The organism is Nitratireductor sp. WH36-1 (genome assembly GCF_058725515.1).
Genome location: NZ_CM178970.1, coordinates 3,400,359 through 3,454,301 on the forward strand (window position 1 = coordinate 3,400,359; position 53,943 = coordinate 3,454,301).

The following is a 53,943-nucleotide window of genomic DNA, read 5'->3' on the forward strand; positions in this document are numbered from 1 at the left end:
GAGCAACGGCGCGCCATCTTCGGTCACCGTCGGGCGGCGGCCAAAACTCGCCACGCCATTGTGCAGGCTGCCATCGGCGCGGCGAAACCGCACCGCATAGATGCCGTGGCGCAGCTCCGCATCCGGCGCGAGCGCCATATTGGCGGTGGGAAAGCCCAGCGTGCGGCCAAGCTTCTGCCCGCCGGTCACCTCTGCCTCCACCGTAAAGCGATAGCCCAGAAGCCCGGCAGCCTCCGCCACCTCGCCCCCGGCCAGAAGGCCACGGATGCGGCTTGATGAAATGACCGCCCCGCCCTCGTCGGAATAGGCGTCGACTACCGTGACGCCAAAACCATTGTCCCGTCCGGCCCCGGCCAGCACCGCCGGCGTGCCGCTGCGGTTCTTGCCAAAATGGAAATCGAAGCCCGTCACCACATGCGAGATGCCGAGCCCGTCGACCAGAACCGTTTTCACGAAATCCTGCGGCGACAGGCCGGAGAAGGCACGGTCGAACGCCTGCTCGACCACGGCGTCAAAGCCCAGCGCGCCCAGAAGCCGCGCCTTCATCGGCGCGGGCGTGAGCCGAAAGAGCGGAACGTCCGGTCGAAACACCTGGCGCGGATGCGGCTCGAAAGTGAGCACCAGCGCCGGCACGTTTTCACGCGCGGCGATTTCCAGCGCAGGCTCAAGCACCGACTGGTGCCCGCGATGCACGCCATCGAAATTGCCGATGGCCACCACCCCGCCGCGCAGCGCGGCAGGCAGGCCTTTCACATCGGCAATGCGTTCGATCAGACCGGCCACGCGCAAACCCTGCTATTTGAGCCGTGGAATGGCCGCGACGGGATTGTGGCCATGGGTTTCCAGGAACGCGGCGAGGCGCTCGGCCTCCGGTCCCTGGCCATTGCCATATTCGCGCGCATGAATGCCGTCGGTGACGAACAGCACGTCGATGCCATACTGATCCGCGCCCTTCACGTCTGTCAGCACGCCATCGCCGATGGCCAGCGCCTTGTCGCGTTCAAGCTCACGTCCCATGATCTCGCCCGCCGCCTTGAACGCAGCCTCGTAGATCGGGCGATGCGGTTTGCCCGCAATCAGCGTGCGCCCGCCAAGAAGACCGTAATCGCGCGCCAGCGCGCCGGCGCACCAGATGAGCCGGTCGCCACGCTCGACAATGATGTCGGGATTGGCGCAGATGAAAGGCAGATCGCGCATCCGAAGGCGCTCGAGCATCTGCGCATAATCTTCAGGCGTCTCGTTCTCGTCGTCGAACAGGCCCGTGCAAACGACGCCGGACGCCTCGAAATCCTCGACCAGCTCCACGTCGATCCCGTCGAAAATCGCATGATCGCGGTCAGGCCCGATGTAAAAAAGCCGGCGCGGGGCGCTACGGATCAGATCGCGCGTCACATCGCCGGACGTCACCACCCGGTCCCACGCGTCATCGGGAACGCCGAGCACGCCAAGCTGCTCTTCGACGCCCTGATGCGGCCGCGGCGAATTGGTGATCAGCACCACCGCCTTGCCGGCGGCCCGCGCCCGCGATAACGCGGCGCACGCTTCGGGAAAAATGGAAACGCCGTTGTGGATCACGCCCCAGACGTCGCAGAGAACGGCATCGTAAGAGCCGGTAAGGCGGTCGAGCGTGTCGATAATCTGAGGTGCTTGCGGCATGGGGGAAATATTCGTCTCAAGCATTGGGAGGTCCGGTGAGAAAAGCGCAGGCCCGGAATTATCGGATGCGGGCTTCACTGTCACCCGGTTTTATCACCGCACCCCGGAACTGTCACACATTCGAACAGTGCGGTTAACCTGCCGGGAACCACAAAAACCGACGCGATCGCACCGGTTACGACCGGTTAAGCACTCTACGTGGATGTTTAGCCAGCACTGTAACTTGGGGTGGCACAAATGCTCAGGAATTTCGTGCATGACCGTCGCGGCAATTTCGCCATGATGACGGCGCTGATGATGGCGCCGATCATGGGTGTGACCGCGCTCGCAATCGACTACAGCCAGGTTTCCCGCCAGCGACAGATGACGCTCAACGCGCTCGACGCTGCGGGCATCGCCACGGCCCGATATCTGACGCAGGGCGCGACCGACGCCGAGGCCGAGGCCTATGCGAAAGACTTCTTCAGGGCCAATCTCGGCGGCGTGAAACCCGAAAACGCGACACTCCTGATCACCCTGCCGAACCAGAACACTGGCGGCGGCACGCTGAAGCTGGAAGCGCAGCTCAAATATGCACCGATCTTTTTTCCGGTGTTTCAGAAGCTGCGCGGAGAAAACCCGGGCGGCGACACGACGATCGACTTCAAGGCCCAGAGCGAGGTTCGGCTGAAGAACACGCTGGAAGTCGCACTCGTGCTCGATAACTCCGGCTCCATGGGCTACACCGGCACCGGCTCCTCCGAAAAACGCCTCGCCATCCTGAAAAGCGCCGCCAAGGAACTGGTCAAGACCATCGCAAAGGAAGGCGCGCAGATGAAGCAGGTGCAAAAGCCGGTTCAGTTCGGCGTCGTGCCCTTCGCCGCTTCGGTCAATGTCGGCCCGGACAACGCAACCGCCACATGGATGGACACCGACGGTCGCTCGCCGATCCATCACGAAAATTTCGACTGGTCGACCATGGCTGCGTTCGATGCGGAAAAGCGCGTCGAACAGAGCAACGGTATTTATTACAAGCGCGGCGAAAACTGGGGCGCTGAAGCCGGCCAGAAGGTCACCCGTTTCACGCTTTACGACGACATCAAGCGCGTTTCCAGCGAGACGACAGAGCGTTCCTATGAATGCGTCGAGTACCGCAGAAACGGCTCGTGCAGGCGATACGGCACAGTCTACAAGACGGTCCGTACTCATGACTCCTTCGCCAGCTGGGGCGGATGCGTGGAGATGCGGCCCTATCCCCTCAACATCAACGATGCTCCTGCCGATCGCACCAGGCCCGAAACGCTCTTCGTGCCCATGTTCGCACCGGACGAAACAGACAAGACCGACGGCAACCGCCGCCCGGCCAACAACAACTGGTGGGAGGACTTCACCAGCAATTACACCAGCGCGTCCTACGATCAGGCCTATATGCCGAAATACTTCAGCGAAGAATACAAAACCCGCGCCATGGGCATGGACGAAGGGCCGAATGCAAGTTGCAGCACCAAGCCCATCACGGCGCTGACCGATGTGGGCTCGACCACGGGGCTCAACACGATCTACACCGCCATCGACGCGATGGAAGCCAATGGCGCGACCAATGTGACCGAGGGGCTGGCATGGGGCTGGCGGGTCGTTTCGGGACGCGCGCCCTTTTCCGAAGGGCGCCCCGACAACGAGACGGGCAATGACAAGGTGGTCATCGTGCTGACCGATGGCGCAAACACCTATTACACGCCCGGCAGCATCAGAGCACAGGATTATTCCGGCCCCTATGCCAGCCGGGGCGGCAATGATCTGGCCGGTTCCAGATCGATCTATTCGAACTATGGCTATGTGCGAAACCGCGCCGGCGACAGCCGCCTCTTCGATGGAGCAACCGGTGCAAGCAGCTATGACTATTCCAACGGCAACTACTCCAAAGCCATGACCTCCCATATGAGTGCGATCTGCGAGAATGCGAAGTCGGACAAGATCATGGTCATGACCGTCGCACTGGACCTTGATGCGACCGACGCCAATGAGAAAAAGCAGATCGACGCACTCAAAACCTGCTCCTCCGAGTCGCGCACCCGCAAGGACGGCAATGGCAAGCCGGTTAAGCTTTTCTGGAACGCCACCAGCGGCGATCTGGACGACGCCTTCAAGGCCATTGGCGACGAACTCTCCAACCTGCGCATTGTCGGCTGACGCCGCCCTTGCCGCTTTGGCCATGATCGGTTAGGACAGCCGCGCCCCCTTCCGGGCGCGGTTTTCTTCATTTTACGGACGGATTTCGACATGGCTAAAAAGGCTGACAAGACCCGGGCGAGGCTCCCACGCGGCTTTGTCGACCGCCATGCGAGCGACATTCGCGCCGTCGAAGAGATGAACGCGCGGATCCGCGAGGTCTATGAGCGTTACGGTTTCGACCCGATCGAGACCCCGATCTTCGAATACACCGATGCGCTGGGCAAGTTCCTGCCTGATCAGGACCGGCCCAATGAAGGCGTGTTCTCGCTGCAGGACGACGACGAGCAGTGGCTTTCGCTGCGCTACGATCTGACCGCCCCGCTGGCGCGTCACGTGGCCGAGAATTTCAACGACATCCAGCTTCCCTACCGCACCTACCGGGCGGGTTATGTGTTCCGCAACGAGAAGCCGGGACCGGGCCGTTTCCGCCAGTTCATGCAGTTCGACGCCGACACGGTGGGCGCGCCGGGCGTGGCCGCCGATGCCGAGATGTGCATGATGATGGCCGATGTGATGGAAGCGCTGGGCATTGCGCGCGGCGACTATGTGATCCGCGTCAACAACCGCAAGGTTCTCGACGGCGTGATGGAAGCCATTGGCGTTTCCGAAGACGGCCAGAAGCTGACCGTGCTGCGCGCCATCGACAAGCTGGACAAGTTCGGACCGGAAGGCGTGAAACTGCTTCTCGGCCCCGGTCGCTGGGACGGCGGCAAGGAAGGCGAAGGCGACTTCACGAAGGGCGCCGGGCTGGATGATGCAAACGCACAGATCGTTCTCGACTACATCGACGGCAAGGCCGGTGGTCTCGAGAACCCGACCTTCCAGTCGGGCGCTTCCGAACTGGCGCAGATCGAAAGCCTGTGCCGCGCAGCCGGCTACGATGAGAGCCGCATCAGCATCGACCCCTCCGTCGTGCGCGGCCTCGAATATTACACCGGTCCCGTTTTCGAGGCCGAGCTGACCGCCGAAATCCCCAATGAGAAGGGCGATATCGTGCGCTTCGGCTCCGTTGGCGGCGGCGGGCGTTATGACGGGCTCGTGTCGCGCTTCCGTGGCCAGCCGGTTCCGGCAACGGGTTTCTCCATCGGCGTATCGCGCCTGATGACGGCGCTGAAGAACCTCGGCAAGCTCGGTCAGGACCCCGTACTGCCGCCCGTGCTCGTCACCGTCATGGACGGCGACACCGAAGCCATGGCGAAATACCAGCAGTTCACGCAGAAACTGCGCGCTGCCGGCATTCGCGCCGAGATGTATCAGGGCAACTGGAAGAAATTCGGCAACCAGCTGAAATATGCCGACCGGCGCGGCAGCCCGGTCGCCATCATTCAGGGGGCGGACGAGCGCGCCAATGGCGAGATCCAGATCAAGGACCTGCTTGAGGGCAAGCGGCTCTCCGCCGAGATCGAAAGCAATGAAGAATGGCGCGAGGCGCGCGTGGCGCAGCTGACCGTCAGCGAAGACGAGCTGGTGGATGCGGTGCGCAAGATGCTCGCCGCACAGGCCGGCGAGGCGGCGTGATGACAGCCGCCATCGCAAGTTTCAGCAGCGCAGCGCTCGCCCCTCACCCTTACCCTCTCCCCGCCAGCGGGGAGAGGGAGACATCAACCTTGCGGCCATCTTCCTTCTCCCCGCAGGCGGGGAGAAGGTGCCGGCAGGCGGATGAGGGGCAGCGCCGACGCCAGATATCGTGCGAAAACCTTGCCCGCAGCGTGAGGCGGGAGATCGCCCGATGACCTTGCGTGCACCCGACTTCGCCGACGAGATCGTCACGATCTTCGAAGAACGCGATGCGGCGCTGACCGACATCGCCATCATCCAGCCGGCCGATCCGTTTCTGGACATGGCCGGCGAGGATCTGCGCCGCCGCATCTTCCTGACGGAGAGCGAGACCGGAGCCAATCTTTGCCTCAGGCCGGAATTCACCATTCCCGTCTGCCGCGACCACATCGACAAGCGCGCCGCCACGCCGCAGCGCTATGCCTATCTGGGCGAGGTGTTCCGCCAGCAGCGCGAAGGCGGTGCGGAATTCCTTCAGGCAGGCATTGAGGATCTGGGCACAAGCGACCGGGCGGGAGCCGATGCGCGTTCGCTGGCCGATGCGCATGCGCTTCTGACACGCGTTCTGCCGGGCGAGACACTGTCCGTGACGCTTGGCGATCAGGCGGTGTTTGAAGCGGTGCTGGCGGCCCTTGGCCTGCCGCGCGGCTGGCAGATGCGCCTCACCCGCGCCTTCGGCTCGCAGACGCTTTTACAGGCGGCGCTCGACGACCTCGCCAATCCGCAGGGCACGGCCAATCTGCCGCGCGCGATTGCCGGTCTGGTGGCGCGGGGCGATGAGGCAGCCCTTGCCGAACATGTCGGCACGGTCATGGAAGAGACCGGCCTTTCGCCATCCGCCGGGCGCACGCCCGAAGAGATCGCCCGCCGCCTGATCGAAAAGGCCGAGCTGCGCAGCGTTCGGCTGACGGACGAGGCGATGAGCGCGCTCAAGGCGTTCGTCTCCCTGCGCGTGCCCTTTGCCGAGGCCGGCGAACGGCTTTCGGCCTTCGCCGCCGACAACGGGCTGATCCTCGACGACGCGCTCGAAACCTTTGCAGCGCGTGCCGAACGCATCGAGGCCGAGGGCCTGCCGCTCGACGCACTGACCTATGACGCCGGCTTTGGCCGTCCGCTCGATTACTACACCGGTTTCGTGTTCGAGATCGCCGCTTCGGATGCAGTGCAGCCGCTGGCTGGCGGCGGGCGCTATGACCGGCTCCTGACGCTTCTGGGCGCAGAGACGCCCATTCCCGGCGTCGGCTTTTCCATCTGGCTCGATCGCGTTGCAGCACTCAGGGAGACGGCGGCATGAGCATCACCATCGCCCTGCCCTCCAAGGGCCGCCTCAAGGAAAACGCGCTGGCCCAGCTCGAAAAGGCCGGCCTGACCGTTCACCTGCCGGAAAACGACCGCAGCTACCGCGCGACGCTGGAAGGCGTCGACGGGGTGGAGATCGCGTTCCTATCCGCATCCGAAATCGCCCGTGAGCTGGAGCGCGGCACGGTCGACCTCGGCGTGACCGGCGAAGATCTTGTGCGCGAAACCATTCCCGACTGGGAACGCAAGGTGGAGATCGCCGCGCGGCTGGGCTTTGGCCGGGCAGACGTGGTGGTTGCGGTGCCGGAAGTCTGGTTCGACGTGGCCACCATGGCCGATCTGGACGATGTGGCCGCCGATTTCCGCCACCGTCACGGACGCCGCCTGCGGATTGCCACGAAATACTGGCGGCTGACGCAGCAGTTCTTCTCGCAGAAGCACGGCATTCAGGTCTACCGCATCGTGGAGAGCCTCGGCGCGACCGAAGGTGCGCCGGCAGCCGGTTCCGCCGACATCATCGTCGACATCACCTCGACCGGCTCGACGCTCGACGCCAATCACCTGAAGGTGCTCGACGATGGCGTGATCCTGCGTTCCGAAGCCTGCCTCGTGGCAGCGCTGCGCGAGCGTCCGGCAGCCGACGCCGCGGCGCTGGAAGCGCTGACGGCCCGCTTCTCGGTCTAGAGTTCTTGCGCAATTCCGGACGGAAAACCGGTTCCCGTTTTTCCTGGAATTGCTCTGGACATTTCACAGCCAGCGATTTTTCCCGTTTTCGCGAGAATTCGGGAAAAATCGCGGGAATTCGCTCGTTTTAATGCGTTTTCGGAAATTTTGGGCGGGCCATGAAAGAGGCCGTCCAGAACGCCCCCACCATCACCAGCGTGGCTGCGAAGGCGAGCATCAGATAGAGATCATAGCCGCCGCTTGCCGCCCACAGCGCGGCGACGCCCAGCGGGGCCAGCGCCTCGATCGTGCGTGACGGCGTGATGAGCGCGCCGTTGATCGCGCCATAGGCCTCGCGGCTCAGCATTTCGGGAACGGCAAGGCCGCGCACAATGGTCATCATGCCATTGGCTGCGCCGTAAACGGCTGCAATCGCCGCGATCAGAAGCACGTGCGGCGGCGCGAAGGCATAGCCCAGAAGCACCAGCGGAAACACCGCGACCATGGCAGCGCCGATGAGGCGTACGGGCGCATTGGGCGCAAACGTCCAGATCACGATGCGGCCAGCCACCTGCGCCGGGCCGATGACCGCGACGATGCTCACCACTTCGGCGGCACTCAGCCCCCGCTCCAGAAGCAGCGGATAGATGTGGAAGCTCAGGCTGGAGAACACCCCGGCGTAAAGCACCAGGAACAGCGCCAGCGCCCAGAACACCGGCTGACGAAACGCCCAGAACACCGCTTCGCGCCCGTTCATGACCGGCCGCGCGCCTTCGGCTGCCGGCTCCTTCGGCCTGTCGCGGGCAGGATCGATCACCGCAAAATAGAGGCTCGCGCACACAAAGGCGTTGATCGCGCCCAGCACCATCAGCGCACCGCGCCAGCCAAGCGTCGCGATGAGCCATTGCACCAGCGGCACGAAGACCGTGCTGGCAAAACCGCCCCACAGGGTGAGCGCAGTGATGGCGCGCCGCGCCTCAAGCGCACCGACGCGGCGGGCCAGCACCGCAAAGGCCGGCTCGTAAAGCGTTGCCGCCTGAAGCCCGCCGAGCAGCGGCACAACCACATAGAAGAAGGCGATGCTGTCGACCTGCGACCACAGGAGATAGAGGAGCCCCGCCGTCAGCGATGCGCCGCTCATGACCCAGCGCCCATAGCCCCGGTCGATGGCCGCGCCAACCGGAAAGGCGGCGAAGGCTGCCAGAAGAAGCCCCGCCGTCGCACCGCCGTAAAGAAGCGGCTTCGACCAGCCGAGTTCGACGCGCATGGCTTCGGCAATGAGCGGGAAACTGTAGAAGATCGAGCCCCAGGAACAGATCTGCGCGATGCCGAGCGCCGTAATCATGCGCCTGTATCCAGGCTCAGCGGTCCGGGCGCGCGCCATCGTCAGTTTTCCCCGGAGCTCTGGGGCTGGCAGCTTTCGACACAGCATTCGTCCACGAGATAACCGATCAGTGCATGCATGGCCGGGTAATGCGCCCGGCAGATAAGCGTGGTGCCCTGCCGCTCGCGCGTGATGAGGCCGGTTTCCAGAAGCTTCTTGCAATGATGCGAAAGGGTGGAGGCGGGCATGGAGAGCCGCTCCTGCAACCCGCCGACGGGCATGCCCTCGCCACCCGCACGCACAAGCATGCGGTAGATGCGCAACCGCACCGGATTGCCGAGCGCTTCAAGCTGGGAGGATGCGGTTTCAAGTTCCATGGTACGGACGCCTAAATCCCAGCGCCCGCACTGTCAATCTTATTTCGAAAATATTCGAACTATTCATCCACGACGCGCAGGCGTAGCTGGCCGGAGCCGTGACCGCCCTCGCCGGTCGGCGGTTTTGGCGCAAGGCGATTGTCGTCCTTTGCCGGTTTCTCCGCCTCGCCCGCGCCCAGTTCCAGCGCCTCGATCTTCTCGCCGCGCCTGGTGACCTTTTCGGTCGAGGTCAGGATCTGATCGATGTCGCGGTTGGCCTGCATGAAATGGGTTTGCAGCTTGCGCACCCTTTCATCAAGCCGGCCCACATCCTGCATCAGCCGCACCACCTCGGCCTGAATCAGATGCGCCTGCTCACGCATGCGCGCATCCTTGAGCACTGCCTGAATCACCTGGATCGACAGCATGAGCAGCGACGGAGAAACGATCACCACGCGGGCGCGGTGGGCGCGCTGAACGAGGTTTTCGAAGTTCTCGTGGATCTCGGCGAAGATCGATTCCGAGGGCACGAACATGAACGCCGTGTCCTGCGTCTCTCCGGTGAGGAGGTATTTTTCCGAAATCGCCCTGATATGCACATCGATATCGCGCCGGAACGCCGCCTCCGCCCCCTTGCGCGCTTCGGGACTGCCGCCCTCGCCTTCCGAGGCGGCGCGAATGGCGTTCCACGCCTCAAGCGGAAACTTGGCGTCGATCACCAGCGACGGCGCGTCATTGGGCATCTTCACCACGCAGTCGGGCCGGCTGCCATTGGAGAGCGTGGCCTGAAACTCATAGGCCCCATGCGGAAGACCATCGGCAATGATCGCCTCCATGCGAGACTGGCCGAACGCCCCGCGCGTCTGCTTGTTGGAGAGGATCTGCTGGAGCTGCACCACCTGGCCGGCAAGCGACTGGATGTTGTTCTGTGCGGTATCAATGACCGCCAGCCGCTCCTGCAGCTTCGCCAGGTTCTCATGCGTCGACTTGGTCTGCTGATGGATCGACTGGCCAAGGCGCGTGCTCATGCCATCAAGCCGCTCCGACAGGGCGCGGGTGAGTTCGGCCTGCCGGTTGCCGAACACTTCGGCAATCGACCCCATGCGCCCCTGCAACTCGGCCTGCGCCCGTGTGAGCTCGACCATGCGCGCCTCGGCCTCGCGGGCATGTTGCGCCGCTTCCGCGGCTGCGACCGCGCGCGCCCGTGCAGCGCGCCAGAGCCCGGCGATCAGCAGGACCATGAGACCAAAGAGCAGAGCGCCGCCAGCCAGCAACAGCTGCCCCAGCGTGAAGGTGCTCGCGCCGAGCTGCGCCACCGGTGCTGCGAAAATGTCGGACATCTGCTTTATCCCGCCATGTTGGAAGCATGGGGCCGAAAGGTGAAAACCGGGTTCGGCTATTCCGATGCTCGCTCAATAATTTGGATCATCCTTTGCGCGTCCGAACGGGACACAGGGCGATCTGGTGGATTCGGGATAGCACTATAAGATCAAAACGTGAACAGCCATTGTGTATTGACGTTCCGCCGGTCAGGGCTTACCTGACAGCCATGACCATCAAACCGCTTGTTCTTCTTCCGGACCCGATCCTGCGCGAAACCTCCAAATCGGTGGAGCGCTTTGACGATCAGTTGCGCACATTTGCCGACGACATGCTGGCGACCATGTATGACGCGCCGGGCATCGGCCTTGCCGCCATTCAGGTTGGCGAGCCGCTTCGCATGCTGGTGATCGACGTTGCCGAGAAGGACGAAGAGCCGGCTCCGCTCGTGGTCATCAACCCCGAGATCGTGGCCAGCACCGATGCGCGCAACGTGCATGAGGAAGGCTGCCTTTCCATCCCCGATTACTATGCCGAGGTGGAACGCCCGGCCGGCGTGACGGTGAACTACTTCGATGTCGACGGCAAAGAGCAGACGGTGGAAGCCGACGGCCTGCTCGCCACCTGCCTGCAGCACGAGATCGACCATCTGAACGGCGTTCTGTTCATCGACTATCTGTCGAAGCTGAAGCGCGACATGGTGGTGCGCAAGTTCAGGAAACTCGCCAAGGACCGCCCGCCCGCGCGCATGGTCGGCTGACGCCGCCCCTCTGCTGCCGCGACCGATACGGGCATTTCCGCCTGCGGGGCTTGACCTTCAACCGGTAAATCCGCTTCAAGCACCCGCATGGGCGCTGATGCGCTCATTTCGTTTACTGGACGCATCGGACACGCGGCATGGCACTTCGTCTCATCTTCATGGGCACACCGGATTTCTCGGTCGCCACCCTTCAGGCGCTGGCCGGGGCCGGTCACGAAATCGTGGCCGTCTACTCCCAGCCGCCGCGCCCCGCCGGACGGCGCGGGCTTGAGCTGACCAAATCGCCCGTGCACCGCGCCGCCGAAGAGCTGGGCATCGAGGTGCGCACGCCCAAATCGCTGAAGAGCGAGGAAGAACAGGCAGAGTTCAGCGCGCTCAATGCGGATGCGGCGATTGTCGTTGCCTATGGCCTGCTGCTGCCCAAAGCCATTCTGGAAGGCACGCGCCTTGGCTGCTTCAACGGCCATGCCTCGCTTCTGCCGCGCTGGCGCGGCGCGGCTCCGATCCAGCGCGCGATCATGGCCGGCGATGCAGAAACCGGCATGATGGTGATGAAGATGGACGAGGGGCTGGACACCGGCCCCGTCGCCATGACGGAGCGCCTTGCCATCACCCCCGACATGACCGGCGGCGAACTGCATGACGCCATGCGCGAAACAGGCGCGGCGCTGATGGTGAAGGCGATGGATGCGCTTGAGAAAGGCGCGCTTGAACTCACGCCGCAGCCCGAAGACGGCGCGACCTACGCCAGGAAGATCCTGAAAGACGAGACACGGGTGGACTGGTCCCGTCCCGCGAAGGAAGTGCACGATCACATTCGCGGGCTCTCGCCCTTCCCCGGCGCATGGTGCGAAATGCAGTTCGGCAGCAAGCCGGAACGCGTGAAACTTTTGCGCACGGTGCTCGCCGGCGGCGAAGGCGCGCCCGGTGAGGCGCTGGACGACACGCTGACGATTGCCTGCGGCGATGGCGCGGTGCGGCTGAGCGAAGTGCAGCGCGCCGGTGGCAAGCCGATGAAGGCGGTGGACTTCCTGCGGGGCGCGAAGCTCGAGAAGGGGACCGTGCTCCCATGAGCGCCATCACCATCCGCCCGGAGACTGAGGCCGACCGCGATGCGGTTCATGCCCTGCTGACCGCCGCCTTTGACGGCGATGGCGAGGCCGGGCTTGTTGCCGCTCTTCACGCGGCGGGTGACGCCGTGCTGGCGCTGGTGGCCGAAGCCGATGACGGCGCGATCTGCGGTCATGTGCTTTTCTCGCGCCTGACCGTCGAGAGTGACGGCGGCAGCTTTCCGGCGGTGGCGCTCGCGCCGCTTGCCGTTCTGCCGGAGCACCAGCGGCAGGGCATCGGCGCGCGGCTTGTCGAGGAAGCGCATCGGCGTCTCAGAGCTGCCGGCGAGACGCTTTCCATCGTGCTCGGCGAGCCGGCCTATTACGGACGTTTCGGCTACACGCATGAGGATGCAGCCGCCTTCGACAGCGACTATCAGTGCGCAGCGCTGCAGGCCGCCCTTTGGGGCGCGACACCAACAACAGGACGGCTGGTCTACGCACCGGCCTTTGGCGGGCTCTGACCATGGCGCGTTTTCGCATCGACATCGAATATGATGGCGGCCCCTATTTCGGCTGGCAGCGGCAGGCCACGCATCATTCCGTGCAGGCCGCGCTGGAGAACGCCATTCTGGCCTTTTCCGGTGAGACGGTTACGCTGTTTGGCGCAGGACGCACCGACACCGGCGTGCATGCGCTGGCGCAGGTGGCCCACTTCAACCTGACGCGTGAATGGACCGCGCGCACCGTGCAAAACGCCATAAATGCGCGGCTGGCCATGGCCAAGGAAACCGTGGCCGTGATCGAGGCCGCCGAGGTGGCCGACGACTTCGACGCCCGGTTTTCCGCCAGGGCGCGCCATTATCTCTATCGCATTCACAACCGCCGCCCGCCGCTGACGGTGGACCGCGCCCATGCCTGGCATGTGGCCGCGCCGCTGGATGTGGACGCCATGAACGAGGCGGCGCAGCGGCTGATCGGCACGCATGACTTCACCACGTTCCGCGCGGCCCAGTGTCAGGCAAAGAGCCCGATCAAGACGCTGGAAAAGCTCGACGTGACCCGTGACGGCGCGTTTGTGGAGATCCGCGCCTCGGCCCGCTCTTTCCTGCACAACCAAGTGCGCTCCTTCGCCGGAACGCTGAAGCGTGTAGGCGAAGGCGGCTGGGACGCAGACGCGGTGACGCGGGCGCTGGAAGCACGCGACCGCAAGGCCTGCGGCCCGGTGGCGCCCCCGCATGGGCTCTACCTGACGCAGGTGGACTATTAGGGTCAGACAATCTCGGCGGGCCGCGCGGCTTTCGGCACCGGCCAGGATGGCGTGATGCCCGGCTGCGGCGGGCGCTCCAGATAGGTGGAGAGCACCACATAGCTGCGTGTCGCCTTGACGCCGGGCGTGTCGTAGAGCCGGGCGAGCAGCCCTTCGAGCGCGCGCGTGGAAGCGGCCCGCACCTTCAGGAGCATGCAGGCGTCTCCCGCCACCGAATGCACTTCCTCCACCTCGGGACATTCGGCAATCGCCATCAGCGCCGGCGTCTTGCCCCAGCCGCTTGTGTCGACGTGAATGAAGGCCAGCAGCCCCTTGCCCACCGCGCCGGGATCGATGAGCGCGGCCATCCGGCGGATCGCGCCGCTTTTCTTCAACCGTTTCACGCGCTCATGCGCGGCAGGTGCGGAAAGGCCCACCCGCTTGCCCAGCTCCGCGTAGCTGACCGTCGCGTCTTCGACCAAGACGGCTAATATTTTTCGGTCCATGGGGTCGAGCTGCTGGGTTGCGGAGGCCAGCGCGTGAATATCATCTGTTTCTTTCATGGTTCGGCAAATTCCGATTGAAGCTTAATTTGGTTCGGACATTATGCGCATATGTCGAAGCTCAATCAAACACCTGTCGATGGCGACCTGGCGCTTGCGCTGGACACGCGCATTCCGCCAACAGTCTTTCTGCTCACCGGCTGCGTGGCGGTGATCGGCTGCAATTCGCTTGTTCTTTCGCCCATCGCGCCGGAAGTGTCGCGCTCTCTTGGCGCGTCGGCTCAGGGCGTCATGATCGCCTCGGCGGCGTTCGGTCTGGGCACGGCGGGCAGCGCCCTTTTCCTTGCCCGCCACATCGACCGGCTGGGAGCGTGGCGCATGCTGCGGATGGCTTTTGCCGTTCTGGCGGTCGCGCTGGGCGTCAGCGCCGTCGCGCCGCTGCTGGCCGTTCTGGTGGCGGCGCAACTCGTCGCGGGCCTTGCGTCCGGCATCGCGCTGCCGGCGATCTACACCAATGCGGCGACCGTCGCTCCTTCAGGGCGCGAGACCGAAACGGTCGGCATCGTCCTGACCGGCTGGACCCTGAGCCTCGTGGCGGGCGTCTCCCTTTCGGCGGTTCTGGCGGACATGCTGCACTGGCGCGCGGTGTTTGCGCTGGTCTGCCTTCTGGCGGTGGGGGCCTTTCTCGTGCTCGCCTTCAACGGCCGCCGGGACACGCTTTCCGAGGAGCCCGCCATGGCTCCGCTGGCGGCCCTGCGCACGCCGGGGCTCGTGCCGCTGCTTCTGGCCTGCGGCGCGTTCATGGGCTCCTTCTATGGCGTCTACGCCTATGTCGGCGACCATCTGGCCAATGCGCTCGGCAAGCCGGTCAGCGCCAACGGGCTGCTGACGCTGGTCTACGGTCTCGGTTTCGGGGCGGCGGTTCTGCTCGACAGGCCGGTGCAGAATCTGGGTGTCCGCAATCTCCTGCCTTTCGCCTTCGCCTTTGTGGCGGCGGTCTATCTGGCGATCCTCTGGGGTGCGGACAGTTTCGAGACCCTGCTCGCCATTGCCTTCGTCTGGGGGCTGGCGAACCATCTGGGCCTCAACATGCTGATTGTCCGGCTGACCGGCATCGCGCCCACGCGCCGGGGCGCGATCATGGGGCTGAACAGCGCCACGACCTATATCGCCGCCTTTGCCGGGACGCTCGCTTTCGGGCCGGTCTATGCGGGGTTCGGGCTTGGAGCGACGGCGGCAGTGGCCGCTCTTCTGATGCTGTTTGCGGCCATCGCCGCTGCGCGCTGACCGGGGGCTGCGCCTTGTTCATGGTCCCGATTGCGGGCACTATGCCCTGACTGCATTCGCAATCGGGGTACGCCATGCATCGATTTTGGACCGGGTTCCTGATCCTTCTTCTGCTCGTCACCCCCATCCGGACAGCCGCCGCACAGGTGCAGACCGACACGCCGCCGGACATCGACACGCTGATGATAAGGTGGGATGCTTCGGCTGCCCGCGCGGAAGAAGCGCTCAGAAACCGGCGGGCTTCCACCGATGCGCTTGAAGCGCTGAGGACCGAAATTGCGGGGCAGCGCACAGAAGCGTTCGAGATTATCGAGCGCGGCGACATTCTCACGCTCACCCTGCAGGCGCAGCTTGATGCGCTCGGCCCGCCACCGGCTGACGGCGCGGAGGAAACACCCGCCATCGCCGCCCGCCGCGCCGAGCTGACGGAAGCGTTTGACGCCGCCAACAAGCCGATCCTTGCCGCAAAACAGGCCTTCAACCGCGCCGAAGTGCTGATCGACGAGATCGACAAGCTGATACGCTCACGCCAGCGAACGGACCTGTTCGAGCGCATTCCCTCGCCGCTTGTGCCAACCCGCTGGCTGCCCGCCTTTGCAGAACTGGGCGACTATCTGAGTGGCGTTGCAAGCGAGGTTTCCGGCGCAGTGCGCGACCCGACGCGCGGCCTGCTTTCGCGCCAGCGCATCCCGATCGCGCTGGCGCTTTTCGGCGGCAGTCTGGTGATGCTGCTGGCGATCCAGCCATTCATTCTGCGCCGGATGGATGCCGGGGTGAATGCCGCGATCCGCCCGATCCGGCGCAACCTGCTGCTCGGCCTTTCGCTGGCGCTCCGCTTTATTCTGCCGCTGATTGCCGGCCTGCTCTTCTTCGGCGCATTCGCCAGCCTCGGGCTGACGCTCTATGAAGGGCGCTCGCTCAACACGATTGCGCTAACGCTGCCCATGTTGCTGGTGTTCTCATACTGGCTGGGCCATGCGCTTTTCGCCCCCACGCTGCCCGGTTTTCGCTTTGTTGAAATGTCCGACAGGGCGGCCCGGACCGCGACCCGTATCTGCCTTGGGCTCGGCGGCATGCTGGCGCTGGAAATCATGCTGGAGCAGATGGAGAAGGACTACAGTTTTGCGCCGGAAACACGCTCTGTTCTGGCAACCACGGTGGTCCTTCTGGGAAGCCTGCTCCTGTGGAGACTGGCTTCGCTTCTGGCCAGATCGGACAAACCGCCGGAAGAATCCACCGCGCGCACAGATGCGGACCATGAGGACGCCACGGCGTTTCATCCCCGCGCGCTGATCGCCTATCTGATCCGCCTTGCCGCCATTGCCGCCGTCGTTTTTTCCCTTGCGGGCTATGTGGAAATCGCCCGCGATGCACTCGGTCCCATGATCCGCTCGCTCGGCCTGCTTGGCGTGGCGCTTGCCGTCTACCGGCTGCTTGTCTCGGCCTCGCACATCGCGGTTCGCGAGGAGAAGGCCGTCTCCTCGCTGATGCCTTTTGCGGCCGCCACCATCGTGGCGCTTGCCACGCTGCCGCTGTTCGCCCTGATCTGGGGCGCGCGGGAGGCCGACATCTCCGATGTCTGGATCCTGCTGACCGAGGGTGTCGAGTTCGGCGGCACCCGAATTTCATTCGGCGTGGTGGTGATGCTCGTCGCCATCTTCGTGATCGGCGTGATCCTGACGCGCTGGCTTCAGCGCATGCTGAGCACGACCGTTCTGCCCAAGACACGCCTCGACAGCGGCGGGCGCAATGCGGTGGTGACCGGGCTTGGCTATGTGGGCATCACGCTATCCGCACTGATCGCGGTGTCGACAGCCGGGCTTGACCTTTCGAGCATCACCATCGTTGCCGGCGCGCTTTCGGTGGGCATCGGCTTTGGCCTGCAGGCCATCGTGTCGAACTTCATTTCAGGCATCATTCTCCTGATCGAGCGGCCCATCAAGGAAGGCGACTGGATCGAGGTGGCCGGCAACTCGGGCATCGTGCGCAAGATTTCCGTGCGTTCCACCCGCATCGAAACCTTCGACCGGCACGAGGTGATCGTGCCCAATGCAGACCTGATCGCCGGCACCGTGACCAACATGACCCTGAGCAGCCACACGGGGCGGCTGATCGTGCCGGTGGGTGTCGCCTATGGCAGTGATCTGGAAAAGACGCGCGAAATCCTTTTGGAGAAAGCGCGGGCGCACCGGCTGGTGCTGAAATATCCGGAACCGGTGGTGCTGTTCATGGGGCTCGGCGAAAGCGCGCTCGACTTCGAGCTGCGCTGCTTCGTCAACGACGTCTATTCCGTGCTGTCGGCCAGATCGGATCTCCTGTTCGAGATCTACAGGGCGCTGAGCGAAGCAGGCATCGAGATACCCTTCCCGCAACGCGATGTGAGCCTGCGCAATGTGGGTGACATTGTCGATGCGGTGACAGCCAGACGCGATGGCGGACAGGCGCCGAAACCCGCGCCCGACCCTGCCTAGGGTCAGGACCCTAGAAAGGCTTCACGGGCTGCTTCAGACCCTAGCCTGCGCGCGTCAGCCCCAGAAGCCCCTCAAAGGTGAACAGAACGCCGAGCGAGGCTGCGAACATGGCCGCGAAGACGGCGGAAGCGACGGCTGGCCCCTTGCCGATGGCCGCATTCGTCAGACGCCAGGAGAGCACAAGCGTGCCGATGAAGATGACGAAGGTGAGAAGATTGGCGAGTTCCGCCGCAGCCGGGATGAACAGGCGGATCAGCATGGCCGGCAGCGTGATCCACGAAAAAAGCGCGGACGCCCAGTTGCTCGCCACCACATAGTGCACAAAACGGTCCGCAATGCCCGCCGGCCGCGCCACCAGCGCGAGAATGGCGAACGGGATGACCCAGGTGGCAATATCCGTGACCATCAGGCGGTTGAAGAGCGCGAACCGGGCCGCGACAACCTCGCCGCCCGCCAGCTCGTTTGAGATGGTCACCCACCCGACCACAAGCGGCGGGAAGGCGACCAGAATGGCGAAGAAGGAATTCCAGAACCCGTCAGCCGACAGGTCGAGCAGGCGCAGCCCCTCGGAACGCCCCATCATCATGCGCCAGACGCCGGCAAAATACTGCTGGATCTCGGCAAAGGACGGCATTGTCAGGCGAACCAGTCTTCAAGGAAGCGCAGATAAATCTGCGTGAGGGTTTCCAGATCGGCCAGCGCAACGCGCTCGTCGACCATGTGCATGGTCTGTCCGACAAGGCCGAACTCGACCACCGGGCAATAATCCTTGATGAAACGCGCATCCGACGTGCCGCCGGACGTGGAAAGCTCGGGCCGCGCGCCCACGACGGCTTCGACCGAAGCCGAAAGGGTTGCGACCAGCCTGTCATCACGCGTCAGGAAGACCGGGCTTGGCCGGCCGAGCCATTCGATGTCGAAATCCACCGGCTCTTCCGCATTGCCGCGCAGGCGGTTTGCGGCTGCGGCGCGATCCAGCCGGTTGTGGATTTCGGCCTGCAGGCTTTCCGCGCTCCACGTGTCGTTGAAGCGAATGTTGAAAACAGCGCTTGCGCGCGCCGGGATCACATTGGTGGCCTTGTTGCCGACATCGACCGTGGTCACTTCCAGATTGCTTGGCTGAAAATCCTTCGTGCCTTCATCGAAGGGCTGTTCGAGCAGCGCCTCGAGGAGCTGCATAAGCCCCGGCACCGGATTGTCTGCGCGGTGCGGATAGGCCACATGGCCCTGACGCCCGTTGACGGTGATGCGGCCGGACAGCGACCCGCGACGGCCGATCTTGATCATGTCGCCGAGCGCATCGGGATTGGTCGGCTCACCGACGATGGAGGCATCCCATTTCTCGCCGCGTTCTGCGGCCCATTCCAGAAGCTTCACCGTGCCATTGATGGCCGGGCCTTCCTCATCGCCCGTGATGAGGAACGAAACGGAGCCCTTCGGCTTGCCATGGGTTTTCACATAGCGCGCAAGCGCGGCGACGAAACAGGCAATGCCGCCCTTCATGTCCACCGCGCCACGGCCATACATCTGGCCATCGGCAATCGCGGCGGCAAAGGGCGGGTGCTTCCAGGCGGCTTCATCGCCCGGCGGAACCACATCCGTGTGCCCGGCAAACATCAGATGCGGGCCGTCTCCGGCAAGCTTGCCGTAGAGATTCTCAATGTCGGGGGTGCCATCCTCGGAGAAGACGGGACGCTCGACCGTGCAGTCCAGCGCCTTCAACATGCCCTGAAGCACGGAAAGCGCCTGACCTTCGACCGGCGTGACGGAAGGACAGCGGATTAGCTCGGCGAGATTCGCCGCGGGATCGGTAGGCAGTGTCATAGGTGAGAGGGATAATCCAACCGCGCGCGGCTGTCACGCAGCAAGACGCCGCCACCGCCCTCTATTGCTTCGGCGCGTTGGTCCGCTCGCCATATTCGTTTGCGCCAGGATCGCCCGGATAGAGACACAGGACGATAAAGGCGAGGATCGAAACCATCGGAACGAAAAGTGCGAAGGCGAACATGCCGGACTTTCCGAAATCGTGCAGGCGCTTGACGCCAAGCGCGACCGAGGAGAATGCCGACAGCATGAACATGCCCCAGAAGAGCAATGCCCACACGCCGCTGGCGCCGCTGCCTTCCGGCGCCAGGGTGAAGCGGTAAAGCACAAGGGCCTGCAGGACCGCCAGAAGCAGCCCCGCCAGAAAGAAAGCCGCGCGGCTGACCCGTCCGGAGAAACCCAGGAACAGCCATGAGATCTGATTCTTGGTCATCGCGCCGCTCCGCCTGCCCGTTAGTCGCGCAGGAGTTCGTTGATCGAGGTCTTGGAGCGTGTCTTCTCGTCGACACGCTTCACGATCACCGCGCAGTAAAGGCCGGGACCAGGCTCGCCATTGCCCATGGGCTTGCCGGGCATGGAGCCGGCGACTACCACCGAATAGGGCGGCACTTCGCCATAGAAGATCTCGCCCGTGGCGCGATCGACGATCTTGGTCGACTTGCCGATATAGACACCCATGCCGAGCACCGAGCCTTCGCGCACGATGCAGCCTTCGACCACTTCCGAACGCGCGCCGATGAAGCAGTTGTCCTCGATGATGGTCGGGCCGGCCTGCATGGGCTCAAGCACGCCGCCAATGCCAACGCCGCCGGAAAGGTGGACGTTCTTGCCGATCTGCGCGCAGGAGCCGACGGTCGCCCAGGTGTCGACCATGGTGCCCTCGCCCACATAAGCGCCGAGATTGACGAAGGACGGCATCAGGACAACGCCCGGCGCGATAAAGGCCGAGTGCCGCACAACGGCGTTGGGCACGGCGCGGAAACCGGCCTTCTCGAACTCATTGGCGCTCCAGCCATCGAACTTGGAGGCAACCTTGTCCCACCAGACCGCATCGCCCGGTCCGCCCTTGATGATCTGCATCGGGTTGAGACGGAAGGAAAGAAGGACCGCCTTCTTGAGCCACTGGTTCACCTTCCAGGAGCCATCCTCCTGACGCTCTGCGACGCGGGCCTTGCCGCTGTCGAGCAGACCGAGAGAGGCTTCGACGGCCTCGCGGATCTCACCACGGGTCTCAGTCGAAACGCCGTCGCGCTCTTCGAATGCGTTTTCGATTGTCTTTTCCAGCGCGGCGACATCGATGTTCGTCATGCTTGCGGCTCCATTGAACAAGCTGTTAAGGGCTCAGCCATAAGTTTGGGAGAAGGACCCAAGGCCGGCGCGGAAACTATGCGAAGCGCGTGTGGCGGTCAATCACGGGATCGCGCGCCAGCGCGGCAAAGCACCGAAGGCCAGAGTACCGAAGGACGGAGACAGGAACAGGAACATGAAAACCAAAGACGAGAATGGCTGGACGCCTCTGCCGCATTCCGACGAGGATCTGCGCCGCGCCCGCCAGGTGCCCGATACGCCCCAGACCCGCGCGGACACCTATCGCCTCGCCTGGAATGACGAAGACTTCATGACGCGGCGCGAGCTGCGGCCCGTGCGCCTACAGCTGGAGCTCTTGAAGCCCGAAATGGTGCTGGCCGAGCGTGGCATCCGCTCGACCGTGATCCTGTTCGGCGGCGCGCGCCTGCCCGAGCCCGGCGGTGACGCCTGGGCGGCCAAGAACGAGACGCAGCGCAAGAACCTCGAAAAGAACAGCCGCTACTATGAAGAGGCGCGCAAATTCGCGCGGCTGTGCTCGGAAGAATCGGCAAAATCCTATTACCGCGAATATGTTGTGGTGACGGGCGGTGGCCCCGGCGTGATGGAAGCCGGCAATCGCGGTGCTGCCGATTGCGGCGCGCCCTCCATCGGTCTCAACATCGTGCTGCCGCATGAGCAGGCGCCGAACGTCTATGTGACACCGGAACTCTGCTTCAACTTCCACTATTTCGCGATCCGCAAGATGCATTTCATGATGCGCGCGAAAGCCGTGGCCGTGTTCCCCGGCGGTTTTGGCACGATGGACGAGCTGTTCGAATCCCTGACGCTGATCCAGACCGGCCGCATGGAGCGGGTGCCTGTCATTCTGTTCGGCAAGGAATTCTGGGAAGGCGCGATCGACCTCGGCTTCCTCGCCGAGCAGGGCACCATCTCCCCCGGTGACGACGAGCTGATCACCTTCGTCGACACGGCAGAGGAAGCCTGGGAAAAGATCTCCGCGTTCTACGAACTGTGAGAAGCTGATCAAAACGCATGAAGGCAAGCCCTGCCGACACGAGCTGGTTTGAAAGCCTGCGCCGCGATGCGAAGCTTTTCGCGGTCGTGGGCCTTCTTTCGCTCGTCATGGGCCTGTTGCAGCCGCTCGCAGTGGCGGCTGCCGCCCCGGCCTCCTACGGCTTCGTCATCTGCACGACCTACGGGGTCGGCAAGGCGGCTGACGGGAACCGCCAGCACCCGCGAAACGCCGAGTGCCCGCTTTGCCTGACAGGGCATTCCTGCAGTTTTCAGTTTGCACCGGCAACGCCGCCGCTTCCCGTGACCGCGCTTCAGACACCGGCGCGCGAACGCAGCATTCGCATCGCATGGCGGCAACCTGCCCGCCTCCCGACACGGGGCGACACGCCGCCCTCGATCCGCGCACCGCCCCTGACTGCCTGACACCGCCAAACCGGGCTTCGGCCCTTTGAAAGATCAGACAGAAAGACAGACAATGCGCTTCAACATTCTCCTCGCGGCTGCAGCCGCCCTGCCCCTTCTTGCATTCAACGCCAGTGCGGAAAGCACGCCAAAGGCGGACGCGGCGACAAGCGAAACCGCCGACGCCACGATGAGCCACGCCATTCAGGCCGGCGACCTCAGGATCAGCGATCCGTGGGTGCGCGCGATGCTGCCCGGCCAGCCCGCAGGCGGTGGCTATCTGGTGATCGAGAACACCGGCGCGGAAGACGACACGCTCACGGCCCTCGCCTCGCCGCGCGCCGGCAAGGTGGAAATCCACACGATGGAAATGAACAATGACGTGATGGTGATGCGCCCGGTTGAAGGCGGCCTGACCATTCCGGCCGGTGAGAGCGTGACGCTGGAGCCCGGCGGCCTGCACATCATGTTCATGCAGGTGGAGAAGGGTTTTCAGGAAGGCGAGACCGTTCCGGTGACGCTGGAATTCGAGAAGGCCGGCAAGGTGGAACTCGAGCTCATGGCCGGGCCGGCGCGTGGCGGCATGCCCGAAGCGGGGCACAACCACTAGCAACGACGCTCCTGCCATTAGAGCCCTTGGGGCAAAAGTCATTGGGGCAGAAGCCACCGGGCGGGGCGTGATCGCGCCCGCCCGCTTTTCGTTCGGGATCAGACCCGGATGTTCTTCAGGAAATCGGTGAGATTGTCGGTGACGAAATCGACATCGTCTTCTTCATCCGGGTCCTGTTCCCAGATTTCCGCGAACGCCGGTTCGAAATTGTTGGGCACCACGAGAACCGTGGTCATGCCGAGTTTCTTCGGAACGGCCAGATTGCGGGCCAGATCCTCGAACATCACGGCCTTTTCGCCCACCACCCGGTGAAGGGCCAGAAAACGGTCATAGGTGGCCGCAGCCGGCTTGGGCAGAAGGTCGGCGGCGACGATGTCGAAAATATCGTCGAAATGGTCGAGCACGCCGAGCTGGCGCGCCGCACGCTCTGCGTGACCGCGGTCGCCATTGGTGAAGATGAACTTGCGGCCGGGCAGCGCGCGGATCGCATCACCAAGCTTCGGATCGGGATCGAGCCACGAATAGTCGATGTCGTGGACCTTTTCGAGGAAGTCGTCCGGATTGATGTCGTAGCGCTTCATCAGCCCGTTGAGCGTCGTGCCGTATTCCCTGTAGAGATCCTTTTGCAGCGCTCTGGCCTCGGTGCGGTCGAGCTGCAGAAGCTCGGACACATAGGCCGTCATCTTCACATCGATCTGCGAGAACAGATTGCTGTGATGTGGATAGAGCGTGTTGTCGAGGTCAAACACCCAGTCGGTGACGTGGGTGAAGCGGTCGGGAGCGGGCTGGTTTCTCATGCCTCCGTTATGGCAGACCTTCCGCGCCACCGGCAATCCGGTTGCGGGGGTTTTCACCTGCCAGGTGAGCACGTGTCTTGTGCCAGTGCGGCTTCATTGTCCGTCGGATGCCGGGACAGGCAAACGGTCCACGTTCAGTCCCTTTTTGATGCAGAAGGACTGGGTTCGCGAGAGCGTGCCCACGTCCAGGCGGTTCCTCGCATTCTCGCAGGCGCCCGCGCTGTTGAACTCCGCAGACGTCATTCCGACGGTCCGGAAGCCCAGATAGATCGTGACCAGAACGTATTTCATCCTCTGCTCTCCTCGTCTTCAAGAGGGTGGCAGGCCAGCACTTGGATTGGGTCGATCCTGTCTGGGCAGAGGCCTGTAGGTGGCAGTTTTCTTTCGCTGCCGCGGTGACTATACACGTTTGCGACAACATCCCAAGGCAATTGAGCCGGAAGACGACAGAAGGCGAAGCATGGAACTCTGGATACCGATCACCATCGCCGCCGCCTTTCTGCAGAACCTGCGCTCCGTCGGTCAAAAGCACCTCAAGGGTGTGATGGGAACGACCGGCGCGACCTTCGTGCGCTTCGGGTTCGGCATGCCCTTCGTGCTCGCTCTGTGGCTGGCGCTGCATTTTGCGGCCGGATACGAGATCCCCGAAATTCACGGCACCTTTCTTGCCTGGACCATTCTTGGCGGACTGGGGCAGATTTCCGCGCAGTTTCTGCTGATCTATCTCTTTTCCTTTCGGAATTTCGCTGTCGGCACCGCTTATTCGCGCACCGAACCGGCGCAGGCCGCGATCTTCGGTCTGGTTCTGCTTGGCGAGGTCGCCGGTTTCGGCGCGCTGGTTGCCATCGCGGTGACGGTGATCGGCGTGATGCTGATTTCGGTCGCCCGGGTGCCGATGAGCTGGGGCAATCTGTTCCGCTCGCTGATCAGCCCCACGGCGCTGATCGGCCTTGCCTCGGGCACGCTGTTCGGCGTGACGGCGGTGGCCTATCGCGCGGCCTCGCTCTCGCTTGGCGGGCCGAACTACCTGATGCAGGCGACGACGACGCTCGCCGTCACCATCAGCTTTCAGACCGTCATCATGCTGGCATGGATGCTGTGGCGCGACCGCGCCGAGGTGGGCAGGATCGCGCAGGCCTGGAAGCCTTCGCTCTTCGTGGGCCTCGTCGGCGCTGCGGCATCGCTCGGCTGGTTCACCGCCATGACCCTGCAACAGGCGGCGGTGGTGAAGGCGCTGGCGCAGATCGAGATGATCTTCACCTTCGCCTCCTCCGTCTTCTTCTTCCGTGAACACATCAACCGCACGGAAGTGGCAGGCTGCCTGCTGATCGTCGCGGGCATCCTGCTGCTGGTGCTCTGGTAGGCGGCTGGCTGTTACGGCTTCAGGACGCAGTTGTCATCGCGTGAACGGCCATCTGCACGAAGGACAGGCCGAGCAGCAACAGGCCCCAGCGGAACCACCTGCGCTCCACATCGATTTCGTGCAGCGCCTGATCAAGCAGCGGCAAGGCCTGTTCATTGAATGTGGTGGGATCCTCCAGCTCGACCTGCAGGCTCTGGAAGCGGACGAGAGTGCGCCGAGAATCCGCTGATGACAGCGTGGGAATTGCCAGCGACACCGACCCCAGAAGGCCAAGAAATCCGGATAGCACCGGTGCATATGCGCCAATCAATATGTCGTACAGAAAGGCCATTGCGAGGTCCTGTAGCGTTTTTGCTTTTCCTGGAATTTCTCCAGCGGTTCATCGTTTCATGGAAACGCTGCTCCGCCCTATCTGTTTGTTTCTCCGCATTTGTGCGGACGTCAGGTGATGCCACCTGCCTGCAAAATGCTCTAAATCATCGATTCGTCCGGCAGCGGCGGCTCCTCTTTGGCGGCTAACGCCGCTTTCGGCTCCTCAGTGGCGTGAGCTTTCCGCGCTTCTTCCAGTAGCCTGGAAATGTCTTTCCCCACATGCGCCACCTCCACAGGTGTCAGCTCCGGTGCGGCAGCCGCGACCACTTCACCAAAAAGCTCCGCATCGCCACCCGGTGCAGCCAGCTCCTCAAGGGGCGCTGACGCCATCACCAGAGAACGGCCGCAGCCCGCAGCAAACACGAAAGCGATATCGACCGATGGGGTATGGTCGATCAAACCGCTTTCCACCTGTGAGATGCGTGCCTGACTGACGCCGATCCGCGCCGCCAGTTCGGACTGGGTAAGCTTCGCGCTCTTGCGCATGGCCACAAGCAAACCGGAGATGCGGCGCGCAGCTTTGGCGCGCGCACGCGCAAAGCGCAGCTTCGGATCGCTTTCGATCCTCTGCAGCTCCTGCTCAAAACTTTTCATTACAGACTCCATTTTCGAGCCTTTCCAAGCCTCACGCGCTCACGCGCAGCATCCAGAAGCGTATTGCGGCCACACCGGCTCCAGATGCGGGAATCAAAGGTTTCAGACGCGGCAAGAACGACATCGCGTGTCTGCCTCCGGCCATCGCCCGGCACTGTGACGACCATTCGGAACTTCGCGTCCTGAAAAAGGAAGACATCACCCGCATGGAACCATGCAACATGAGGGAGGAAACCCCGTCTGGTGATACGAAGGAGCTCGTAGAAGCCATTGACGATGCCTGCACTCTTGTCGACATCGCCCGTATAGGTGTCGCGCAGGGTGCAAAGCTCACCAGCGGCATCGAAATCGTCTCCAAAGTAGACCCAAATCGCCACTTTCACCCCCTCAATATAATGTATGCCTTATATTTTGTCCAATAATTCTCGCAGAACGCTCCTGCGCGCCAAATTGGACGCGCAAGGGTGATCTAAGCCATTGTTGAAGCACCGGAATAGCCCGAAAGACGGAATCCGCCTCCCGGTCCGATACTCTCAGTGCTGGGATGGTACCCTATTGCGGGTTCAGTTCACAACGCCATCCCTTACGGAACGATCAGCGTGCCCGCGCCATGCTCGGTGAAGAGCTCGAGCAGCACGGAATGCGCGGTCTTGCCGTTGAGGATGACGACACCCTCGACGCCCCGCTCAATCGCCTGGATGCAGGTTTCAACCTTGGGGATCATGCCGCCGGAAATCGTGCCGTCCTTGATGAGCGCGCGCGCTTCGGCGACCGTCAGCTCGTCGATCAGGTTCTTGTCCTTGTCGAGCACGCCCGGCACGTCGGTCAGGAACAGGAGGCGCGTGGCGCGAACGGCACCGGCGATGGCGCCGGCGAACGTATCGGCATTGATGTTGTAGGTGTGACCGTCGCGGCCGGGCGCGACCGGAGCGATGACGGGGATCATTTCAGAATGGGCCAGAAGGTCCAGTAAAGTGCGGTCGACCTCCACCGGCTCGCCGACGAAACCGAGATCGAGCACGCGCTCGATGTTGGAATCGGGATCGACCACCGTCTTGTGCGCCTTTTCGGCAAACACCATGTTGCCGTCCTTGCCGCACAGGCCGATGGCCCATTCGCCCTCGGCATTGATGAGCGCCACGATTTCCTTGTTGATGGAGCCGGCAAGCACCATCTCGACGATCTCCACGGTCTTCGCGTCGGTCACGCGCAAGCCGCCCTCGAACTTCGATTCGATGCCCATTTTCTTGAGCATGGCCGCGATCTGCGGGCCGCCGCCATGAACGACGATGGGACTGACGCCGGACTGTTTGAGGAGCGCGATATCGCGGGCGAAAGCCTGCCCAAGCGCATTGTCGCCCATGGCGTGACCGCCATATTTCACGACGATGGTCTTGTTCTCATAACGCTGCATGTAAGGCAGCGCCGCCGAAAGAAAGCGCGCCTGTGCTTCTGCAGTTTCCGTCATGTCCGTCATCGCGTTATTCCCCAAAGTCAAAACGGCGGTTTCATAAAGCATTTTTCGCAGCAAGTGAAATGATCTTGCATGCCCCGGACACAAAAAGCCTGATCCGCGCGGCAGTCGCCCCCTTGCCTTTGTCTGTGCGCGCGCTAGCTGTTCTGCAAACCCGCCTTCCCACAAGTCGACAATCCGCCTAATCTTCCGCCCATGACGCCAGATGAGATAACGAAGCTGATCTTCAGAACCGCGCTCCGGGAGCGTGCGGCGTTCGATCTGCTTTATCGGCACACGAGCGCGAAACTCTTTGGCGTCTGCCTGCGTGTCTTGAAAGACAGGGCGGAGGCCGAAGAGGCGCTGCAGGAAGTCTATGTGAAGATATGGACCAAGGCCGACCGGTTTGCCGCGTCGGACCTGAGCCCGATCACCTGGCTCGTGGCGGTGGCGCGCAATCACGCCATCGACCGGCTGCGGGCGCGCAAGGCCCCGACGGAAGAACTGGATGAGGCGAACGCAATTGCCGACCCCGCGCCGACCCCCGAGGCCATGGCTCAGGCCGGCAGCGAACGGCGGCGCATTGACGCCTGCCTTGCCGAACTGGAGGCCGACCGCGCCACGGCGGTGCGGGGAGCCTATCTCAACGGCGACAGCTATGCCGAACTTGCAGCACATTTCGACGTGCCGCTCAACACAATGCGAACCTGGCTGCGGCGCAGCCTGCTAAAGCTCAGGGAATGCCTGGAACGATGACGGTGGCAGACGAACACGGACCGGACAGACGCGACGAGGACGATCTCGTTGCAGCCGAATATGTGCTGGGCGTTCTCGCTGCCGATGAGCGCGCCGCTGCCACGCGCCGCATCGAGATGGAACCCGAATTCGCGCGCCTCGTGGAACGGTGGGAGGCGCAGCTTGCCCCCATGGCCGACGCCTATGAACCGGCGGAAGCGCCCGCCCGTGTGAAGACAGCCATCGATGCAAGCCTGTTCGGTGCGGGCCCGCAGACCAGCCGACCGGGGTTATGGTCGAGCCTCGCATTCTGGCGCGGTTTCGCCGTGGCGGCGCTTCTGGCCTTTGCCGCCTATGTCGCGCTGACCTATACCAGCCTGCCCTTCGGCGCACCGCCGGTGGCCGAGCAGCGTTTCGTCGCCTCCCTCGCCCATGACGACACGGATGTGCGTTATCTCGCGGTCTATGACGGGACGAAACGCGATGTCTCGCTCTCGCATGTTTCGGGCGCGCGGCCCGATGGGCGCGACTTCGAACTCTGGGCCATAGAGGGCGACAATGCGCCGGTTTCTCTGGGCATCATTCCGGTCGGGTCCAGCGTTCACGTTGCGCTGAGCCAGGCGCTCGGTGAGGCCATCGACGCCGGTGCGGTCTTCGCCATCACCACGGAGCCGCTGGGCGGATCGCCATCGGGCGCGCCGACGGGTCCGGTGGTTGCGCTCGGCGACCTGCGCGACATCTGATTTCGGCCTTCTTCAAAAAAAATCGAACTTTTTTTGAAACTCTCCGCAGAAGGCATCCGTGGCTCCTCGTGTTCCCAAAAGGGCCGGCCATGAAGGCGGTCCCGCAAACGAACCTGAGGAGTTTAGACATGCGCAAGTTCACTGCTTCCCTTCTCGCCGGCTCGCTCGCTCTCGCTTTCACGGGATCGGCTCTGGCCGAAAACCCGATGGTTGGCGGCGCAGCCATGTATGCCGACAAGAACATCGTCGAAAACGCGGTCAACTCGAAAGATCACACCACGCTGGTGGCTGCCGTGAAGGCTGCAGGCCTGGTCGACACGCTGTCCGGCGAAGGCCCCTTCACCGTGTTTGCACCGGTCAACGCCGCCTTTGAAAAACTGCCGGACGGCACGGTCGAGACGCTGCTGAAGCCGGAAAACAAGGACCAGCTTTCCACGATCCTGACCTGTCACGTGGTCGCGACCGAAGCCATGTCCGATGCCATCGGCAAGATGATTTCCGATGATGGCGGCAACCACCCGGTCAAGACCGTTGGCGGCTGCATGCTGGAAGCCAAGATGGACGGCGACAACATCACCCTGACCGATGAGAACGGCAATGTGGCGACTGTGACCATTGCCGACGTCGACCAGTCGAATGGCGTCATCCACGTCATCGACACGGTGCTTCTGCCGAAGGGCTGATCGCAGATTGCTTTCAGGCATCTGGCACGCATCTGGAGGGCGGCTTCGGCTGCCCTCCAGTACCCCTCATCTCACACCGACTTGACTTGGAGGTGATGGATCACCGGGCTTAGGGTCGGCCCGAATCCTCCCCGGTTTTCCCGGCGTTCACTGCACGACATGATGTGCGAAGGAGTTTGACGATGAGACGGCGTAATTTTCTTTATGGCGCGGCGGGCGCTTTCGCGACCCTGACCGGAGGCGCATTTCTGGCGCACAGGCGCCCCGGCGGCAGCGCCATGGCCGAGACCTTCGAGATCACGAAGACCGAAGACGAATGGCGCGCCATCCTGACCGAACAGCAGTTTGCGGTTCTGCGCGAAGAAGCGACGGAACGGGCCTTTACGAGCCCGCTGAACAATGAGAAGCGCGCCGGGCTCTTCCATTGCGCAGGCTGCGACCTGCCGCTCTATTCATCTGAAGTGAAATACGATTCCGGCACCGGCTGGCCAAGCTTCTGGGAAGCGCTGCCGAACGCCATCGGCACGCGGCCGGACAACTCGCTGTTCATGACCCGCACCGAGTGCCACTGCCGCCGCTGCGGCGGCCATCTGGGCCACATTTTCGATGACGGACCGCAACCGACCGGCAAGCGCCACTGCATCAATGGCGTGGCCATGCAGTTCAGGCCCGGCCCCACAATGCCAAGCTAAGTCTGCGCCCAGCTAAGTCTGCTCATTCTCGCCTTCGCGCGTCAGCCGTCCGAGACGGCGCGCGCGATGGCGTTGCGCAGTTCGTCCATGCCATGCCCCTTCTCCGAAGAGGTGGCGACGATCTCCGGATAGGCTGCGGCGCGCTTCTTCAGCTGCGCTTCGGTATCGGCAAGCAGCCGCACCACTGCGGGCGGTTTGATCTTGTCGATCTTGGTGAGCACCACCTGATAGGAAACGGCAGCCTTGTCGAGCAGGTCCATGACCTCCTCGTCATTCTTCTTGATGCCGTGGCGTGCGTCGATCAGCAGGAAGACGCGCTTCAGCGTCACCCGGCCTCTCAGATAATCGAACACCAGTTCCGTCCAGGCGTCGACCTGCGCCTTGGGCGCCTTGGCGAAGCCATAGCCCGGCATGTCGATGATCGCCATGGGCGGCATGTCGCCATCGGCGCCGGAATAGCCATCGGGGACGAAGAAGTTCAGTTCCTGCGTGCGGCCCGGCGTGTTGGAGGTGCGCGCAAGACCACGCTGCGCGATGAGCGCATTGATGAGCGACGACTTGCCCACATTCGAGCGACCGGCGAACGCCACTTCGGGCGGCCCTTCCGGCGGCAGAAACTTCATTGCAGGCGCGCCGCGCAGGAACACCCACGGCCGCAGGAAACTCGTTCGGTCGATTTGCCGGCCGATCTGCTGCTCAGTCTGCGCGTTGCCGGTGGCTGCGCCATCTTCTGATGCGTTCACGCCATCATCTCCATTATCGTTCAGATGACGGCATCAAGACTGGCGAGGCTTTTGTCAACAGCGCTGTTGGGGAAACCGCACCGGACGCACCGCTCAGGCGGTGCCGAGAACCTGCATCGCGCCGAGGTCGCGGCGGCGCGGCTGGCGGCTCGCCTCGAGCAGAGCGCGGCCCAGATAGTCGAGATCGGCGGCTTCCTGCGGCTGCCATCCGCAGGAACAGGAGCCCGGCCCCTGATGCGCATCGGCCGTTTCGCGATAGATCACGCCAATGGCCCGCACGGCCTCGCGCATGACGATCATCGGCGGCAGGCCCGTGCGCTGCATGACCTCGCTCATTTCCTTCATCAACTGCATGCGCAGATGCATTTCCGCCTCTTCGCGGCGACGCTCAAATCCAGTCATCTGTGAAACGCAGTCCCTTCTAATTGCTTGGCTGGCCGGTGCGGGAGCGAGGCGACGAAATTCATGCCCGCAGATGCGGCGTGCAGCTCCCGGCACGCCTCATCGAGTTCGCGCATGGCCTCGAACAGCTTTTCCCGATCCCGGCAGTGCGCGTCGAACAGGGCAACGAACAGCGTGTTTGCGCTGTCATGCGGCTCCGGCGCGTCGTTTGCGCGGGAAAGGCTTTCTGCGGCGGCGGCCTTGGCCGCCTTCACCTTGGAGCGCAGGCGCTCGACACGCAGGAGCTTGCCGCGATGACGTTCCAGCTCCTGCGTTTCGCAAGGATGGTGAGGTGCAAAGTCACCAATCGGATCCAGATGTATCATGTCGCCTGTCTCTCGGCTTTCCGCCCCGAAGGTTCGGAGCGACCCGACCACAGACACAATGCTTTACTAAAAAAGTCAAGTTTAATGAGAAAGGGATGAAGGCCGCCTCAGCGGGCAGCCTTCAGGGCCTCCAGATCCGCACCGCGAATGGCCGCAAGGTTGCGGCTGATCTTCTCGGTGGGCCAGGACCACCATGCGATTTCGAGAAGCGCCGCCACGGTTTCCGGCGCAAAGCGCACGCGCAGGACACGGGCCGGATTGCCCACGGCAATCGCATAGGGCGGAACGTCGGAGGCGACCACGGCGTTCGCGCCGATCACCGCCCCGTCGCCAATGGTGACGCCCGGCATGATCTGCGCCTGCCGGCCGATCCACACATCGTTTCCGACAATCGTGTCGCCGCGCCCGTGCTCCAGATAGGTCCGGGCGTCGAAACCTTCCTCCCAGCCATTGCCGAAAATGTTGAAGGGAAAGGTGGAGAAGCCGGTCATGAGGTGATTTGCGCCGTTCATGATGAACGTCGCGCCATGGGCGATGGCCACGAATTTGCCGATGACCAGCCGGTCGCCCAGAAAGTCGAAATGGTAGAGGACATTGTTCTCCTCGAAACGCTCCGCGCCCTGCGGATCGTCGTAATAGGAGAAGTCGCCCACCTCGATATTGGGACGGGTGATGAAATTTTTCAGGAATACGGTGCGGGGAAAGCCGGCCATGGGATATGGCGTGGCGGGATTGGGTCCGTGCATGAGGACCTCCTTGATCTCAACAAAGGGGAAGAAAACACCGCCTCCGGCATGCGGAAAACGGACCGGACCTGAAGTCACGGCGGCGTGTCTGTTGCGGTCCCCTTAGTTGTTCATCGAAGGCGCTCCCTGATTGCGGCCCCCTTCATAGCGGAGGCGCGGCGCGCGGGCAACAATGGCAAAACGTCAGGAAGACGCCGCCATGACGCCCGCTCCAGCGTGGCAAGAACGGCCAATGCAAAGAGCGGACGGTCATGACGGCATCCTCATCAGGTTTGCGTTGAGCGTGGATCAGGCGACATCCCAGACGCCGGTCTGCGCCGTGCGGCGGACAAAATCGGAGAAGTCGCGCGGCGGGCGGGCGAGCAATTTCTCGACATCGTCACTCAAGCTTTCATTGCGCCCGTCCAGAACCTCGGTGAACAATTCGCGCATGAGGGCCACAAGCGGCTCCTCAAGCCCCTGCTGGCGCGCGCCTTCCACGAAGACGTCGACCGGGATCTGAATGAAGCGGATGTCGCGCCCGCACGCCTGCCCGATCTCGCTCACCATGTCGTCAAAGCGCATGGAACGCGGGCCTGTGAGCGTGTACGCCCTGCCCGCATGACCTGGCTGCGTGAGCGTGACGAAGGCCACGTCGGCGATATCCTCAACGTCGATGAAGGGCTCGCGCACATCGCCGACGGGCAAGGCGAGTTCGCCGGCCAGGATCGCATCGAGAAAGAAGGCTTCGCTAAAATTCTGGAAGAACCAGTCCGCGCGCAGGATCGTCCAGTCGGCCCCGCTCTGCATCAGGAGCTGCTCTGCGTGCTCGGCTCCTTCTTCGCCCCGGCCCGACAGAAGCACCAGCCGCTTTACGCCTTTCTCCAGCGCGCGCTTCGCAAACGCATCGACCGTCTCGGCAGCGCCCGGCACCGCGAGGTCCGGATAATAGCTGACATAGGCGGCGCCCACGCCATCAAGCGCTGCATCCCATGTCTCTGGCTTTTCCCAATCGAACGGGATCTCGCTGCTGCGCGAGACGGCGCGGACGGGAATGCCCGCCTCGCTGAGCCGCGCCGCAACGCGGCGACCGGTCTTGCCCGTGCCGCCGGTCACGAGAATGGGTCGGGCTGGGTCGATCTGCTGGTCTGTCATGCTGGCCCCCATAAAGTGATAAACTCTCACATTTGCAAATGTGATAAATCCTCATATTATTGATGTCAACAGCAATGTGAGCATCCCTCACAAAAGGATTTCAATGTCTGAGACGGAAACCGGCCACGGTGCCAGCATTCGCAAGAGGCCCATGCAGAAACGCGCTCAGGAGCGCGTGGAGCGCATTCTTGCGGTGGCGACACAGATGATTGCGGAAGCAGGAAGTGATCAGCTCAGGATGAGCGATGTGGCCGCGCGGGCGGGCATCTCCATCGGCTCGCTTTACCAGTATTTCCCGGACAAGGCCGCCATCGTCCGTACGCTGGCCGAGCACTACAACGAGGCGGGCCGGGATTGTATCTGTCAGGGGCTTGATGGCGTCTCCAGCCCGAGCGAGCTGGAACAGGCTTTCACGGAGCTGATCGACGAGTATTACGCGATGTTCCTCTCGGAGCCCGTGATGCGGGACATCTGGTCGGGCACGCAGGCCGACAAGGCGCTTTGCGATCTGGATCTGGAAGATGCGCGCGCGAATGCGCAGGAACTGGCTGCTGCGATGCTGCGCGCCAAGCCAGCGCGCGACCCGGACGCCACGGCCTCCACCGCCCTTCTGATCATCCATCTGGGCGAGGCGACCATGCGGCTGGCGATCCAGATGCCTGAAGCGGAAGGCCGCCGTCTTGTGGACGATTACAAGCGCATGGCGCTGCGCGAACTGCTCGATTAAACGCGCCGGACCTCCAGCATCCGCGCACCGTCGGATGAAGCGCGGCGGGCAATTGTCCAAAACAAAAAAGCCCCGGTCAAACCGGGGCTTTTTCTTTGATTACCGCCTATTCGGCAGGTTTTGGCTTCTTCTTGAACAATCCGGCCAGATTGTCCCAGAGCTCGATCTTCGCGCCCTGGCGCTTCATGATCACGCCCTGCTGGACGATGGAGAGGAAGTTGTTCCATGCCCAGTAGATCACCAGACCGGCCGGGAACGTGGCCAGCATGAAGGTGAAGATCACCGGCATCCAGTTGAAGATCATGGCCTGCGTCGGATCCGGCGGCGTCGGGTTCATGCGCATCTGCAGGAACATGGTGACACCCATGATCAGCGGCCAGACGCCGATCATCAGGAAGGCCGGAACGTCGTAAGGCAGCAGACCGAACAGGTTGAAGATCGACGTCGGATCGGGAGCCGAAAGGTCCTGAATCCAGCCGAAGAACGGTGCGTGACGCATTTCGATGGTGACGTAGAGCACCTTGTAGAGCGAGAAGAACACCGGAATCTGGATCAGGATCGGCCAGCAGCCGGCCAGCGGATTGATCTTCTCTTTCTTGTAGAGCTCCATCATCGCCTGCTGCTGCTTCATCTTGTCATCCGCATATTTCTCGCGGATTTCGAGCATGGCAGGCTGAACCTTCTTCATGTTCGCCATGGACTTGTAGGACTTGTTGGCGAGCGGGAAGAAGATGAGCTTGACGACAACCGTGGTGGCCAGAATGGCCAGGCCGAAATTGCCAAGCAGTTTGTACAGCCAGTCGATGAGGAAGAACATCGGCTTGGTGAGGAAGTAGAACCAGCCCCAGTCGATCAGAAGCTCGAACTGGCGCACGCCATCGGCCGTCTCGTAGGCGTCGACAACATTGACCTCTTTCGCACCGGCGAAAACCATCAGCTCAGAGGTGACCGAAGCGCCATCGGCGACCACGATCTCGTCGGTCAGATAATCGGCCTGGTAGCGCGGGGTGGTGTCGCCGGAATAGGTGTAGCGCGGCTGGAAGTCCTGACCGGTACGGGGGATCATCGTGACCGCCCAGTACTTGTCGGTGATGCCGAGCCAGCCATCGGACGACTTGCCGGGCGTGATGCGCTTTTCTTCCTCGACGTCGGAATAATCGATTTCCTGCAGGCCTTCCTCGCCGGTCACGCCGATGAGGCCCTCATGCAGAATGTAGATGCCGGAGGTCGCGGGCGTGCCGATGCGGGTGGTGCGGCCATAATTGCGCAGCGCAACCGGAGCGCCGGAAGCATTCTCCACCGCGTCCGACACGGTGAACATGTAATTGCCATCGACCGAGAAGGTACGATTGAAGGTCAGGCCCTTGTCGTTGGTGAAGGAGACCGTGACAGGCGTATCGGGGGTGAGAACCTCGCCCTCGGTGATGGTCCACTGGGTGGACGGACCCGGCAGCGCGCCAGCGGCTTCCGAACCCACATAGCCGGTCTCGACATAATAGCCGTCAGGACCGGTCGAGGGGTTGAGAAGCTGGATGTTCGGCGAATCCTTGTCGACCGTGACCCGGTAATCCTTGAGGAGCAGGTCGTCGAGACGTGCGCCGGTCAGATTGATGGAGCCCGAAATGCGCGGCGTGTTGATCTCCACGCGCTCGCTGCCGGCAATCGCCGTCTCGCGGTCGGCAGGCACGGCCGCCTGACCGGCAGTTCCCGGCACCGCACCGGCTCCGCTGGTCGGGGTGGGAATATCGCTGTTCTCACCGTTGGATTGCGCAAGGGCCTGTGCGGCTTCCGCGGCCTGCTGCGTTTCGATCTGCGCGATCTCGCGCTCCGACTCAATGCGCGGGTTCATGTAGAACACCTGCCAGAGCGTCAGGATCACCACGGAGAGCGCGATCGTGATGAGAAAATTGCGATTGTTATCCATCAAGGTCCTTGCCCTTTCCGCGCCGGTTCTCGGTTTCTCCGATACGGCGGGAAAGCTCGTCTTTCAGGGAGGCGAACGGTGCATCAAGCACAGAACGCCGCGCCACGATCACATAATCCTTGCCGGCGGCCATGTCGTGGACCGCGTGGAGGCGGCAGGCTTCTTTGAGCCGCCGGCGCACGCGGTTTCGAACAACCGCGTTGCCGACTTTTTTCGTTACCGTGATGCCCAGCCGCGGCGGACTTTCATCCCCACGATCAAGCACTTCCAGCAAAAAAAGCCGCCCGCGCCGTTTTTCACCGCGACGGACAGCCAGAAATTCGGCGCGTTTCTTGAGACGCGCCGGGGGTGGGACGGCTGGCCGGTCCGTCATCTTTCCGGCCTCGCCTCCGAACCTTATGCGGACAGCCGCTTGCGACCACGGCTGCGACGCGCTGCAATAACGCGGCGACCGCCCTTTGTGGCCATGCGGGCGCGGAATCCGTGCCGACGCTTACGAACGATCTTGGAAGGCTGATATGTACGCTTCATTTATTTAATACCGCGGAGTGCGGCCCTTCTTTATTCTGTTTCTTTGAACAGGAGCTTCGCTTTTTCGGGCATGTCCGAAGGCGTGACAACACGCCGCCAGACGCAAGGCCCAAGCGTGGCGGGCTTATAGGATTATGGATGCGTTGAGTCAATCAAAACGGCGCTTCACAAGCATTACCGCGTCAAACGGTCCCCATGTGAAATGCGGGACGGGGCTTCATTCCACCGGAATTTTCCCTGCAACCGCCCTCTCGGAGGCGTGAGAACTGCCGGCCATTCCTTCTGCGACACCGGCCCTGTCTGCGGCGCTGCGGTTCTGGCTCATCTTGTTCTTGCCCTCAAGACCGGTGATGGGAAGCCGCAGCCCGATGATCCCGCGTAACTGCCCCCTGAGGAAGGGCGCAGGCGCATCCGACACCGACCAGACGTCGGGTCGTTCGGCCTCGTGGAGATTGGTCAGCCGCTCCACCACATCGCGAAGCCGCGCCTCATCATCGAAGAATTCGATCGGGCCGCGCGCGTGAACCGCACTGTAATTCCAGGTGGGGACGACCTTTCCATGCTCCTTCTTGGAAGCATACCAGGACGGCGAGACATAGGCGTCCGGCCCCATGAAGATCGCCAGCGCGTCACTCAGCGGTGCATCCTTCCACTGCGCATTGGCGCGCGCGAAATGACCGTAAAGCGTGCCGAAAGGGCCTTCGGTTTCGTCAAGGAACAGAGGCAGAGGGCTGGCATGCAACCCGTTGGCCCCGAAGGTTACGACATTGGCGAGCCGCGCCGCACGCATCAGACCGTGAAGCGACGCGAGTTCTTCAACGCGAAAGGCGGGCGGACAATACATCAAGGCTCATCTCCTCCGGGAATGAACCAGACATAGACCGCTTCGCCATCGGGCAAAAGAACTGCGGCCACCTTGCACAACCGGAAAGCCGCTGTGGCGTAACAGGCTGCAGAGAGATTAGCGGTGGCGCTCCATGCCCTGCCGGAACTGCTCGAAAATGTTTTCCACGCCGCGCTCATAATCGTCGCGCGTCTGGCGTCCGGTCTCGAACATCTGGCCGAACAGATCGTCATAGGGATTGCGCGGGCGCCCGCTTGGATTGGGCTCAGGCTCCGGTTCGCGGCGGGTCTGCGATGCGCCCTGACCGCCCCTCAGGAACTGATCGAAAATATCGCCAAGCGGGTTGTTGCCCTGCCCGCCGGAGGGAGCGCTGCGCCCGGAAGAACCGCCTGCGCCGCCACCGAACATGCCTTCAAGGATCTGCCCGAACGGATTGTCTGAAGGGCTCATGCCCGAAGGCGCGCGGCTGCGCGACTGCGTGGAACCCGGCTGCTGGCCCATCTGGCGCATCATCTGCTCCATCAGGTCACCCAGCATGCCGCCACCACCGGCCTGCGCCTGCGTCTGTGCCTGGCGCGGCTGCGCGCCGGGCATCTGGCCGGTCGACTGTTTGAACAGGCCACCCATGATCATGGAGGCGAGCACCGGCAGCATCTGCTTGATCATGTCTTCGCCAAGCCCGGTCGCCTGCGCGGCGTGGCTGGCCACGGCGCGGCTTACATCCTTGGAGCCGAAGAGATGGCCAAGAATGCCATTGCCCTCGGTCATGCCCTGCGCGCTGAAGGCGCTTGCCGCATCCTCGAAATATTTGGCGTGCTGGCCCGACGCGAGCGCGCCAAGGAAATTGCCCGCGCCATAGGGGTCGGCGGCGTTGCGCTTCAGACCCTGGCTGAAAGCCGGCAGAAGCGCTTCCATGGCCTGCTGCGCCTGATCCTGCGAAATGCCGAACTGCCGGGCGAACTGGTCCACGCCCTGTCCCTGACCGGCATTGTTGAGCATCTCGAACAGCGGAAGCATGGGCATCTCCTTAGTAATCCCGCCAGTGTCATCCCAAGGGTGACAGGCGGATAGCAAACCATTGTTTCAGGAAGATAACCCGACAAGCGCGCTTTGTCTTTGCCGACCCGAAAAGCCTGTCCGAAAAAACGCCCGGTCCGGGCAGGCTTAGTAGGCTTGCTCGAGGAACACCGGTTCGATGGAGCGGTCCCAGCGCGTGTTGAACGCGTTGGCGAGCTCCTGCGCGCTCGTGGTGCCGCGGGCCACGATCTCATCAAGCGGGCTGAGGAAGCTCGCCTCGTCATAGCCTTCCGGATTGAGACATTTGCGGGCGGAAAGCCCTTTGCGCGAAATGGCCAGAACCTCGCGCGCAACCTCACGCAGGTCGTGATTGCGGAAACGCGTGGCAAGACCTTCCGTCGGCACGGCGTTGCGCATCACCTCGATCTCCTCGAACGACCAGTCCGAAGTCAGATCATGGGCGGCGTCGAGCGCGGCCTGATCGTAGAGCAGACCGACCCAGAAGGCCGGGAGCGCGCAGATGCGCCGCCACGGGCCGCCATCGGCGCCGCGCATTTCCAGGAAACGCTTGAGGCGCACATCCGGGAACAGGGTGGAAAGATGGTTCGACCAGTCGCCAATGGTGGGCAGGCCGTCGGTCACCTCATCCTTCAGCGCGCCATTCATGAACTGGCGGAAGGTGACATGCGTACAGTCGTGATAGCGGCCGTCGCGGATGATGAAATACATCGGCACGTCGAGCGCCCACTCGACGTAATCGGCGAATCCGAAATTATCGGAGAACACGAAGGGCAGAAGGCCCGAACGCTGATTGTCGGTGTCGCGCCAGATCTCGCCGCGCCATGACTGGTAGCCGTTCAGCCGGCCTTCGGTGAACGGAGAATTGGCAAACAGCGCCGTGGAAAGCGGCTGCAGGCGCTGCGCGACCTGCATCTTGCGACGCATGTCGGCTTCGGTCTCGAAGTCGAGGTTAACCTGAATGGTGCAGGTGCGGTACATCATGTCGAGGCCCTGTGTGCCGACCTTCGGCATGTAGGCGGTCATGATCTTGTAGCGCGATTTGGGCATCTGCGGCGTTTCGGCCAGCGTCCATTTGGGACTGCCGCCGAGACCGAGGAAGCGAATGCCGAGCGGCTCTGCGATCTCGCGCAGCTGCGCCAGATGGGCATTGCCCTCGCGGCAGGTCTGGTGGAGCGTCTCCAGCGGTGCGCCGGACAATTCGAACTGTCCGCCCGGCTCCAGCGAGATGGCGCCCTGCCCCGTCGGCTCGACAAGACCGATGATGTTCCCGTCATCATTGATCGGGTCCCATCCGAGAACGCGCTGCATGCCTTCCAGAACGGCCTTGATGCCGCGCTCGCCCTCATAGGGAACGGGGCGATTGCCATCGACATAGAAGGGGAATTTTTCATGCTCGGTGCCGATGCGCCATTTCTCGCGCGGCTTGCAGCCCTTCGCGAGATCGTCGGCAAGCTCTTCGACCCGCTCGATCGGCCGATTGTCGGTGGTGTCACGGGCCATAACTGCTCTCCTGGCAAACCATCAGCGATCTGATGGACCATGCTGACAATCCGCTTCAAGTAAAAAGTGCTGACAGGAGCGTCAACCTCTCTTCACAAGCGCTTTACTACTCCACTCATTCCCAGTCGCCAACGCTTGCCTGAATGACGGCGAGCGCGGCAACGGCTGCCGTGTCGGCGCGCAGAATGCGCGGGCCAAGCGGAATGGATGTGACGAAGGGCAAAGCGCGCAATTGGGCGCGTTCCGCGTCGGAAAACCCGCCTTCCGGCCCCACAAGCAGCGCCAGCTTCTTCTCGGTAACGCCCGAAAGCGCCTGCATGGGATTGTTGGTCGCCGCATCCTCATCGCAGAAAATGAGACGCCGTTCGGGATCCCAGTCGGCAAGAAGCCGGTCGAGTTTCACCGGCTCCAGCACCTCGGGCACGGCCAAAATGCCGCACTGCTCGGAAGCCTCCATCACATTGGCCTCGAGGCGCTGCGTGCCGGGTTTGGCCACCTGGGTGTGCTGGGTGATGACCGGCTGGAGACGCCCTGCCCCCATTTCCACGGCCTTCTGCACCAGATAATCGAGCCGCCCCTTCTTCAGGGGAGCGAAGCAGTAAAGCAGGTCGGGCAGCGGGGTCTGCGGCCGGGCCTGTTTCGTCATGCGCAGGCGCACCGACTTGCGGCCGGCTTCAATGAGCTCCGCATGCCATTCGCCATCGCGGCCATTGAAGACGAGAACCTCGGCTCCCTCGCGCAGGCGCAGAACATGGCTGAGATAGTGGGCCTGTTCCCGGCTGGTTTCCACCTCGGCGTCGGGGGCGAGTGCGGCATCGATGAACAGCCGCTGCAATTTGTAATTCGCACGCATGGCGGTCTGATGGTGGATCGGCGATGCCGCGTCAAGAGGCGAGGCTGTCATGCCAGACCGGCGCGTAACCGGCCTCAAGCGCCGAGATGCTCAAACGCGGCGTCAGTAGCTGGACGACGGGTGGCAGGCTCTCGAGGGTGCGGGCCGCGCCATATCCCGCGAAGCCCCATTCGTGAAGAACACCGGAACGCAGCGCATGGGCTCTCTCGCCAATGGCGATCATTGCCCCGTCGGGCAGCTTTGCGACCTGCGATGCGGAGAGCTCCACGGGTGTTCCGGTGACGGCATAGCGCTGCGCATGCAGGATGGCGTCCGCCTCCGGTGCTTTCATCTGCGGAGACCGGCTGGCCTCGCGCGCGCAGTTCATGAAGCGCGTGGCGGGCTCCCTGCGGCAATGGAAGCAGGGCCGATGGCCTGCCGCCAGCGCCGTGACCTCATCGAGAAAGAAGAGCTCGGTCCAGCCCGCCCCGCCGGAGGGCCCGTTGCGGCCCATCACCTCGCGATGCCGCCCCCTGAAACTGCACTGACAGATGATCCACGCTTTGGTTGTCCAGCGGCGGCGCAGGAGCGTCTTTGTGTCAGGATCATGAATCACCCCACGATTGCCGGTGAAGAGGCCGCGCGCATGGGTTGTAATCAATTGCCCGAATGGATTAACGCGATTCTGCAGACTCATTCGGTTTTCCACCAATTTCGGGACATGTCATAAAGTATGTGGGTATTGGCGTATAATGTGTTTCAATCTTAAGCTGTTTTCGTTTATAGCAGCCTCCGCGGCATGGGGAGCTGCTTTTTGTTGACCTTCAAGGGGACTTTGGCCGGATGACAATCGGGCGTGCAACTGTCGTGTTTCTGATTACCGTTTCAGCGTTCACACTGATTGGAGCAAGACTCCTTTCGGCAGGCGCCACCGGCGACCACCATCCCGTGGATGGCTACGGCATCTCCACCGCTGTCGACTAGACTTCAATCTGAGCGCAGCCAAACAGCGCGCTCAGTCGTGATCCCACAGGCCGCCTTCCTCAACAGGCGGCCTCGATCAGCACTTTCTCCCGCCCCTCCATTCTGAGAGCCGTCAACCGACCGGTGTGCCATGCGCCCGTGTCGAGATTGACCCTGTTGCTGCAAATCTCCGGCGCGCGCACCGGCGTGTGCCCGTGTACAATGAGCTTGGGGTGCAGCCCCTCATGCGCGTGAAATGCACGCCTGATCCAGGTGAGGTCGTCGGGCGTCTGATCTTCCAGCGGTACGCCCGGACGAATGCCGGCGTGGCAGAAGAAGAAATCACCGAACGAAACGGAATATGGCAGGGTCGCGAGCAAGGCCCTGTGGCGCTGCGGCACCGCGCGCACAAGGGCGGCATGCCCCGGCTCCATCGCTTCGCGTGAGGTCAGGTCGATTTCCACGCCATAGGAAAGCGCCGTCTCGAACCCGCCATGGCAGGAGAAGAGACCGAACGGATCGGGGTTCGACAGGAAGTCGAGGAACCCCACATCATGATTGCCGGCAAGCGCGATGACACGCGGGTCGCTCTCGCGCAGATTGGCGAGATATTCGAGCACCCCGCGCGAATTGGAGCCGCGATCCACGTAGTCGCCCAGATAGATGATGCGCCAGTCGGCAGGCCTGTCATGGAGAATTTCCTCCATGAGCCGCGCATGCATCGCGGCCAACAGATCATGCCGGCCGTGAATGTCACCCACCGCATAAAGGCGCATGCCCTCCGGCGTCGAAGCCTCATTGCAGGAGACCCCGACCGCCATGGATCACCCGTCGACGACGATGATGTGCAGGGCGCGCGGACCGTGCGCGCCAAGCAGCATGGTCTGCTCGATATCGCCCGACCGCGATGGCCCGGTGATGAGATTGAGAACCCTGGGCATTTCACCTCTGCCGTATTTGCGCCGCACGCGGGAAATCACCGTTTCAAGATCGCCGGCAATGTCCTTCGCATCAACGACGATGACATGGTGATCGGGCACAAAATTGACCGTCGTGGGATTATCCTTGCCCGAAGGCAGGGCAAGCGTGCCGCTTTCCGCAATGCCGGCGAGTGCGTGGCTGACGCCCACTTCATCCTGCGGCTCGGCGCGCCCGTGCTTCACCTCAAGGGACTTCTGGCTCGCCCAGTCCATGCGTTTGAGGCGCTTGTCGTCGCCCATGCGCACGCTGGGCGCAAGGTTCCTGGAGCGCAGGTAATGGGTGACGGCTTTCGGCACGTCATCGGCGCTGCCGACCCGCTCGACGGTGGCCGTCACGGCCTCGGCCATGCTGCAGAACAGCGCGATGCGCGCCTCGCCTTCCAGCTGACCGCGCGCCGGGATCAGCCCGCGGGGCGGCTTGGAAAGGCGCTTTTCAACGGCTTCGCGCCGCGCATGATCGCTGGCGGAAACGGACGCTGCCGAACGCAGCTTGCCCAAAATGGCTTCGCGCGCACTCATACCGCGCTCCTTTCAGATTTGCCGGCCTCGCGGTCGCGCCATTGCTGCATGAAGGTGCGGCTTTCGGGCGCTGGCAGATCGCGGTGCCGCGTCCAGCCGCCTGCAAAGGGCAGCGACCGGAACCAGCCGCGCCGCCCGGCAAATCCCGAAAGCGTCGGGATCGCCATCGACGCAGCCAGACGATAGAGCTTCGGCCGGCGGGCGAAGAACGCCCAGAAGCCGAGGCCGAAGCGCTGCGCCGCCGGGTTGAGCCCCCGCTCGAACTCGCGCTCGCGCCAGTTGCGCATCATGCGCGGCAGCGGGATCTGCATCGGGCAGACGGATTCGCAGCGCCCGCAGAAGGTCGAGGCGTTGGGCAGATGCCCCGCCTTGTCGACGCCCACAAGCGAGGGCGTGAGCACCGAGCCCATCGGCCCCGGATAGACCCAGCCATACGCATGGCCGCCGACCGCGTGATAGACCGGACAATGGTTCATGCACGCGCCGCAGCGAATGCAGCGCAGCATCTCATGAAACTCCGTGCCGAGCATGGAGGAGCGCCCATTGTCGAGCAGGATGACGTGATATTCGTCCGGCCCGTCGGGATCGTCCGGGCGGCGCGGCCCGGTGGAGAGCGTGGTGTAGACGCTCATGTCCTGACCGGTGGCCGAACGGGCGAGCACGCGCAGGATCTGGCTCGCATCTTCCAGCGTCGGCACCACCTTCTCAATGGAGGCGACGACGATGTGAATGCGCGGCAGCGTCTGTGTCAGATCGCCATTGCCCTCATTGGTGACAATGATCGACGTGCCGGTTTCGGCCACCAGGAAATTGGCGCCCGTGATGCCGACATCGGCCTGAAAATACTGCGGCCGCAGGATGTTTCGCGCCTCGCCGAGCAGGGATTCGGGCTGCGACAGGTCGCGCTCCGGCGGAAGCTCTGTGTGAACGCGGCGGAAATCTTCTTCCACCTGTTCCTTGTTCAAATGCAGCGCCGGGCCGATGATGTGGCTCGGATGCTCGCCGCGAAGCTGAATGATGTATTCGCCCAGATCCGTTTCGACCGGGCGCACGCCTTCCTTTTCGAGGAAATCGTTGAGCGCGATCTCCTCCGTGATCATCGACTTGCCCTTGGTAACCGTGCGCGCACCGGCCGCCCGGCAGATGCTGAGCACCGCCTGACGGGCATCCTCGGCCGTTTCGGCCCAGTGCACCCGACCGCCCGACGCAATCACCTTGCGCTCATAGGCTTCCAGATAAAGGTCGAGATGCTCGAGCGTGTGATCCTTGATCGCGCGCGCCGAGGAGCGCAGCTCGTCGAATTCCGGCAGTGCGTCGACCGCCTTCTTGCGCTTGGAGACAAAGCCGACCTTGGCTTTGCCCATGGCGCGCTGCAACTGCTCGTCGGCCATTGCCTTGCGCGCTTTTTCCTTGAACTGTGGAGACTGTACCTCCATCAGCGTCCTCCCCCGCCGATTGCCGGCTTGTCGGTCATGCCGGCCAGAACCTCGGCCACGTGACGAACCTCAACCTTGCTGCGCTGACGGTGCAGCTTGCCTGCCATGTTCATGAGACAGCCCAGATCACCCGCGAGCAGCGTGCCCGCCTCGGCTCCCTCGATGCTGGCCGTCTTTTCCTCAACGATCTTGTTAGAGATGTCGGGATATTTGACGCAGAACGTGCCGCCGAAACCGCAGCAGACATCCGGGTTCTGCATCTCCTTCAGTTCCAGCCCCTCGATGGAAGACAGAAGCTGGCGCGGCTGCGCGCGGATGCCAAGCTCGCGCAGGCCCGAACAAGAATCGTGATAGGTGACGCTGCCCTCATGGCTGACCGGCACCGAGGCGACGCCCAGCACATCGACCAGAAAGCTCACCAGCTCATGCACCCGGCCCGAAAAGGCTTCGGCCCGCGCCTCGAAGGGCGTGCCCTTGAGGAGCGCGGGATAATGCTTCTTGAGCATGCCGGCGCAGGAGCCCGAAGGCGCGACCACATAATCGAAATCCTCGAAGGCCTCGATGGTCTGGCGCGCAATGGCGGCTGCGTCTTCCCTGTCGCCGGAATTATAGGCCGGCTGGCCGCAGCAGGTTTGCGCCATGGGCACCTCGACGGTGCAGCCGGCGTCTTCCAGCAGCTTCACGGCGGCAAAGCCGACGCTTGGCCTGAACAGGTCCACCAGGCAGGTGACGAACAGGCCGACGCGCTTCGGTGAGGTGCTTTCTTCTTTCAACGGTTCTTCTTTCGCTGGCTTGAATTGTTCGGCAGGGCCGGTTGGCTTGCTCATTGTTCCGCAACCTCTCCGCCGCGTTGATGGAGACGCAGCCGCGAGATGCGCTGCCAGTCGCCCGATCGCTCGGCCTGAAAGGTGGCTTTTTCGACGAAATCGATATGCGCGACCGCAGCCGCACGCGCTGCCTCGGGATTTCCCGCAACAATCGCGTCATGGATCGCCCGGTGCTGGGCAAGCAGCGTGTTGCGCGCATCCGGCAGCTCGTAAATGCGGGCGCGGTTCAGAAACACGCCATCCGACAGAAGCCGGTAGCAGGCGCGCAGCGTGTGCAGGAGCACGATGTTATGCGCACACTCGCCCACCGCATTGTGAAACTCGACATCGCAAGCCGCTTCCGCCTCGAAATCCTCAGAAGCATGCGCCGCATCCATGCGCTTCATGATGGCCTGCAGGAGAACCAGATCCTCCGGCGTCGCGCGCCGCGCCGCAAACTCGGCGGCGACGGCCTCCATCTCACGGCGATATTCCAGATAATCGGCAGTCGCCTTGCGATGGGTGGCGATGAGTTCGCGCACCGGCGTGGTGAAAACCTGCCCGATAATATCTGCCACATAGGTGCCGCCGCCATGGCGGGTGAGGATCAGGCCGCGCTCTTCAAGCATCTTCAGCGCTTCACGCAGGATCGGACGCGACACGTCGAGCTGACGCGCAAGATCGCGCTCGCCCGGCAGCCTGTCGCCATCGCGCAGAACGCCTTCGAGGATCAGCGTCTCGATCTGCCGGATGACGCCATCCGCCGTGCGGGCATGCTCAATTCTGGAAAAAACTGCTTCCACCGGCCCTTGCCGTTCTCGTGTGCCGTTTTCGTCTGCCGTTCTCGGCGCTCAAACGCTTTCGTGAGACGGAGAATAACGCAAGCCCGTCAAACTGGTCAATTTCTTTGTCCAATAATTAGACTATCAGCCAATGGCATTCGCGCATTGCGCCCTGTGCAAAGCCGGTAGCATACTTGCAAAAGGTCCATCCTGATGCAGACGGCAAGGCGCAATGAGCCAAGAAAATGGGGAACAGCTTGTCGCGATAGGCGCAGACAAGACAAGGCAAGACAAGACCGGGAAAGACAAGACTGGGGAATCGTCTCTCGAAACACTGGTGACCGGCAGCGTTCTGGGCTTTCCCGCCCATGACGGGCGCGCTGGCGCGCTGGGCGAAGTGCATGCGCGCCCGCACGCGCTTCTGGAAGCCCCGCGACTGATCATCCAGCTCTCCTTCATGACCGAAGGCGGCTCGGCGGTGGATCAGGCCGTGCTTGCCGATCTGTCGCGCCGGCTTGGCGTGGCCCCGCCACAGACCAATGCGCGCCACCACGCCATGAAGTGGGGCAAGGGCACGCTGCGCTGGGAGCGCCACACGGAATTTTCGAGCTATCAGTGGGATTGCCCGATTTCGCCGCGCACCGGCAAGCCGCTTGAGGAATCCCCCTTCGGCAACGGCTTCAGCCCGCCCGGCACGGCCATTTCCGGCACGCGCGTGGAGATCCGCAAATGGACGAGCGCGACGGAAAAGCTGGTCAGCGCCTTCGATCCGGCAAGCCTTGGCTATTCGGTGGTGGAAGGCGGACGCGCTGCCGTGGCCACGGATTTCCGGCAGGATGGCGACGGGCTGACCCGCATCCTGATCCTCGAAAAGGATCTCGCCCCGGCCCGTATCGGCGCGCTCTCGCAGCGCCTGATCGACATCGAGACCTATCGCACGCTCGCCATGCTTGGCCTGCCGCTGGCGCAATCGCTGTCGCCGCGCCTGCGCCGCATGGAAGACCAGCTGGCCGCGCTGACCGCGCGCATGCGCCAGCGCGACAGGCATGACAGCCAGGAGCTTCTGGGCGAACTGACGGAACTTGCAGCCGAGCTGGAAGCGGACGCCGCCGCCAGCCTCTATCGCTTTGGCGCAAGCCGCGCCTATCACGGCATTGTCGAGGAGCGGCTCGAGACGCTGAGCGAAGCCCCCATGGCCGGCTACGAAACCTGGGCCGCCTTTCTGCAGCGCCGCGTTGCACCCGCCATGCGCACCTGCCGCTCGGTGGAAGAGCGCCAGGCCAATCTTTCGCGCAAGCTGACGCGCGCCGCAAACCTGCTCAGAAGCTGGGTGGACGTGGAAGTCGAGCGCCAGAACCGCGATCTGCTCGCCTCCATGAACCGCCGTGCGCAATTGCAGCTTCGCCTGCAGCAGACGGTGGAAGGCCTCTCCGTGGCTGCCATCTCCTATTATGTGGTGGGGCTGGTCGGCTATGTGGCCAAGGGCGCAAAGCCCGCGCTCCCCGGCATTTCGAGCGAGGTCATCACCGCCGCCGCCGTTCCCGTGGCCGTTTTGTGCATCTGGCTTCTGGTGCGGCGCATTCGCCGCCACCACGCCCGCGAGGACGCCAGCATCGGCACCGAGGCGGATTGACGCAGGCACGCTTTCCAAGCAGCATTTACAGAACCATCAACACACTGGTAAATTGAATGAACCAGTGAGGGAGTTCTGATGTCCGGCCTGAAAATGCCGCAGGCGAATGCGGCAACCCTGAAGAAGCGTGCGGAAATCATTGCCGACATGCGCATCATCGTGCCCGGCGAGGGCGTGGTGGATGCACAGAACGAAATGCGCGCCTTCGAGAGCGACGGGCTGACCGCCTATCGCCAGATGCCGCTTGTCGTTGTCCTGCCCGAAACGACAGCGCAGGTGTCGCGCATCCTGAAATATTGCCATGAGCGCGATATTCGCGTCGTGCCGCGCGGCTCGGGCACCTCGCTTTCCGGTGGGGCGCTGCCGCTTGAAGACGCGGTGCTTCTGGTGATGAGCCGTTTCAACCGCATTCTCGACATCGATTACGCCAACCGCGCCGTGGCTGCGCAGCCGGGCGTCACCAATCTGGGCATCACCCACGCGGTCGAGCAGGCGGGCTTTTATTATGCGCCGGACCCCTCTTCGCAGATCGCCTGCTCCGTCGGCGGCAATGTGGCGGAGAATTCCGGCGGCGTGCACTGCCTGAAATACGGTTTGACCGCCAACAATGTTCTGGGCATCGAGATGGTGCTGATGAATGGCGACGTGATCCGGCTCGGCGGCAAGCATCTGGATGCCGAGGGCTATGACCTGCTCGGCCTGATGACCGGCTCGGAAGGCCTGCTCGGTGTGGTGACCGAGGTGACCGTGCGCATTCTGCAGAAGCCGGAGACGGCGCGCGCGCTTCTGATCGGCTTTCCCTCGAGCGAGGAAGCGGGCCAGTGCGTGGCCGAGATCATCGGTGCGGGCATCATTCCAGGCGGGATGGAGATGATGGACGGCCCGGCCATCCGCGCCGCCGAGGACTTTGTTCATGCGGGTTATCCGCTCGATGTTGAAGCGCTTCTGATTGTCGAACTTGATGGACCGCAGGCAGAAGTCGACCACCTGATCGACCGGGTGGAAACGATTGCCCGCCAGAACGGCGCGACCACCAGCCGCGCCTCCACGTCCGACGAGGAACGCGCCGTGTTCTGGGCCGGGCGCAAGGCTGCCTTCCCGGCGGTGGGCCGCATCTCGCCTGATTATTACTGCATGGACGGCACGATCCCCCGCAAACAATTGCCACGGGTTCTGGCAGGCATGCGCGCGCTGTCTGAAAAATACGGGCTGCGCGTCGCCAATGTGTTCCATGCCGGCGACGGCAATCTTCATCCGCTCATTCTCTATGACGCCAACAGGCCGGGCGAACTGGAGAAGGCCGAGGATTTCGGCGCGGACATTCTGCGCCTCTGCGTCGAGGTGGGCGGGGTTCTGACCGGAGAGCACGGCGTCGGCGTGGAGAAGCGCGACCTGATGCCGGAAATGTTCACCGAAGATGATCTGAACCAGCAGATCCGCGTGAAATGCGCGTTCGATCCGGGCCACCTTCTGAACCCGGGCAAGGTGTTTCCGCAATTGCATCGCTGCGCCGAGCTTGGCCGCATGCACATTCATCGCGGCCAGATGCCGTTTCCGGAACTGGAGCGGTTCTGAGCATGGCCTTCATGGAATTGTTTGACGCAGGCGCCGGCATCCGGCCCTGCCCGGCCCTTTTCGGGAGTGTGTCGCCGTGACCGTTTTTCTGCCCAACACTGCCGAAGAGGTTCTGGAGACGGTGCGCTGGGCCGTTTCGGAAGAAGCGCCGCTTGAGGTGGTCGGCCATGGATCGAAACGCGGCATCGGCCAGCCGGTGCAGACGGCGCACACACTCGACCTGTCAAAGCTGACGGGCGTGACGCTTTACGAGCCGGAAGAGCTGGTGCTCTCGGCCCGTGCGGGCACGCCCGTTGCCGAGATCGAGGCGCTGCTTCGCGAGCACAATCAGGAACTCGCCTTCGAGCCCATGGATTACGGCCCGCTTTTTGGCGGGGAGCCGGGACGCGGCACGCTGGGCGGACTGCTTGCGGCCAATCTTGCCGGTCCGCGCCGCCTCAAGGCGGGCGCCGCGCGCGACCACGTGCTTGGCGTTCATGCGGTTTCGGGCCGTGGCGAGGGCTTCAAATCGGGCGGGCGCGTGGTGAAGAACGTGACCGGCTACGACCTCTCCAAGGGGCTCGCCGGCTCCTGGGGCACGCTGGCGGTGGCAACCGACATCACCATGAAAGTTCTGCCGGCTGCCGAAACGGAAACGACCTTCTGCATCGCCGGGCTGGACGATGCGGCGGCGACGCAGGCCATGGCCATCGCCATGGGGTCGAGCGCCGAGGTTTCGGGCGCTGCCCATCTGCCAGAAGGCGTGGTGGGCCGCTTCATTGATGGCGGGTTTTCCGGAGGCGGGCAGACCGTGCTGCGGGTGGAAGGGTTCGGCCCTTCGGTTGCCTATCGCATCGACCTTCTGTCGCGGCTTCTGGGCAACCATGGAAGCGCCGGGACGCTCGATGAAGCTGCTTCGCGCAGGCTGTGGCGCGAAATCCGCGACGGCCATCCCTTTGCGGACGGCTCGCCGGCCCCGGTCTGGCGGGTCTCGGTCACGCCGTCGCGCGGCCACGAGTTGGTGGACGCCTTCCGGCGCGCTGCCGGCGCCAATGTCTATTATGACTGGCAGGGCGGCCTGATCTGGATGCGCATGGAAGCGGATCCCGAAGCGGAGATCCTGCGCAAGATGATCGCTCATCTCGGCGGTGGCCATGCAACGCTGGTGCGCGCGCCGCTTGCAATACGCGCTGCGACGCCGGTTTTCGAGCCTCAGCCGGCCCCGCTTGCCGCCCTTTCAGCGCGCCTGAAAGAACAGTTCGATCCTCAGAAAATCCTCAACCCCGGTCGCATGGATTTCACCTGAACCCGTGATAGATTGCCGCCGAAACGCAACGAGGGCGAAAAACATGAGCGATATGCAACCACAACAGAATGAAGACCGCAAATCAGATGGCTGGCTCGAGCCGGGGCCAACCAATGTGCAGGTCATCTACATTCTCTATCTTGTCGGCTTCGTGATCGGCATATCCACCCTGGTGGGCATCGTGCTTGCCTATCTGAACCGCGGCAAGGCAACCGGCTGGGTGGAAACCCACTACACCTGGGCCATCCGCACCTTCTGGATCGGCCTGCTCTTCGGCTTCGTTTCCGCGCTGCTGATGGTGATCGGCATCGGCTTCCTGCTGATGATTGCGGTCGCAATCTGGGCCGTGGTGCGCTGCGTCATCGGCCTGCAGGCGGTGGGCCGCAACGAACCGATCAAGAACCCGCAAAGCTGGCTGATCTAGATCGCCCCTGCGTCCATCCGGACGCATACTAGATCGCCAGGCGTCCATCCGGACGCATAAAGGACGATCCAAACCATGGAGAGAGCATCGGAATAGCCGAAAACCGGTTTCCACTTTTCGGTCCGATGCTCCAGAAGGCGCGCCGTGCAGACCAATTTCACCCCTGAGCAGCTTTCCGATCCGCATGTCGCGGAGGCGGAATCGATCCTGCGCAAATGCGTGCATTGCGGCTTCTGCACGGCCACCTGCCCGACCTATGTCACGCTCGGCAATGAGCTCGACAGTCCGCGCGGGCGCATCTACCTGATCAAGGACATGCTGGAAAATGGCCGGGCGGCCGACCGGGAAATCGTCACCCATGTCGACCGTTGCCTTTCGTGCCTTGCCTGCATGACCACCTGCCCTTCCGGCGTGAACTACATGCATCTGGTGGATCACGCGCGGACGCATATCGAAAAGACCTATCGCCGGCCTTTGCTCGACCGGCTGACCCGCTCCCTTCTGGCGCAGATCCTGCCCTATCCCGCACGCTTCCGCGCGGCGCTGAAGCTAGCCCGCGTCGGGCGTCCCTTTGCGGGCCTCTTTCGCAGGGTTCCGGGCATGAAGCCTGTCGCGGCCATGCTCGATCTGGCTCCGGGAAGCCTGCCGCAGGCAAAAGACGAGCACGTGACCGTCTCGGGAGAGAAGCGTGGCCGCATCGCGCTTCTGACCGGCTGCGCGCAATCCGTGCTTGATCCGGGCATCAATGCGGCAACGGCCCGGCTGCTCGCACGCCTCGGCGTCGAGACGGTGCAGAACCCCGAAGGCGAAGGCTGCTGCGGCGCGCTGGTGCACCATATGGGCAAGGAAGACGCGGCGCTTGAAGCGGCGCGGCGCAATGTCGACGCATGGATGCGCGAGATCGAAGGCGGCGGGCTTGATGCGATCGTCATCACCGCGTCCGGCTGCGGCACCACCGTCAAGGATTACGGCCACATGCTGCGGCTTGATCCGGACTATGCTGACAAGGCAGCCCGCGTGGCCGCACTTGCCAAAGACATCACCGAATATCTTGCAACGCTCGACCTGCCGGAGCCGATGATCGCGCCCGGCATCACGGTCGCCTATCACTCCGCCTGCTCCATGCAGCACGGGCAGAAGATCACCCGCCAGCCGCGCGAACTCCTGCGCAATGCCGGCTTTGTGGTGCGCGAGCCGCGCGAGGGGCATCTGTGCTGCGGTTCGGCGGGCACCTACAACATTCTCCAGCCGGAGATCGCCGCGAAACTGCGCGACCGCAAGGTCTCGAACATCGAGGCCACCGGCGCGTCCGTGATCGCCACCGGCAATATCGGCTGCATGACCCAGATCGGCTCCGGCACCGACACGCCTATCGCGCATACGGTGGAGCTTCTGGACTGGGCCTATGGCGGCCCGAAACCGGCCGGCATTCGCGATGTCAGCGCGCCAGCGGCAGAGACATCGGCAGAGACTGGGGCCGCGACTGGGGCAATGACTGCCGCTGAATGAGAAAAGGGCGATGCTCCCCCAAGCACCGCCCTTCTCCATGAACCCGGCAGCCCCCTTGCCAGGCGTCCCCCATTCCTGAGGAGCATCGGAGCAATCCGATGCTCTGCCGGTCAGATAACCACCACTTTGGCGCCGACCGGAATGCTCTCGTAAAGCTCGATCACATCCTCATTGCGCATGCGGATGCAGCCGGATGAAACGGCGCGCCCGATGGTCCACGGCGCGTTGGTGCCGTGAATGCGGTAAAGCGTCGATCCGAGATAGAGCGCGCGCGCGCCCAGCGGGTTGGCCGGTCCGCCCTTCATATGCGCCGGCAGGATGCGCCCCTTCGCCCGCTCACGGGCGATCATTTCGGCAGGCGGCCGCCAGTCCGGCCACTGACGCTTCTGGGAAACGGTTTCCGTTCCCGTCCAGCCAAAGCCTTCCTTGCCCACGCCGACGCCGTAGCGCTTCGCCTTCCCGCCCTTCATGACGAGATAGAGAAAGCGCTGCTTGGTATCGACCACGATCGTGCCCGGCGCCTGGCTGGTGCGATAGTCGACGATCTGTGGCAGCCATTTCGGATCGCTCATGCGCCAGGCGCGCTCGCTGGCCCGCGGCGTGTAGGCGACCTGCTGCCCGGGAGCCGCCTGTAGGCTGGGCGCGGGCACGACGACACGCTGCCGGTTCGCCTGATAATCGCGGCGGGCATTGGAGCGGCGCGGCGTGTTGCGCGCACGCTGATAGGTCCGGTACTCCTGTGCCTGATGTGAGCGCTGGGCGGTCTGAACAGGTGCGCGACGCAACTGCATGACCCAGGGCGCGGAAAGATCAGGACTGACGAGAACCGGCGGCGGCTCCACATAACGGTCCTGGGCATGCGCCCCCCAGGAAAACAGCAGCGCGACAGCAATGCCTGCCGCAGACATCATCGACTTCATGACAAGTTTCTCTCTACCATTCGTCTTTGA

Annotated in this window: 60 protein-coding genes (1 of these 60 cut by a window edge); 25 read left to right on the top strand and 35 right to left on the bottom strand. The window is 63.2% G+C overall.

The window, feature by feature from the left end; all coding sequences use genetic code 11:
- Together AC4PTT_RS16355 and AC4PTT_RS16360 are read right to left on the bottom strand one after the other, a co-directional pair.
- Nucleotides 1-783, bottom strand: the 5' portion of a protein-coding gene (locus AC4PTT_RS16355) for a bifunctional riboflavin kinase/FAD synthetase (protein ID WP_492161659.1). The gene continues 216 nt to the left of window position 1, outside the view; only the first 783 of its 999 coding nucleotides appear in the window; its start codon is at nt 781-783; its stop codon lies off the left edge, out of view.
- Nucleotides 784-795: 12 nt separating this feature from the next.
- Entirely contained in the window at nt 796-1,656 is an 861-nt protein-coding gene (locus tag AC4PTT_RS16360) for a TIGR01459 family HAD-type hydrolase (RefSeq protein WP_113154329.1), read from the bottom strand.
- Between the two features lie 237 nt (nt 1,657-1,893).
- Between AC4PTT_RS16360 and AC4PTT_RS16365 the strand changes: the two genes are divergently transcribed.
- The 4 genes from AC4PTT_RS16365 (at nt 1,894) to hisG (ending at nt 7,407) form a co-directional block, all read left to right on the top strand.
- Nucleotides 1,894-3,825 (top strand): TadE/TadG family type IV pilus assembly protein, encoded by a 1,932-nt coding sequence (locus AC4PTT_RS16365; protein WP_475079224.1) that lies wholly within the window; start codon nt 1,894-1,896, stop codon nt 3,823-3,825.
- Between the two features lie 90 nt (nt 3,826-3,915).
- The gene (hisS, locus tag AC4PTT_RS16370) at nt 3,916-5,385 is read left to right on the top strand and encodes a histidine--tRNA ligase (RefSeq protein ID WP_113154327.1); all 1,470 of its coding nucleotides are present in this window, start codon (nt 3,916-3,918) and stop codon (nt 5,383-5,385) included.
- Nucleotides 5,386-5,596: 211 nt separating this feature from the next.
- Nucleotides 5,597-6,718 (top strand): ATP phosphoribosyltransferase regulatory subunit, encoded by a 1,122-nt coding sequence (locus tag AC4PTT_RS16375; protein ID WP_492161660.1) that lies wholly within the window; start codon nt 5,597-5,599, stop codon nt 6,716-6,718.
- Complete coding sequence (gene hisG, locus AC4PTT_RS16380; protein WP_206544718.1) at nt 6,715-7,407, top strand: ATP phosphoribosyltransferase; 693 nt, start codon at nt 6,715-6,717, stop codon at nt 7,405-7,407. The genes AC4PTT_RS16375 and hisG overlap by 4 nt, the downstream gene beginning before the upstream one ends.
- A 127-nt stretch (nt 7,408-7,534) precedes the next feature.
- Here the strand turns inward: hisG and AC4PTT_RS16385 are convergent, their stop codons facing one another.
- Genes AC4PTT_RS16385 through AC4PTT_RS16395 form a run of 3 tightly spaced genes read right to left on the bottom strand, consistent with a single transcriptional unit; the run spans nt 7,535 to nt 10,406 of the window.
- Nucleotides 7,535-8,731 carry an MFS transporter gene (locus AC4PTT_RS16385; RefSeq protein ID WP_492161661.1) on the bottom strand — a complete coding sequence of 399 codons (1,197 nt, stop codon included), beginning with the start codon at nt 8,729-8,731 and terminating at the stop codon, nt 7,535-7,537.
- 41 nt (nt 8,732-8,772) lie between these two features.
- Nucleotides 8,773-9,087, bottom strand: a complete 315-nt coding sequence (locus AC4PTT_RS16390; protein ID WP_113154323.1) for an ArsR/SmtB family transcription factor — start codon at nt 9,085-9,087, stop codon at nt 8,773-8,775.
- Nucleotides 9,088-9,146: 59 nt separating this feature from the next.
- The gene (locus tag AC4PTT_RS16395) at nt 9,147-10,406 is read right to left on the bottom strand and encodes a DNA recombination protein RmuC (RefSeq protein WP_492161662.1); all 1,260 of its coding nucleotides are present in this window, start codon (nt 10,404-10,406) and stop codon (nt 9,147-9,149) included.
- A gap of 209 nt (nt 10,407-10,615) precedes the next feature.
- Here AC4PTT_RS16395 and def point away from each other — a divergent pair, with 209 nt between their 5' ends.
- The 4 genes from def to truA all read left to right on the top strand — a co-directional run bounded on the left by def (nt 10,616) and on the right by truA (nt 13,465).
- The gene (def, locus tag AC4PTT_RS16400; RefSeq protein ID WP_113154321.1) at nt 10,616-11,146 is read left to right on the top strand and encodes a peptide deformylase; all 531 of its coding nucleotides are present in this window, start codon (nt 10,616-10,618) and stop codon (nt 11,144-11,146) included.
- A 137-nt stretch (nt 11,147-11,283) separates the two neighbouring features.
- Nucleotides 11,284-12,219, top strand: a complete 936-nt coding sequence (gene fmt, locus AC4PTT_RS16405) for a methionyl-tRNA formyltransferase (protein WP_492161663.1) — start codon at nt 11,284-11,286, stop codon at nt 12,217-12,219.
- On the top strand, nt 12,216-12,719 hold the full coding sequence (locus AC4PTT_RS16410; protein ID WP_492161664.1) for a GNAT family N-acetyltransferase: 504 nt from the start codon (nt 12,216-12,218) through the stop codon (nt 12,717-12,719). The genes fmt and AC4PTT_RS16410 overlap by 4 nt, the downstream gene beginning before the upstream one ends.
- Before the next feature lie 2 nt (nt 12,720-12,721).
- Nucleotides 12,722-13,465 carry a tRNA pseudouridine(38-40) synthase TruA gene (truA, locus tag AC4PTT_RS16415; RefSeq protein ID WP_206547144.1) on the top strand — a complete coding sequence of 248 codons (744 nt, stop codon included), beginning with the start codon at nt 12,722-12,724 and terminating at the stop codon, nt 13,463-13,465.
- 2 nt (nt 13,466-13,467) lie between these two features.
- Here the strand turns inward: truA and AC4PTT_RS16420 are convergent, their stop codons facing one another.
- Complete coding sequence (locus AC4PTT_RS16420; protein WP_206547142.1) at nt 13,468-14,007, bottom strand: Lrp/AsnC family transcriptional regulator; 540 nt, start codon at nt 14,005-14,007, stop codon at nt 13,468-13,470.
- A 51-nt stretch (nt 14,008-14,058) separates the two neighbouring features.
- On the opposite strand from AC4PTT_RS16420, the gene AC4PTT_RS16425 reads away from it, so the two are divergent.
- Together AC4PTT_RS16425 and AC4PTT_RS16430 are read left to right on the top strand one after the other, a co-directional pair.
- Nucleotides 14,059-15,234, top strand: a complete 1,176-nt coding sequence (locus AC4PTT_RS16425; RefSeq protein WP_492161665.1) for an MFS transporter — start codon at nt 14,059-14,061, stop codon at nt 15,232-15,234.
- A 74-nt stretch (nt 15,235-15,308) separates the two neighbouring features.
- The gene (locus AC4PTT_RS16430) at nt 15,309-17,705 is read left to right on the top strand and encodes a DUF3772 domain-containing protein (protein ID WP_492161666.1); all 2,397 of its coding nucleotides are present in this window, start codon (nt 15,309-15,311) and stop codon (nt 17,703-17,705) included.
- A gap of 40 nt (nt 17,706-17,745) precedes the next feature.
- On the opposite strand, the gene AC4PTT_RS16435 is transcribed toward AC4PTT_RS16430, so the two are convergent.
- The 4 genes from AC4PTT_RS16435 to dapD all read right to left on the bottom strand — a co-directional run bounded on the left by AC4PTT_RS16435 (nt 17,746) and on the right by dapD (nt 20,837).
- The gene (locus AC4PTT_RS16435) at nt 17,746-18,339 is read right to left on the bottom strand and encodes a transporter (protein WP_206544709.1); all 594 of its coding nucleotides are present in this window, start codon (nt 18,337-18,339) and stop codon (nt 17,746-17,748) included.
- A gap of 2 nt (nt 18,340-18,341) precedes the next feature.
- Nucleotides 18,342-19,529, bottom strand: coding sequence for a succinyl-diaminopimelate desuccinylase (gene dapE / locus AC4PTT_RS16440; protein ID WP_492161667.1), 1,188 nt, complete (start codon nt 19,527-19,529; stop codon nt 18,342-18,344).
- Between the two features lie 61 nt (nt 19,530-19,590).
- Nucleotides 19,591-19,962 carry a DUF805 domain-containing protein gene (locus AC4PTT_RS16445; RefSeq protein ID WP_113154312.1) on the bottom strand — a complete coding sequence of 124 codons (372 nt, stop codon included), beginning with the start codon at nt 19,960-19,962 and terminating at the stop codon, nt 19,591-19,593.
- Nucleotides 19,963-19,982: 20 nt separating this feature from the next.
- Entirely contained in the window at nt 19,983-20,837 is an 855-nt protein-coding gene (gene dapD / locus AC4PTT_RS16450; RefSeq protein WP_113154311.1) for a 2,3,4,5-tetrahydropyridine-2,6-dicarboxylate N-succinyltransferase, read from the bottom strand.
- A gap of 175 nt (nt 20,838-21,012) precedes the next feature.
- Here dapD and AC4PTT_RS16455 point away from each other — a divergent pair, with 175 nt between their 5' ends.
- Genes AC4PTT_RS16455 through AC4PTT_RS16465 form a run of 3 tightly spaced genes read left to right on the top strand, consistent with a single transcriptional unit; the run spans nt 21,013 to nt 22,863 of the window.
- The gene (locus AC4PTT_RS16455; protein WP_113154310.1) at nt 21,013-21,852 is read left to right on the top strand and encodes an LOG family protein; all 840 of its coding nucleotides are present in this window, start codon (nt 21,013-21,015) and stop codon (nt 21,850-21,852) included.
- A 17-nt stretch (nt 21,853-21,869) separates the two neighbouring features.
- Nucleotides 21,870-22,274, top strand: a complete 405-nt coding sequence (locus AC4PTT_RS16460; protein WP_206993850.1) for a DUF2946 family protein — start codon at nt 21,870-21,872, stop codon at nt 22,272-22,274.
- 52 nt (nt 22,275-22,326) lie between these two features.
- Nucleotides 22,327-22,863, top strand: a complete 537-nt coding sequence (locus tag AC4PTT_RS16465; protein WP_206547135.1) for a copper chaperone PCu(A)C — start codon at nt 22,327-22,329, stop codon at nt 22,861-22,863.
- A gap of 98 nt (nt 22,864-22,961) precedes the next feature.
- Here the strand turns inward: AC4PTT_RS16465 and AC4PTT_RS16470 are convergent, their stop codons facing one another.
- Both AC4PTT_RS16470 and AC4PTT_RS16475 read right to left on the bottom strand, forming a co-directional pair.
- Nucleotides 22,962-23,660, bottom strand: a complete 699-nt coding sequence (locus tag AC4PTT_RS16470) for a pyrimidine 5'-nucleotidase (RefSeq protein WP_492161668.1) — start codon at nt 23,658-23,660, stop codon at nt 22,962-22,964.
- A 93-nt stretch (nt 23,661-23,753) separates the two neighbouring features.
- Entirely contained in the window at nt 23,754-23,951 is a 198-nt protein-coding gene (locus AC4PTT_RS16475) for a hypothetical protein (RefSeq protein ID WP_206544705.1), read from the bottom strand.
- A 169-nt stretch (nt 23,952-24,120) separates the two neighbouring features.
- Between AC4PTT_RS16475 and AC4PTT_RS16480 the strand changes: the two genes are divergently transcribed.
- On the top strand, nt 24,121-25,023 hold the full coding sequence (locus AC4PTT_RS16480; protein ID WP_492161669.1) for an EamA family transporter: 903 nt from the start codon (nt 24,121-24,123) through the stop codon (nt 25,021-25,023).
- Nucleotides 25,024-25,042: 19 nt separating this feature from the next.
- On the opposite strand, the gene AC4PTT_RS16485 is transcribed toward AC4PTT_RS16480, so the two are convergent.
- The 4 genes from AC4PTT_RS16485 to argB all read right to left on the bottom strand — a co-directional run bounded on the left by AC4PTT_RS16485 (nt 25,043) and on the right by argB (nt 27,466).
- Nucleotides 25,043-25,354 (bottom strand): hypothetical protein, encoded by a 312-nt coding sequence (locus AC4PTT_RS16485; RefSeq protein WP_492161670.1) that lies wholly within the window; start codon nt 25,352-25,354, stop codon nt 25,043-25,045.
- Between the two features lie 140 nt (nt 25,355-25,494).
- Nucleotides 25,495-25,989, bottom strand: coding sequence for a helix-turn-helix domain-containing protein (locus AC4PTT_RS16490; RefSeq protein ID WP_492161671.1), 495 nt, complete (start codon nt 25,987-25,989; stop codon nt 25,495-25,497).
- Nucleotides 25,989-26,366, bottom strand: coding sequence for a hypothetical protein (locus tag AC4PTT_RS16495; protein ID WP_492161672.1), 378 nt, complete (start codon nt 26,364-26,366; stop codon nt 25,989-25,991). Before AC4PTT_RS16495 ends, AC4PTT_RS16490 begins: the two co-directional genes overlap by 1 nt.
- Nucleotides 26,367-26,572: 206 nt before the next feature.
- Entirely contained in the window at nt 26,573-27,466 is an 894-nt protein-coding gene (gene argB / locus AC4PTT_RS16500; protein ID WP_206544701.1) for an acetylglutamate kinase, read from the bottom strand.
- Nucleotides 27,467-27,658: 192 nt separating this feature from the next.
- On the opposite strand from argB, the gene AC4PTT_RS16505 reads away from it, so the two are divergent.
- From AC4PTT_RS16505 to msrB, 4 genes are all read left to right on the top strand, one after another.
- Nucleotides 27,659-28,198 carry a sigma-70 family RNA polymerase sigma factor gene (locus tag AC4PTT_RS16505; RefSeq protein ID WP_206544700.1) on the top strand — a complete coding sequence of 180 codons (540 nt, stop codon included), beginning with the start codon at nt 27,659-27,661 and terminating at the stop codon, nt 28,196-28,198.
- Nucleotides 28,195-28,920 carry an anti-sigma factor gene (locus AC4PTT_RS16510; RefSeq protein WP_206554404.1) on the top strand — a complete coding sequence of 242 codons (726 nt, stop codon included), beginning with the start codon at nt 28,195-28,197 and terminating at the stop codon, nt 28,918-28,920. Before AC4PTT_RS16505 ends, AC4PTT_RS16510 begins: the two co-directional genes overlap by 4 nt.
- A gap of 128 nt (nt 28,921-29,048) precedes the next feature.
- The gene (locus AC4PTT_RS16515) at nt 29,049-29,603 is read left to right on the top strand and encodes a fasciclin domain-containing protein (RefSeq protein ID WP_206993855.1); all 555 of its coding nucleotides are present in this window, start codon (nt 29,049-29,051) and stop codon (nt 29,601-29,603) included.
- Nucleotides 29,604-29,785: 182 nt separating this feature from the next.
- Nucleotides 29,786-30,295: a peptide-methionine (R)-S-oxide reductase MsrB gene (gene msrB / locus AC4PTT_RS16520; protein WP_206554405.1), complete on the top strand. Its 510-nt coding sequence runs from the start codon at nt 29,786-29,788 to the stop codon at nt 30,293-30,295.
- A gap of 41 nt (nt 30,296-30,336) precedes the next feature.
- Here the strand turns inward: msrB and yihA are convergent, their stop codons facing one another.
- The 5 genes from yihA to AC4PTT_RS16545 all read right to left on the bottom strand — a co-directional run bounded on the left by yihA (nt 30,337) and on the right by AC4PTT_RS16545 (nt 33,685).
- Nucleotides 30,337-30,984 (bottom strand): ribosome biogenesis GTP-binding protein YihA/YsxC, encoded by a 648-nt coding sequence (yihA, locus tag AC4PTT_RS16525; protein WP_113156189.1) that lies wholly within the window; start codon nt 30,982-30,984, stop codon nt 30,337-30,339.
- A 147-nt stretch (nt 30,985-31,131) separates the two neighbouring features.
- A complete protein-coding gene (locus tag AC4PTT_RS16530) occupies nt 31,132-31,440 on the bottom strand; it encodes a hypothetical protein (RefSeq protein WP_206544696.1) in 309 nt (102 codons plus the stop codon).
- Nucleotides 31,437-31,805 (bottom strand): hypothetical protein, encoded by a 369-nt coding sequence (locus AC4PTT_RS16535; protein ID WP_206544695.1) that lies wholly within the window; start codon nt 31,803-31,805, stop codon nt 31,437-31,439. The genes AC4PTT_RS16530 and AC4PTT_RS16535 overlap by 4 nt, the downstream gene beginning before the upstream one ends.
- Before the next feature lie 107 nt (nt 31,806-31,912).
- Complete coding sequence (locus AC4PTT_RS16540) at nt 31,913-32,551, bottom strand: CatB-related O-acetyltransferase (RefSeq protein ID WP_492161673.1); 639 nt, start codon at nt 32,549-32,551, stop codon at nt 31,913-31,915.
- Nucleotides 32,552-32,839: 288 nt separating this feature from the next.
- A complete protein-coding gene (locus AC4PTT_RS16545) occupies nt 32,840-33,685 on the bottom strand; it encodes an NAD(P)H-binding protein (RefSeq protein WP_492161674.1) in 846 nt (281 codons plus the stop codon).
- 103 nt (nt 33,686-33,788) lie between these two features.
- On the opposite strand from AC4PTT_RS16545, the gene AC4PTT_RS16550 reads away from it, so the two are divergent.
- The gene (locus AC4PTT_RS16550) at nt 33,789-34,412 is read left to right on the top strand and encodes a TetR/AcrR family transcriptional regulator (RefSeq protein WP_206544692.1); all 624 of its coding nucleotides are present in this window, start codon (nt 33,789-33,791) and stop codon (nt 34,410-34,412) included.
- A gap of 106 nt (nt 34,413-34,518) precedes the next feature.
- Here the strand turns inward: AC4PTT_RS16550 and yidC are convergent, their stop codons facing one another.
- The 8 genes from yidC to AC4PTT_RS16590 all read right to left on the bottom strand — a co-directional run bounded on the left by yidC (nt 34,519) and on the right by AC4PTT_RS16590 (nt 41,778).
- Nucleotides 34,519-36,336 carry a membrane protein insertase YidC gene (gene yidC / locus AC4PTT_RS16555; RefSeq protein WP_206544800.1) on the bottom strand — a complete coding sequence of 606 codons (1,818 nt, stop codon included), beginning with the start codon at nt 36,334-36,336 and terminating at the stop codon, nt 34,519-34,521.
- Nucleotides 36,329-36,709: a ribonuclease P protein component gene (gene rnpA, locus AC4PTT_RS16560; RefSeq protein ID WP_492161675.1), complete on the bottom strand. Its 381-nt coding sequence runs from the start codon at nt 36,707-36,709 to the stop codon at nt 36,329-36,331. The genes yidC and rnpA overlap by 8 nt, the downstream gene beginning before the upstream one ends.
- A gap of 23 nt (nt 36,710-36,732) precedes the next feature.
- Complete coding sequence (gene rpmH, locus AC4PTT_RS16565; protein ID WP_206544691.1) at nt 36,733-36,867, bottom strand: 50S ribosomal protein L34; 135 nt, start codon at nt 36,865-36,867, stop codon at nt 36,733-36,735.
- A gap of 217 nt (nt 36,868-37,084) precedes the next feature.
- A complete protein-coding gene (locus tag AC4PTT_RS16570) occupies nt 37,085-37,711 on the bottom strand; it encodes an FMN-binding negative transcriptional regulator (RefSeq protein ID WP_492161676.1) in 627 nt (208 codons plus the stop codon).
- Nucleotides 37,712-37,828: 117 nt separating this feature from the next.
- Nucleotides 37,829-38,728, bottom strand: a complete 900-nt coding sequence (locus tag AC4PTT_RS16575) for a DUF937 domain-containing protein (protein WP_492161677.1) — start codon at nt 38,726-38,728, stop codon at nt 37,829-37,831.
- Nucleotides 38,729-38,875: 147 nt separating this feature from the next.
- Nucleotides 38,876-40,249 carry a glutamate--cysteine ligase gene (locus tag AC4PTT_RS16580; protein ID WP_206547126.1) on the bottom strand — a complete coding sequence of 458 codons (1,374 nt, stop codon included), beginning with the start codon at nt 40,247-40,249 and terminating at the stop codon, nt 38,876-38,878.
- Between the two features lie 115 nt (nt 40,250-40,364).
- The gene (locus AC4PTT_RS16585; protein ID WP_206544799.1) at nt 40,365-41,102 is read right to left on the bottom strand and encodes a 16S rRNA (uracil(1498)-N(3))-methyltransferase; all 738 of its coding nucleotides are present in this window, start codon (nt 41,100-41,102) and stop codon (nt 40,365-40,367) included.
- A gap of 31 nt (nt 41,103-41,133) precedes the next feature.
- Entirely contained in the window at nt 41,134-41,778 is a 645-nt protein-coding gene (locus AC4PTT_RS16590) for a hypothetical protein (protein WP_492161678.1), read from the bottom strand.
- Between the two features lie 146 nt (nt 41,779-41,924).
- On the opposite strand from AC4PTT_RS16590, the gene AC4PTT_RS16595 reads away from it, so the two are divergent.
- On the top strand, nt 41,925-42,065 hold the full coding sequence (locus AC4PTT_RS16595; protein WP_206547124.1) for a hypothetical protein: 141 nt from the start codon (nt 41,925-41,927) through the stop codon (nt 42,063-42,065).
- 59 nt (nt 42,066-42,124) lie between these two features.
- Here the strand turns inward: AC4PTT_RS16595 and AC4PTT_RS16600 are convergent, their stop codons facing one another.
- Genes AC4PTT_RS16600 through AC4PTT_RS16620 form a run of 5 tightly spaced genes read right to left on the bottom strand, consistent with a single transcriptional unit; the run spans nt 42,125 to nt 46,588 of the window.
- Nucleotides 42,125-42,865, bottom strand: coding sequence for a metallophosphoesterase family protein (locus tag AC4PTT_RS16600; RefSeq protein WP_297562429.1), 741 nt, complete (start codon nt 42,863-42,865; stop codon nt 42,125-42,127).
- Between the two features lie 3 nt (nt 42,866-42,868).
- Nucleotides 42,869-43,543, bottom strand: coding sequence for a LutC/YkgG family protein (locus AC4PTT_RS16605; RefSeq protein ID WP_492161679.1), 675 nt, complete (start codon nt 43,541-43,543; stop codon nt 42,869-42,871).
- Nucleotides 43,540-44,979 carry a LutB/LldF family L-lactate oxidation iron-sulfur protein gene (locus AC4PTT_RS16610; protein WP_492161680.1) on the bottom strand — a complete coding sequence of 480 codons (1,440 nt, stop codon included), beginning with the start codon at nt 44,977-44,979 and terminating at the stop codon, nt 43,540-43,542. Before AC4PTT_RS16610 ends, AC4PTT_RS16605 begins: the two co-directional genes overlap by 4 nt.
- Nucleotides 44,979-45,752, bottom strand: a complete 774-nt coding sequence (locus AC4PTT_RS16615; RefSeq protein ID WP_492161681.1) for a (Fe-S)-binding protein — start codon at nt 45,750-45,752, stop codon at nt 44,979-44,981. The genes AC4PTT_RS16610 and AC4PTT_RS16615 overlap by 1 nt, the downstream gene beginning before the upstream one ends.
- A 50-nt stretch (nt 45,753-45,802) precedes the next feature.
- Nucleotides 45,803-46,588, bottom strand: a complete 786-nt coding sequence (locus AC4PTT_RS16620; RefSeq protein WP_206544682.1) for an FCD domain-containing protein — start codon at nt 46,586-46,588, stop codon at nt 45,803-45,805.
- 211 nt (nt 46,589-46,799) lie between these two features.
- On the opposite strand from AC4PTT_RS16620, the gene AC4PTT_RS16625 reads away from it, so the two are divergent.
- The 5 genes from AC4PTT_RS16625 to glcF all read left to right on the top strand — a co-directional run bounded on the left by AC4PTT_RS16625 (nt 46,800) and on the right by glcF (nt 52,993).
- On the top strand, nt 46,800-48,200 hold the full coding sequence (locus tag AC4PTT_RS16625) for a DUF3422 family protein (protein WP_222473815.1): 1,401 nt from the start codon (nt 46,800-46,802) through the stop codon (nt 48,198-48,200).
- A 78-nt stretch (nt 48,201-48,278) separates the two neighbouring features.
- Complete coding sequence (locus tag AC4PTT_RS16630; protein ID WP_492161682.1) at nt 48,279-49,775, top strand: FAD-linked oxidase C-terminal domain-containing protein; 1,497 nt, start codon at nt 48,279-48,281, stop codon at nt 49,773-49,775.
- A gap of 76 nt (nt 49,776-49,851) precedes the next feature.
- Entirely contained in the window at nt 49,852-51,060 is a 1,209-nt protein-coding gene (gene glcE / locus AC4PTT_RS16635) for a glycolate oxidase subunit GlcE (protein ID WP_492161683.1), read from the top strand.
- Nucleotides 51,061-51,103: 43 nt separating this feature from the next.
- A complete protein-coding gene (locus tag AC4PTT_RS16640) occupies nt 51,104-51,484 on the top strand; it encodes a DUF4870 family protein (protein ID WP_492161684.1) in 381 nt (126 codons plus the stop codon).
- Between the two features lie 144 nt (nt 51,485-51,628).
- The gene (glcF, locus tag AC4PTT_RS16645; protein ID WP_492161685.1) at nt 51,629-52,993 is read left to right on the top strand and encodes a glycolate oxidase subunit GlcF; all 1,365 of its coding nucleotides are present in this window, start codon (nt 51,629-51,631) and stop codon (nt 52,991-52,993) included.
- 110 nt (nt 52,994-53,103) lie between these two features.
- On the opposite strand, the gene AC4PTT_RS16650 is transcribed toward glcF, so the two are convergent.
- Nucleotides 53,104-53,913 (bottom strand): L,D-transpeptidase, encoded by an 810-nt coding sequence (locus AC4PTT_RS16650; RefSeq protein ID WP_492161686.1) that lies wholly within the window; start codon nt 53,911-53,913, stop codon nt 53,104-53,106.
- Between the last annotated feature and the right edge of the window lie 30 nt (nt 53,914-53,943).

Bases quoted from the DNA above. Each gene is read 5' to 3' on its own strand.
- AC4PTT_RS16360 (WP_113154329.1), bottom strand. From the start codon at position 1,656: ATGCCGCAAGCACCTCAGATTATCGACACGCTCGACCGCCTTACCGGC.
- AC4PTT_RS16365 (WP_475079224.1), top strand. From the start codon at position 1,894: ATGCTCAGGAATTTCGTGCATGACCGTCGCGGCAATTTCGCCATGATG.
- hisS (WP_113154327.1), top strand. From the start codon at position 3,916: ATGGCTAAAAAGGCTGACAAGACCCGGGCGAGGCTCCCACGCGGCTTT.
- AC4PTT_RS16375 (WP_492161660.1), top strand. From the start codon at position 5,597: ATGACCTTGCGTGCACCCGACTTCGCCGACGAGATCGTCACGATCTTC.
- hisG (WP_206544718.1), top strand. From the start codon at position 6,715: ATGAGCATCACCATCGCCCTGCCCTCCAAGGGCCGCCTCAAGGAAAAC.
- AC4PTT_RS16385 (WP_492161661.1), bottom strand. From the start codon at position 8,731: ATGATTACGGCGCTCGGCATCGCGCAGATCTGTTCCTGGGGCTCGATC.
- AC4PTT_RS16390 (WP_113154323.1), bottom strand. From the start codon at position 9,087: ATGGAACTTGAAACCGCATCCTCCCAGCTTGAAGCGCTCGGCAATCCG.
- AC4PTT_RS16395 (WP_492161662.1), bottom strand. From the start codon at position 10,406: ATGTCCGACATTTTCGCAGCACCGGTGGCGCAGCTCGGCGCGAGCACC.
- def (WP_113154321.1), top strand. From the start codon at position 10,616: ATGACCATCAAACCGCTTGTTCTTCTTCCGGACCCGATCCTGCGCGAA.
- fmt (WP_492161663.1), top strand. From the start codon at position 11,284: ATGGCACTTCGTCTCATCTTCATGGGCACACCGGATTTCTCGGTCGCC.
- AC4PTT_RS16410 (WP_492161664.1), top strand. From the start codon at position 12,216: ATGAGCGCCATCACCATCCGCCCGGAGACTGAGGCCGACCGCGATGCG.
- truA (WP_206547144.1), top strand. From the start codon at position 12,722: ATGGCGCGTTTTCGCATCGACATCGAATATGATGGCGGCCCCTATTTC.
- AC4PTT_RS16420 (WP_206547142.1), bottom strand. From the start codon at position 14,007: ATGAAAGAAACAGATGATATTCACGCGCTGGCCTCCGCAACCCAGCAG.
- AC4PTT_RS16425 (WP_492161665.1), top strand. From the start codon at position 14,059: ATGTCGAAGCTCAATCAAACACCTGTCGATGGCGACCTGGCGCTTGCG.
- AC4PTT_RS16430 (WP_492161666.1), top strand. From the start codon at position 15,309: ATGCATCGATTTTGGACCGGGTTCCTGATCCTTCTTCTGCTCGTCACC.
- AC4PTT_RS16435 (WP_206544709.1), bottom strand. From the start codon at position 18,339: ATGCCGTCCTTTGCCGAGATCCAGCAGTATTTTGCCGGCGTCTGGCGC.
- dapE (WP_492161667.1), bottom strand. From the start codon at position 19,529: ATGACACTGCCTACCGATCCCGCGGCGAATCTCGCCGAGCTAATCCGC.
- AC4PTT_RS16445 (WP_113154312.1), bottom strand. From the start codon at position 19,962: ATGACCAAGAATCAGATCTCATGGCTGTTCCTGGGTTTCTCCGGACGG.
- dapD (WP_113154311.1), bottom strand. From the start codon at position 20,837: ATGACGAACATCGATGTCGCCGCGCTGGAAAAGACAATCGAAAACGCA.
- AC4PTT_RS16455 (WP_113154310.1), top strand. From the start codon at position 21,013: ATGAAAACCAAAGACGAGAATGGCTGGACGCCTCTGCCGCATTCCGAC.
- AC4PTT_RS16460 (WP_206993850.1), top strand. From the start codon at position 21,870: ATGAAGGCAAGCCCTGCCGACACGAGCTGGTTTGAAAGCCTGCGCCGC.
- AC4PTT_RS16465 (WP_206547135.1), top strand. From the start codon at position 22,327: ATGCGCTTCAACATTCTCCTCGCGGCTGCAGCCGCCCTGCCCCTTCTT.
- AC4PTT_RS16470 (WP_492161668.1), bottom strand. From the start codon at position 23,660: ATGAGAAACCAGCCCGCTCCCGACCGCTTCACCCACGTCACCGACTGG.
- AC4PTT_RS16475 (WP_206544705.1), bottom strand. From the start codon at position 23,951: ATGAAATACGTTCTGGTCACGATCTATCTGGGCTTCCGGACCGTCGGA.
- AC4PTT_RS16480 (WP_492161669.1), top strand. From the start codon at position 24,121: ATGGAACTCTGGATACCGATCACCATCGCCGCCGCCTTTCTGCAGAAC.
- AC4PTT_RS16485 (WP_492161670.1), bottom strand. From the start codon at position 25,354: ATGGCCTTTCTGTACGACATATTGATTGGCGCATATGCACCGGTGCTA.
- AC4PTT_RS16490 (WP_492161671.1), bottom strand. From the start codon at position 25,989: ATGAAAAGTTTTGAGCAGGAGCTGCAGAGGATCGAAAGCGATCCGAAG.
- argB (WP_206544701.1), bottom strand. From the start codon at position 27,466: ATGACGGACATGACGGAAACTGCAGAAGCACAGGCGCGCTTTCTTTCG.
- AC4PTT_RS16505 (WP_206544700.1), top strand. From the start codon at position 27,659: ATGACGCCAGATGAGATAACGAAGCTGATCTTCAGAACCGCGCTCCGG.
- AC4PTT_RS16510 (WP_206554404.1), top strand. From the start codon at position 28,195: ATGACGGTGGCAGACGAACACGGACCGGACAGACGCGACGAGGACGAT.
- AC4PTT_RS16515 (WP_206993855.1), top strand. From the start codon at position 29,049: ATGCGCAAGTTCACTGCTTCCCTTCTCGCCGGCTCGCTCGCTCTCGCT.
- msrB (WP_206554405.1), top strand. From the start codon at position 29,786: ATGAGACGGCGTAATTTTCTTTATGGCGCGGCGGGCGCTTTCGCGACC.
- AC4PTT_RS16530 (WP_206544696.1), bottom strand. From the start codon at position 31,440: ATGACTGGATTTGAGCGTCGCCGCGAAGAGGCGGAAATGCATCTGCGC.
- AC4PTT_RS16535 (WP_206544695.1), bottom strand. From the start codon at position 31,805: ATGATACATCTGGATCCGATTGGTGACTTTGCACCTCACCATCCTTGC.
- AC4PTT_RS16540 (WP_492161673.1), bottom strand. From the start codon at position 32,551: ATGCACGGACCCAATCCCGCCACGCCATATCCCATGGCCGGCTTTCCC.
- AC4PTT_RS16545 (WP_492161674.1), bottom strand. From the start codon at position 33,685: ATGACAGACCAGCAGATCGACCCAGCCCGACCCATTCTCGTGACCGGC.
- AC4PTT_RS16550 (WP_206544692.1), top strand. From the start codon at position 33,789: ATGTCTGAGACGGAAACCGGCCACGGTGCCAGCATTCGCAAGAGGCCC.
- yidC (WP_206544800.1), bottom strand. From the start codon at position 36,336: ATGGATAACAATCGCAATTTTCTCATCACGATCGCGCTCTCCGTGGTG.
- rnpA (WP_492161675.1), bottom strand. From the start codon at position 36,709: ATGACGGACCGGCCAGCCGTCCCACCCCCGGCGCGTCTCAAGAAACGC.
- rpmH (WP_206544691.1), bottom strand. From the start codon at position 36,867: ATGAAGCGTACATATCAGCCTTCCAAGATCGTTCGTAAGCGTCGGCAC.
- AC4PTT_RS16570 (WP_492161676.1), bottom strand. From the start codon at position 37,711: ATGTATTGTCCGCCCGCCTTTCGCGTTGAAGAACTCGCGTCGCTTCAC.
- AC4PTT_RS16575 (WP_492161677.1), bottom strand. From the start codon at position 38,728: ATGCTTCCGCTGTTCGAGATGCTCAACAATGCCGGTCAGGGACAGGGC.
- AC4PTT_RS16580 (WP_206547126.1), bottom strand. From the start codon at position 40,249: ATGGCCCGTGACACCACCGACAATCGGCCGATCGAGCGGGTCGAAGAG.
- AC4PTT_RS16585 (WP_206544799.1), bottom strand. From the start codon at position 41,102: ATGCGTGCGAATTACAAATTGCAGCGGCTGTTCATCGATGCCGCACTC.
- AC4PTT_RS16590 (WP_492161678.1), bottom strand. From the start codon at position 41,778: ATGAGTCTGCAGAATCGCGTTAATCCATTCGGGCAATTGATTACAACC.
- AC4PTT_RS16595 (WP_206547124.1), top strand. From the start codon at position 41,925: ATGACAATCGGGCGTGCAACTGTCGTGTTTCTGATTACCGTTTCAGCG.
- AC4PTT_RS16600 (WP_297562429.1), bottom strand. From the start codon at position 42,865: ATGGCGGTCGGGGTCTCCTGCAATGAGGCTTCGACGCCGGAGGGCATG.
- AC4PTT_RS16605 (WP_492161679.1), bottom strand. From the start codon at position 43,543: ATGAGTGCGCGCGAAGCCATTTTGGGCAAGCTGCGTTCGGCAGCGTCC.
- AC4PTT_RS16610 (WP_492161680.1), bottom strand. From the start codon at position 44,979: ATGGAGGTACAGTCTCCACAGTTCAAGGAAAAAGCGCGCAAGGCAATG.
- AC4PTT_RS16625 (WP_222473815.1), top strand. From the start codon at position 46,800: ATGAGCCAAGAAAATGGGGAACAGCTTGTCGCGATAGGCGCAGACAAG.
- AC4PTT_RS16630 (WP_492161682.1), top strand. From the start codon at position 48,279: ATGTCCGGCCTGAAAATGCCGCAGGCGAATGCGGCAACCCTGAAGAAG.
- AC4PTT_RS16640 (WP_492161684.1), top strand. From the start codon at position 51,104: ATGAGCGATATGCAACCACAACAGAATGAAGACCGCAAATCAGATGGC.
- AC4PTT_RS16650 (WP_492161686.1), bottom strand. From the start codon at position 53,913: ATGAAGTCGATGATGTCTGCGGCAGGCATTGCTGTCGCGCTGCTGTTT.